This is a genomic window from Bradyrhizobium sp. SZCCHNS3016, from assembly GCF_032484535.1.
Taxonomy (GTDB): Bacteria; Pseudomonadota; Alphaproteobacteria; order Rhizobiales; family Xanthobacteraceae; genus Bradyrhizobium.
The window spans coordinates 1-55,454 of the sequence record NZ_JAUETE010000025.1 but is presented as its reverse complement, the minus strand read 5'-3'; the positions used below and the strand labels follow the sequence as shown (position 1 = coordinate 55,454).

Annotated in this window: 56 protein-coding genes and 1 pseudogene (1 of these 57 running past the window's edge); 33 read left to right on the top strand and 24 right to left on the bottom strand. The window is 65.7% G+C overall.

Annotation, left to right across the window (positions count from 1 at the left end):
* Together QW881_RS31070 and QW881_RS31065 are read left to right on the top strand one after the other, a co-directional pair.
* Positions 1–841, top strand: partial view of an Acg family FMN-binding oxidoreductase gene (locus QW881_RS31070; protein WP_315755798.1) — the 3' portion only. It extends 239 nt beyond the left edge of the window; the window shows 841 of its 1,080 coding nt (coding positions 240–1,080); its start codon lies beyond the left edge, outside the window; the stop codon is at positions 839–841.
* Positions 842–920: 79 nt separating this feature from the next.
* Positions 921–1,148 carry a hypothetical protein gene (locus QW881_RS31065; RefSeq protein WP_315739326.1) on the top strand — a complete coding sequence of 76 codons (228 nt, stop codon included), beginning with the start codon at positions 921–923 and terminating at the stop codon, positions 1,146–1,148.
* A 2-nt stretch (positions 1,149–1,150) separates the two neighbouring features.
* Here QW881_RS31065 and QW881_RS31060 read toward each other — a convergent pair whose 3' ends face one another.
* On the bottom strand, positions 1,151–1,525 hold the full coding sequence (locus QW881_RS31060) for a hypothetical protein (protein WP_315755797.1): 375 nt from the start codon (positions 1,523–1,525) through the stop codon (positions 1,151–1,153).
* A gap of 124 nt (positions 1,526–1,649) precedes the next feature.
* Here QW881_RS31060 and QW881_RS31055 point away from each other — a divergent pair, with 124 nt between their 5' ends.
* Together QW881_RS31055 and QW881_RS31050 are read left to right on the top strand one after the other, a co-directional pair.
* A complete protein-coding gene (locus QW881_RS31055; protein WP_315755796.1) occupies positions 1,650–2,354 on the top strand; it encodes a glutathione S-transferase N-terminal domain-containing protein in 705 nt (234 codons plus the stop codon).
* On the top strand, positions 2,351–3,331 hold the full coding sequence (locus tag QW881_RS31050) for an oxygenase MpaB family protein (RefSeq protein ID WP_315755795.1): 981 nt from the start codon (positions 2,351–2,353) through the stop codon (positions 3,329–3,331). Before QW881_RS31055 ends, QW881_RS31050 begins: the two co-directional genes overlap by 4 nt.
* Positions 3,332–3,361: 30 nt before the next feature.
* Here the strand turns inward: QW881_RS31050 and QW881_RS31045 are convergent, their stop codons facing one another.
* Positions 3,362–3,766 (bottom strand): hypothetical protein, encoded by a 405-nt coding sequence (locus QW881_RS31045; RefSeq protein WP_315755794.1) that lies wholly within the window; start codon positions 3,764–3,766, stop codon positions 3,362–3,364.
* Positions 3,763–5,391 (bottom strand): tyrosinase family protein, encoded by a 1,629-nt coding sequence (locus QW881_RS31040; protein WP_315755793.1) that lies wholly within the window; start codon positions 5,389–5,391, stop codon positions 3,763–3,765. The genes QW881_RS31045 and QW881_RS31040 overlap by 4 nt, the downstream gene beginning before the upstream one ends.
* 106 nt (positions 5,392–5,497) lie before the next feature.
* Between QW881_RS31040 and QW881_RS31035 the strand changes: the two genes are divergently transcribed.
* On the top strand, positions 5,498–6,088 hold the full coding sequence (locus tag QW881_RS31035) for a histidine phosphatase family protein (protein WP_315755792.1): 591 nt from the start codon (positions 5,498–5,500) through the stop codon (positions 6,086–6,088).
* A 38-nt stretch (positions 6,089–6,126) separates the two neighbouring features.
* Here QW881_RS31035 and QW881_RS31030 read toward each other — a convergent pair whose 3' ends face one another.
* Positions 6,127–6,327 carry a hypothetical protein gene (locus QW881_RS31030; protein WP_315755791.1) on the bottom strand — a complete coding sequence of 67 codons (201 nt, stop codon included), beginning with the start codon at positions 6,325–6,327 and terminating at the stop codon, positions 6,127–6,129.
* Between the two features lie 219 nt (positions 6,328–6,546).
* Here QW881_RS31030 and QW881_RS31025 point away from each other — a divergent pair, with 219 nt between their 5' ends.
* From QW881_RS31025 to QW881_RS30980, 10 genes are all read left to right on the top strand, one after another.
* The gene (locus QW881_RS31025; protein WP_315755790.1) at positions 6,547–6,903 is read left to right on the top strand and encodes an ArsC family reductase; all 357 of its coding nucleotides are present in this window, start codon (positions 6,547–6,549) and stop codon (positions 6,901–6,903) included.
* Positions 6,904–7,216: 313 nt separating this feature from the next.
* Complete coding sequence (locus QW881_RS31020) at positions 7,217–7,972, top strand: ABC transporter ATP-binding protein (RefSeq protein WP_315739336.1); 756 nt, start codon at positions 7,217–7,219, stop codon at positions 7,970–7,972.
* Positions 7,965–8,711 (top strand): ABC transporter ATP-binding protein, encoded by a 747-nt coding sequence (locus QW881_RS31015; RefSeq protein ID WP_315739337.1) that lies wholly within the window; start codon positions 7,965–7,967, stop codon positions 8,709–8,711. The genes QW881_RS31020 and QW881_RS31015 overlap by 8 nt, the downstream gene beginning before the upstream one ends.
* 104 nt (positions 8,712–8,815) lie before the next feature.
* Positions 8,816–10,039, top strand: a complete 1,224-nt coding sequence (locus QW881_RS31010) for an ABC transporter substrate-binding protein (RefSeq protein ID WP_316159230.1) — start codon at positions 8,816–8,818, stop codon at positions 10,037–10,039.
* A gap of 77 nt (positions 10,040–10,116) precedes the next feature.
* Entirely contained in the window at positions 10,117–10,980 is an 864-nt protein-coding gene (locus tag QW881_RS31005) for a branched-chain amino acid ABC transporter permease (protein WP_315739340.1), read from the top strand.
* Position 10,981: 1 nt separating this feature from the next.
* Positions 10,982–11,950, top strand: a complete 969-nt coding sequence (locus QW881_RS31000) for a branched-chain amino acid ABC transporter permease (RefSeq protein ID WP_315739341.1) — start codon at positions 10,982–10,984, stop codon at positions 11,948–11,950.
* A gap of 143 nt (positions 11,951–12,093) precedes the next feature.
* Complete coding sequence (locus tag QW881_RS30995) at positions 12,094–12,738, top strand: DUF47 domain-containing protein (protein ID WP_315739342.1); 645 nt, start codon at positions 12,094–12,096, stop codon at positions 12,736–12,738.
* Positions 12,739–12,752: 14 nt separating this feature from the next.
* Positions 12,753–13,760 (top strand): anion permease, encoded by a 1,008-nt coding sequence (locus QW881_RS30990; protein WP_315755787.1) that lies wholly within the window; start codon positions 12,753–12,755, stop codon positions 13,758–13,760.
* 141 nt (positions 13,761–13,901) lie between these two features.
* The gene (locus QW881_RS30985; RefSeq protein WP_316159229.1) at positions 13,902–15,521 is read left to right on the top strand and encodes a peptide chain release factor 3; all 1,620 of its coding nucleotides are present in this window, start codon (positions 13,902–13,904) and stop codon (positions 15,519–15,521) included.
* Between the two features lie 247 nt (positions 15,522–15,768).
* Positions 15,769–16,302 (top strand): GDSL-type esterase/lipase family protein, encoded by a 534-nt coding sequence (locus QW881_RS30980; RefSeq protein WP_315755786.1) that lies wholly within the window; start codon positions 15,769–15,771, stop codon positions 16,300–16,302.
* 42 nt (positions 16,303–16,344) lie between these two features.
* Here QW881_RS30980 and QW881_RS30975 read toward each other — a convergent pair.
* The 3 genes and pseudogenes from QW881_RS30975 to QW881_RS30965 all read right to left on the bottom strand — a co-directional run bounded on the left by QW881_RS30975 (position 16,345) and on the right by QW881_RS30965 (position 18,430).
* Positions 16,345–16,753, bottom strand: a pseudogene (locus QW881_RS30975) (response regulator transcription factor).
* Complete coding sequence (locus QW881_RS30970; protein ID WP_316159228.1) at positions 16,750–17,616, bottom strand: S1C family serine protease; 867 nt, start codon at positions 17,614–17,616, stop codon at positions 16,750–16,752. The pseudogene QW881_RS30975 and the gene QW881_RS30970 overlap by 4 nt, the downstream one beginning before the upstream one ends.
* An 82-nt stretch (positions 17,617–17,698) precedes the next feature.
* Positions 17,699–18,430 carry an aspartate/glutamate racemase family protein gene (locus tag QW881_RS30965; protein ID WP_315712486.1) on the bottom strand — a complete coding sequence of 244 codons (732 nt, stop codon included), beginning with the start codon at positions 18,428–18,430 and terminating at the stop codon, positions 17,699–17,701.
* A gap of 161 nt (positions 18,431–18,591) precedes the next feature.
* Here QW881_RS30965 and QW881_RS30960 point away from each other — a divergent pair, with 161 nt between their 5' ends.
* The 9 genes from QW881_RS30960 (at position 18,592) to QW881_RS30920 (ending at position 28,050) form a co-directional block, all read left to right on the top strand.
* Entirely contained in the window at positions 18,592–19,185 is a 594-nt protein-coding gene (locus QW881_RS30960; RefSeq protein WP_315755782.1) for a hypothetical protein, read from the top strand.
* A 189-nt stretch (positions 19,186–19,374) separates the two neighbouring features.
* A complete protein-coding gene (locus QW881_RS30955) occupies positions 19,375–19,962 on the top strand; it encodes an NnrU family protein (RefSeq protein WP_315755781.1) in 588 nt (195 codons plus the stop codon).
* A gap of 2 nt (positions 19,963–19,964) precedes the next feature.
* Positions 19,965–20,789, top strand: a complete 825-nt coding sequence (gene panB / locus QW881_RS30950) for a 3-methyl-2-oxobutanoate hydroxymethyltransferase (RefSeq protein WP_315755780.1) — start codon at positions 19,965–19,967, stop codon at positions 20,787–20,789.
* 167 nt (positions 20,790–20,956) lie between these two features.
* Entirely contained in the window at positions 20,957–22,549 is a 1,593-nt protein-coding gene (locus QW881_RS30945; RefSeq protein ID WP_315755779.1) for a class I adenylate-forming enzyme family protein, read from the top strand.
* A gap of 177 nt (positions 22,550–22,726) precedes the next feature.
* Positions 22,727–23,380, top strand: coding sequence for a tetratricopeptide repeat protein (locus QW881_RS30940; protein WP_315755778.1), 654 nt, complete (start codon positions 22,727–22,729; stop codon positions 23,378–23,380).
* Positions 23,381–23,426: 46 nt separating this feature from the next.
* Positions 23,427–23,957 (top strand): hypothetical protein, encoded by a 531-nt coding sequence (locus QW881_RS30935; RefSeq protein WP_315755777.1) that lies wholly within the window; start codon positions 23,427–23,429, stop codon positions 23,955–23,957.
* 82 nt (positions 23,958–24,039) lie between these two features.
* Complete coding sequence (gene der / locus QW881_RS30930; protein ID WP_315739359.1) at positions 24,040–25,410, top strand: ribosome biogenesis GTPase Der; 1,371 nt, start codon at positions 24,040–24,042, stop codon at positions 25,408–25,410.
* A 29-nt stretch (positions 25,411–25,439) separates the two neighbouring features.
* The gene (locus tag QW881_RS30925; protein WP_315755776.1) at positions 25,440–26,693 is read left to right on the top strand and encodes a TCR/Tet family MFS transporter; all 1,254 of its coding nucleotides are present in this window, start codon (positions 25,440–25,442) and stop codon (positions 26,691–26,693) included.
* A gap of 136 nt (positions 26,694–26,829) precedes the next feature.
* Positions 26,830–28,050: a PLP-dependent aminotransferase family protein gene (locus tag QW881_RS30920; RefSeq protein ID WP_315755775.1), complete on the top strand. Its 1,221-nt coding sequence runs from the start codon at positions 26,830–26,832 to the stop codon at positions 28,048–28,050.
* A gap of 99 nt (positions 28,051–28,149) precedes the next feature.
* Here QW881_RS30920 and QW881_RS30915 read toward each other — a convergent pair whose 3' ends face one another.
* From QW881_RS30915 to QW881_RS30905, 3 genes are all read right to left on the bottom strand, one after another.
* Positions 28,150–29,376 (bottom strand): ABC transporter substrate-binding protein, encoded by a 1,227-nt coding sequence (locus QW881_RS30915; protein ID WP_315755774.1) that lies wholly within the window; start codon positions 29,374–29,376, stop codon positions 28,150–28,152.
* A 144-nt stretch (positions 29,377–29,520) separates the two neighbouring features.
* Entirely contained in the window at positions 29,521–29,736 is a 216-nt protein-coding gene (locus tag QW881_RS30910) for a hypothetical protein (protein ID WP_315755827.1), read from the bottom strand.
* 40 nt (positions 29,737–29,776) lie between these two features.
* The gene (locus QW881_RS30905; protein WP_315755773.1) at positions 29,777–30,415 is read right to left on the bottom strand and encodes a TetR/AcrR family transcriptional regulator; all 639 of its coding nucleotides are present in this window, start codon (positions 30,413–30,415) and stop codon (positions 29,777–29,779) included.
* Positions 30,416–30,576: 161 nt separating this feature from the next.
* Here QW881_RS30905 and QW881_RS30900 point away from each other — a divergent pair, with 161 nt between their 5' ends.
* From QW881_RS30900 to QW881_RS30890, 3 genes are read left to right on the top strand one after another with little or no spacing between them, the layout of a single operon-like run.
* A complete protein-coding gene (locus QW881_RS30900; RefSeq protein WP_315755772.1) occupies positions 30,577–31,494 on the top strand; it encodes a DUF3313 family protein in 918 nt (305 codons plus the stop codon).
* Positions 31,491–32,732, top strand: a complete 1,242-nt coding sequence (locus QW881_RS30895) for a patatin-like phospholipase family protein (RefSeq protein ID WP_315755771.1) — start codon at positions 31,491–31,493, stop codon at positions 32,730–32,732. The genes QW881_RS30900 and QW881_RS30895 overlap by 4 nt, the downstream gene beginning before the upstream one ends.
* 17 nt (positions 32,733–32,749) lie before the next feature.
* Entirely contained in the window at positions 32,750–33,085 is a 336-nt protein-coding gene (locus QW881_RS30890) for a hypothetical protein (RefSeq protein WP_316159227.1), read from the top strand.
* 61 nt (positions 33,086–33,146) lie between these two features.
* On the opposite strand, the gene QW881_RS30885 is transcribed toward QW881_RS30890, so the two are convergent.
* The 5 genes from QW881_RS30885 to QW881_RS30865 all read right to left on the bottom strand — a co-directional run bounded on the left by QW881_RS30885 (position 33,147) and on the right by QW881_RS30865 (position 38,765).
* Positions 33,147–33,890 carry an SDR family NAD(P)-dependent oxidoreductase gene (locus tag QW881_RS30885; RefSeq protein WP_315755770.1) on the bottom strand — a complete coding sequence of 248 codons (744 nt, stop codon included), beginning with the start codon at positions 33,888–33,890 and terminating at the stop codon, positions 33,147–33,149.
* A gap of 283 nt (positions 33,891–34,173) precedes the next feature.
* A complete protein-coding gene (purF, locus tag QW881_RS30880; protein WP_315739370.1) occupies positions 34,174–35,670 on the bottom strand; it encodes an amidophosphoribosyltransferase in 1,497 nt (498 codons plus the stop codon).
* Positions 35,671–35,729: 59 nt separating this feature from the next.
* Complete coding sequence (locus QW881_RS30875) at positions 35,730–36,356, bottom strand: CvpA family protein (protein WP_315739453.1); 627 nt, start codon at positions 36,354–36,356, stop codon at positions 35,730–35,732.
* A 173-nt stretch (positions 36,357–36,529) separates the two neighbouring features.
* Entirely contained in the window at positions 36,530–38,020 is a 1,491-nt protein-coding gene (gene radA / locus QW881_RS30870) for a DNA repair protein RadA (protein WP_315777465.1), read from the bottom strand.
* Positions 38,021–38,039: 19 nt separating this feature from the next.
* Positions 38,040–38,765 (bottom strand): sulfite exporter TauE/SafE family protein, encoded by a 726-nt coding sequence (locus QW881_RS30865; protein ID WP_316159226.1) that lies wholly within the window; start codon positions 38,763–38,765, stop codon positions 38,040–38,042.
* A 285-nt stretch (positions 38,766–39,050) separates the two neighbouring features.
* Between QW881_RS30865 and QW881_RS30860 the strand changes: the two genes are divergently transcribed.
* Both QW881_RS30860 and QW881_RS30855 read left to right on the top strand, forming a co-directional pair.
* Positions 39,051–39,353 (top strand): hypothetical protein, encoded by a 303-nt coding sequence (locus tag QW881_RS30860; protein WP_316159225.1) that lies wholly within the window; start codon positions 39,051–39,053, stop codon positions 39,351–39,353.
* Positions 39,354–39,582: 229 nt separating this feature from the next.
* A complete protein-coding gene (locus QW881_RS30855) occupies positions 39,583–40,422 on the top strand; it encodes an LssY C-terminal domain-containing protein (protein ID WP_410052087.1) in 840 nt (279 codons plus the stop codon).
* Here QW881_RS30855 and QW881_RS30850 read toward each other — a convergent pair.
* The 5 genes from QW881_RS30850 to QW881_RS30830 all read right to left on the bottom strand — a co-directional run bounded on the left by QW881_RS30850 (position 40,419) and on the right by QW881_RS30830 (position 48,363).
* Complete coding sequence (locus QW881_RS30850; protein WP_316159223.1) at positions 40,419–41,924, bottom strand: MFS transporter; 1,506 nt, start codon at positions 41,922–41,924, stop codon at positions 40,419–40,421. The genes QW881_RS30855 and QW881_RS30850 overlap by 4 nt on opposite strands.
* A gap of 72 nt (positions 41,925–41,996) precedes the next feature.
* Entirely contained in the window at positions 41,997–43,805 is a 1,809-nt protein-coding gene (locus QW881_RS30845; RefSeq protein ID WP_316159222.1) for an amidohydrolase, read from the bottom strand.
* A gap of 308 nt (positions 43,806–44,113) precedes the next feature.
* Positions 44,114–44,935, bottom strand: a complete 822-nt coding sequence (locus tag QW881_RS30840; protein WP_316159221.1) for a hypothetical protein — start codon at positions 44,933–44,935, stop codon at positions 44,114–44,116.
* Positions 44,936–45,008: 73 nt separating this feature from the next.
* Positions 45,009–46,505, bottom strand: a complete 1,497-nt coding sequence (locus QW881_RS30835) for an amidase (RefSeq protein WP_316159220.1) — start codon at positions 46,503–46,505, stop codon at positions 45,009–45,011.
* Between the two features lie 79 nt (positions 46,506–46,584).
* On the bottom strand, positions 46,585–48,363 hold the full coding sequence (locus QW881_RS30830) for an amidohydrolase (RefSeq protein ID WP_316159219.1): 1,779 nt from the start codon (positions 48,361–48,363) through the stop codon (positions 46,585–46,587).
* Between the two features lie 501 nt (positions 48,364–48,864).
* Here QW881_RS30830 and QW881_RS30825 point away from each other — a divergent pair.
* Positions 48,865–49,158 (top strand): GlsB/YeaQ/YmgE family stress response membrane protein, encoded by a 294-nt coding sequence (locus tag QW881_RS30825; protein ID WP_315755758.1) that lies wholly within the window; start codon positions 48,865–48,867, stop codon positions 49,156–49,158.
* A gap of 12 nt (positions 49,159–49,170) precedes the next feature.
* On the opposite strand, the gene QW881_RS30820 is transcribed toward QW881_RS30825, so the two are convergent.
* Complete coding sequence (locus QW881_RS30820) at positions 49,171–50,157, bottom strand: helix-turn-helix domain-containing protein (protein WP_315755757.1); 987 nt, start codon at positions 50,155–50,157, stop codon at positions 49,171–49,173.
* 104 nt (positions 50,158–50,261) lie between these two features.
* Here QW881_RS30820 and QW881_RS30815 point away from each other — a divergent pair, with 104 nt between their 5' ends.
* Both QW881_RS30815 and QW881_RS30810 read left to right on the top strand, forming a co-directional pair.
* On the top strand, positions 50,262–50,987 hold the full coding sequence (locus QW881_RS30815) for an alpha/beta hydrolase (protein WP_315755756.1): 726 nt from the start codon (positions 50,262–50,264) through the stop codon (positions 50,985–50,987).
* A gap of 157 nt (positions 50,988–51,144) precedes the next feature.
* Positions 51,145–51,648 (top strand): hypothetical protein, encoded by a 504-nt coding sequence (locus QW881_RS30810; protein WP_315755755.1) that lies wholly within the window; start codon positions 51,145–51,147, stop codon positions 51,646–51,648.
* Between the two features lie 28 nt (positions 51,649–51,676).
* On the opposite strand, the gene xth is transcribed toward QW881_RS30810, so the two are convergent.
* Both xth and QW881_RS30800 read right to left on the bottom strand, forming a co-directional pair.
* A complete protein-coding gene (xth, locus tag QW881_RS30805; protein ID WP_315755754.1) occupies positions 51,677–52,447 on the bottom strand; it encodes an exodeoxyribonuclease III in 771 nt (256 codons plus the stop codon).
* Between the two features lie 158 nt (positions 52,448–52,605).
* Positions 52,606–53,433 carry a helix-turn-helix transcriptional regulator gene (locus QW881_RS30800; RefSeq protein ID WP_315739383.1) on the bottom strand — a complete coding sequence of 276 codons (828 nt, stop codon included), beginning with the start codon at positions 53,431–53,433 and terminating at the stop codon, positions 52,606–52,608.
* 91 nt (positions 53,434–53,524) lie between these two features.
* On the opposite strand from QW881_RS30800, the gene QW881_RS30795 reads away from it, so the two are divergent.
* Positions 53,525–54,415 carry an SDR family oxidoreductase gene (locus tag QW881_RS30795; RefSeq protein WP_315755753.1) on the top strand — a complete coding sequence of 297 codons (891 nt, stop codon included), beginning with the start codon at positions 53,525–53,527 and terminating at the stop codon, positions 54,413–54,415.
* Between the two features lie 135 nt (positions 54,416–54,550).
* Here the strand turns inward: QW881_RS30795 and QW881_RS30790 are convergent, their stop codons facing one another.
* Positions 54,551–55,330 carry a hypothetical protein gene (locus tag QW881_RS30790; RefSeq protein ID WP_316159218.1) on the bottom strand — a complete coding sequence of 260 codons (780 nt, stop codon included), beginning with the start codon at positions 55,328–55,330 and terminating at the stop codon, positions 54,551–54,553.
* Between the last annotated feature and the right edge of the window lie 124 nt (positions 55,331–55,454).

Sequence of the window (55,454 nt, the reverse complement as noted above, 5' to 3'; positions counted from 1 at the left end):
GCCCGATCCGTCACGCCGCACGCCGGTGGTCGATCCGGACGACCATCATCTGTTCGTCAGCCTGGGCTGCGCGGCCGCCAATCTCGCGATCGCCGCGGATGCGAGCGGCCGTCCGGGCGAGCTCAGCAGCGACGGCCGGACGGTGCGGTACAGCTTCACGAACGGCACGGCGCATGACGACGCGCGGCTTGCGGCAATCGTCCGCAGACAGTCGACGCGCGCGGAGTATGACGGACGACCGGTGCCGCCAGGCGATCTCGCCGCGCTGCAGGCCGTATCAGCCATGCCAGGCGTCGATCTCGCGATCATCACGGCTCCCGCCGCGATCGCCGCCATCCGCGATCTCGTCGTCGCCGGCAATGATGCGCAGATGCGCGATGCGGCGTTCATGCGCGAACTGAAGATCTGGCTGCGGTTCAATCCGCGCAGCGCGATCGAGACCGGCGACGGGCTGTTCGCGGCTGCCAGCGGCAACCCGTCATTGCCGACCGCGCTCGGTGGCCTCGCCTTCGATCGGCTCTTCAATGCCGCATCGGAGAACGACAAATACGCGCGGCAGATTCGCTCATCGGCCGGTGTCGCCGTATTCACCGCCGAGCAGGCCGATGCCTCGCATTGGATCAGGGCCGGGCAGGCGTGCCAGCGCTTCGCGCTCGAAGCGACGCGGCTGGGCCTGAAGTTCGCCTTCATCAACCAGCCGGTCGAAGTGGCCGCGTTGCGGCCAGAGCTGGCGCGCGTGGTCGGAACGACACGGCGGCCGGATCTCTTGCTGCGCTTCGGCTACGGGCCGGCGCTGCCCTTCTCGCCGCGGCGACGCGTTGCCGATGTGCTGAGTTCATGAGTCGTTCCTGTCAATCTTGACGGATTTGCGACTCGGTGCATTGCTTCGGCGCATGTTCGAGAACACCCGATTGGCACGCATGAGCGACGGGCATTATTGCCTGGTGCGCGACCTTGGCCTGGTCAAGGGCGGCAAGGGCATGCGCCATCATGAGGTCGTGGTCGATTTCAGCTATCGCGGCATGAAGGTGTTTGCCAAGCAGGGCGCGTCGTCGCTGATGCGCCGGGTCGCGGCGAAGCTCGCGCAGCATGACGCCACGTCGAAGCTGCCGGCGCTGCTGCGCGTGCGTCTGCGCGAGCCGCAGTAGCGTCAGCGCTTCCGAAGCTTACCGCTCTGCGGCGTCGCGATCGGTCGTTTCGGATCGTAGGGGCTGTTCGGATTGACGTCGAGCTCGACGTCGGCGACGCAGTATTGCGGCTGGCGATGGCTGCGCCCCGAATGCCAGCGCCCCTGGCGCAGCTCGACCTCGCTGATGTCAGCGACATCGAAGCACTTCCATTGGCCGCCCGGCGGCAGGCCGCTGCTCGCGCCGCCCGCGAACTGGAACGCGAGCACGCGCTCGCGGCCGGCGGTGTGGCCGAGGATGATCGGGCAGATCGCGCGGGCGAAGCCGCCATACATGCACAGCACCTGCTGGCGCGTGATCATCGCCTGCATGATCAACTGGTAGGTCGGGCTCGGCATGCTGGCTTTCTGCACGATGCAGCAACATAAGACCGTCGGCCGCGTGCGGTTCCGCATCGAACCTTGCAGCGGCGGTTCACGGGCTTAGATTGAGGCCTCAGCGACAAAGCGAGCAAGAGCCACGATGTCCGATCTCTCCAGCTTCCCGATCACCACGCGCTGGCCGGCGCAGCATGCCGACCGCATCCAGCTCTATTCACTGCCGACCCCGAACGGGGTGAAGGTCTCGATCATGCTGGAGGAGACCGGCCTGGCCTACGAGCCGCACACGATCGATTTCGGCAAGGACGACCAGAAGACCCCGGAATTCCTCTCGCTCAATCCGAACGGCAAGATTCCCGCGATCATCGATCCCGACGGTCCCGGCGGCAAGCCGCTCGGGCTGTTCGAATCCGGCGCAATCCTGCAGTACCTTGCCGAGAAGACCGGACAATTCCTGCCGAACGATCCGGCGCGGCGCTGGCAGACCATCCAATGGGTGCATTTCCAGATGGGCGGCATCGGTCCGATGTTCGGGCAGCTCGGCTTCTTCCACAAATTCGCCGGCCGCGAGTACGAGGACAAGCGGCCGTTGCAGCGCTATGTCGCGGAGAGCAGGCGGCTGCTCGGCGTGCTCGACGACAGGCTCGATGGCCGGCAGTGGATCATGGACGCCGACTACACCATTGCCGACATCGCGACGCTCGGCTGGGTGCGCAACCTGATCGGCTTCTACGGCGCGCGCGAGCTCACAGCCTTCGATGAGCTCGCGCATGTTCCGGCCTGGCTCGAGCGCGGGCTGGCGCGGCCGGCAGTACAGCGCGGGCTGGAGATCCCGCAGCGGCCGTGATCGTCAGCGAGGCCGATTTCGAACGTTGCATGGCCGAGCTGCTGTCCGCGCCGGCCACGCCGGGCGACGCCGTGCTGCCGTCCGATAGCGTGATGTGGCGCGTGCATCGCGAGGCCGCGCTGTTTCTCGGCGCAGGCCGCGCGCTGCTGTTGCAGCTCGCCCATCCCTGGGTGGCGGCGGGCGTTGCCGAGCAGTCGAAGGTGTTCGCCGATCCGCTCGGCCGTTTCCACCGCACCTTCGGCATCGTCTACACTATGGTGTTCGGCACGCGCGCGCAGGCGGTTGCCGTGGCGCGGCGGTTGTATCGGCGTCACGCCGCGGTCGACGGCGTCATGCCTGAGACGGTCGGACCCTTCGCCGCCGGCTCGCACTATCGCGCCAACGACGTCGACGCGCTGCGTTGGGTCCATGCCACCCTGGTCGAGACTGCGATGATGTCCTACGGCCTGTTGTGTCCGCCGCTCGGCGATGACGAGCGCGAGCAATATTGGCGTGAGGCGATGCGCTTCGCCGGTCTGTTCGGGATTCCGCATGAGGTGCTGCCGCCGGACTGGGGGGCTTTCAAGGCCTATGCGGCCGACATGATGGAATCGGAGACGCTGACGGTCAGCACGGCCGCGCGCGACATCGCGCAGCGCATCTTCTCGGGCGAGGCGACCTGGATCGCACCGCCGCGCTGGTTCACGGCGCTGACGGCCGAGATGTTGCCGGAGCGGCTGCGGCTTGCGTTCGCGCTGCCTTATGGCGAGCGCGAACGCCGCAGCGCCGCGCGAGCTCGAGTCTGGTTGCCGCGCGCCTATGCGGTGCTGCCGGAGAGATTGCGCACCGTCGGCCCTTATCAGGAGGCGATGGCGCGCATCGAGGGGACGACGTGTCCGCCGTTCACGCGGCTGCTCAACCGTGTCTGGATCGGACAGCCCAGCATGGGCAGCCCGTTCGAACAGCGTGCAGAACGTGCGCGGAGCGGGACGGTCTGAGCCCGGCGCGCTTGCGGCGCAGACGACGGATCATGGCCGTGGAGCGAGCTTGAGCGTGATGCCGCGAACCTCCTGCGGCGTCGGCGCGCGGCTGCCGCCGGGTTGGCTGATGCTGAGACGGATCGACAGCCGTCCACTCTTGATCGCCTCCTTCGGCACCGGAAGCGCGTAGGTCCCGGCCTCCGCGCCGGCGCGGATCCCGAATGGCGAGATGGTCCCGAGCGGCATCCCGGACGCCGTCGTCACCGTCACCTCCTGGCCTCGCCCCAGTGCGCCCAGGCTGATCTCGACGACTGGAGCGTCGCTCGCATCCAATGGCCGCGGCAGGACCAGATCGATGGCTCTGAACGGCTCCGCCGCCAAGGACGAGGCCGGCCGCAGCACGGCACATAGCAGCACGGCGCAGGCCCGCAGCGCGGCGCGCCTCCCGTTCATGGGCGCAGCGGTCCGACCGAGAGCGCTTTCAGCGTCGGCGCAGTGCCGACGCCGCCCGAGGGCACGACGCGGATGCTCAGGGGCTGGTTGGGCGCGGCCCGCAGGGCGGAGAAGGCCTCGCGCTTCGTCGGCAGCGGCACCGCGAAGGTCGCATCCATGGTCATGGCCATGCCCGGCATCATCGATCCGAAGAAGGCGATGGTGCCTGCATAATATGGGCTGTCAGCCGTGACCTTGGCGACGTTGGCGGGCGCGTTCACCAGGACGTCGAACTCGCGCACGGTCGAATAGCCGCTCGGGCGGGGCAGCGTGATCTGCGCCATCAGCGGCTGCGGCCGCGCTGCCGCCAGATGCGCTTCGAGCGCATCCCCGGGGATCCTCACCGTGCCCACATTGGCCTTGACCGAGCCTTGCTGCGGCTTGGCCTGCGGCGCCGAGGCGACCGCGGGCGGATTGACGATGTCCTCGCCGAAGCCCGGCGCATAGTCGTAGTCGAAGCGATCGGTCGAGATGTAGTCGCCGGCCTTGCTGGGGCCGACATAGCCGCCCTTGCCGTCGGCATAGAACAGGAACGGCTCGTCGGAGAACGTCTTCAGGTCGGCGCCCTGCGGGAGATAGGGCAGCTTGAGCCGCTGCTGCTTGCGCGTCCAGACATCCCAGAGCCGGTCCATGTTCGAATGATGCAGGAAGAAGATCGGGTCGACCGGGGATAGGAAGTTGGTCATGTTGCCGTAGGGGCCGGGATCGAGCGGGCCGACGCCGCCGATGTAGTTGTGGACCTTGTTGTGCGGCAGGCCTTCCAAGGTCGAGAACTTGGTCGCGCCGTTCGGCTGGGTGTTGTGCGAGGCGGTCTTCGAGCTGGTGAAGCTCAGATAATTGTCGACGTTGTAGAAGTCGGTCGGCAGCAGGCCCGCCATGATCACGAAGGGCGAGACGTCGTAGGCGGTCTTGGCGTCGAGCTTCGGATTGTCGCGCGACAGATAGCGTGAGGCGCAGGTGGTCGCGAACGCCTCATTGCCGGAGATGCCGGCATTGGCGGACGATGAGAAGCCGGTGACGTCGTTCCAGAGATCGTCGATCGACTTGTAGCCGCGGATCTCGAGCTGGCCGCGCTGATCCTTCGACAGGCCGTTCCAGTAATCCGTCAGGGCCGGCTTGATGAACGAGGTGAAGACCGCGAGGTTCGCGGTGAATGGCTGATACGCCCTGTCGGTTGGCGTCAGTACGGCGTCGAACATGCCGGCGGGAATCTCCGGCAGCTCGGTCCAGTCCCAATAGGGCAGGGCGAAACTCTCGTCGCCGCTCAGCGCGCGGATCGATTGCTCGAAATAGCCGAGATAGCCGCGATGCCAGACGTAGAACCACCAATTGCCGTGCGGGCAGTCCATCAGGTGGATGAACGCGTTGCGGAACCAGTTCTGCGGATGATTTGCGGGAAGCTGCAGCATGGCGGCGACGCCTTTGGCGTAGCTCGCCAGCATCTTCTGGCCTTCCGCGCTGGTGACGTTGTAGCGGCGATATTTCGCGGCGGCGCGGCTCGGCCTCGGCGAGATGACGGTGCTGGCTGCCGCCATCGCGGCCGTCGCCAGGAATGTCCGGCGGGTCTGTCGCAATCGCATGCTCATCTGAAATGAATCCTGGTTGGAAAAACGCCATGATGCGTTCCCACGATTGCAATCTCAAGTAGCAATTGCGTGTGATGGATGTATGATCCCACCTGAGAGGGTGCCGATGAACGCACTGACGCTGCTGATCATCCGTCATGCCGAGAAGCCTGATGGCGACGCGACAGGTCCGGGCCTGACCCACGAGGGCAAGCCGGATTCGAAGTCGCTGGTCATCTTCGGCTGGGAGCGGGCAGGGGCGTGGACCGCGCTGTTCGGCAGCGGGGTGGGTGGCGCGTCGTATCCGACGCCACAGGCGGTTTATGCCGCCGATCCGGATAGCACCACGGACGACTCCGAGCCGAGCCGGCGGCCGTATGAAACCGTGCTCGAACTGGCCGCGCGCGTCGGCCTCGCCAAGCCGGACACGTCCTTCGCCAAGGGAGAGGAGGCGGCGCTGGTCAATGCCCTCCTGCCGCTCGCGGGCACGGTGCTGGTGGCGTGGGAGCACAAGGCGATCATCTCCGGCATCCTGCCGCGTCTGCCGGTGAGCAATGCCGGCGATCTGCCGACCGATTGGTCCGGCAAGCGCTTCGACGTCGTGCTTCGGTTCGACCGCGTCGGCGGCGGAACCGAATTCAAGTTCACCGAACTCTATCCCTGCCTGATGCCGGGCGATTCCAACCAGCCGCTGAGCGACGATCCGAACGACGCGTGAAGCCACGCCGCGCGTGGCAAATGTTATGAGGCACTCCCTCAGGCCAGCGCGATAGGTTCGCGCTCGCGCGTCTCCTCGACCCAGGCATGGGCGGCGAACCATTCATGGTAGATGCGGCAGTGCGGGCAGTAGGCACGCGAGAAGAACACGGGCATGCGCTGAAAGCGCGCGGCGTCCATTTCCATCCCTGTCTCGATGCTGCGGCCGGTCTGCGGACAACGTACCATGATCTTGCCCATTCGCGGTCTCCTGTTCGTGGGCCAGATACGCCGGGGATGCGAAGAAAATGTAATGCTCAGCCGACAGTTTCGTGGCAAAGGTCGGAGTGAATTCCGACCGCGGAACGAGTGGCGTCCGCCGCATCAAAAGCGGGTGAATCGCACGGCACAATGCACGGCCGTTTGTCGCAACGTGGGACATCCGCCGCGGTCGGACACGATGGTTTGAGGACGCGTGGCATGAGCATCACGATCTACGGAATCAAGAACTGCGACACGATGAAGAAGGCGCGCGCCTGGCTCGACGATCACGGCGTCGCTTACCAATTCCACGACTACAAGACCGCCGGAATCGACAAGGCGACTCTCAAGGCATGGAGCGACGAGCTCGGCTGGGAGGTGCTGCTCAATCGCGCCGGCACGACGTTCAAGAAATTGCCCGACGCGGACAAGGACGGACTCACCGAGAGCAAGGCGATCGCGCTCATGCTGGCGCAGCCTTCGATGATCAAGCGCCCGGTGCTCGATCTCGGTGGCCGCCGCGTGGTGGGCTTCAAGCCGGATCTCTATGCAAAGGACGTGAAGGCCGCGAAGTAGTTGGAGACGATCATCGCTGCGCCGTCTCCCGGGCCGCGCCCGCCGCCTTGCCAGCGCGCGCGTGCAGGAAAATGCCGGTGGTATGAGTTTCTATGTCAGCGGGAAATCGCAGGTGATTTCAACGCAAGGTGCGTCGGCCGCCTTGCGACGCCGTTGCCCAGCTTTCCGCCTTGCCTAACTCCCTCGATTGACGGCATATTCCGGCGCGAAGCGGTCGCGGGTGGCGGCGAGGAATCGTCCAGTCGTCCGGCAGAGCCGCCGTACAGGAAGAAGCGAGGGCCAGGCGCTGAAGGCGCCGGCTTGGGGGGAATCTTTGGCTGACGAGTTCATTCTCGAGACCCACGGATTGACGAAGGAATTCGCGGGATTTTTTGCCGTTCGCGATGTTTCGCTCAAGATCCGCCGGGGCACCATTCATGCGCTGATTGGTCCGAACGGGGCCGGCAAGACGACGTGCTTCAACCTTCTGACCAAGTTCCTGCGGCCGTCGGCCGGCAAGATTCTCTATAAGGGTCAGGATATTACGGCGACGGCGCCGGCCGACGTGGCGCGTCTTGGCCTGGTCCGCTCGTTCCAGATCTCGGCGGTGTTTCCGCATATGACGGCGCTGGAGAACGTCCGCGTCGCCCTGCAGCGCCAGCATGGCTCGTCGTTCGATTTCTGGCGCTCCAAAAGCGTTCTGAACCGCTTCAACAACCGGGCGCTGGAGCTTCTCAACGACGTGGGCCTCAGCGAGTTCGCCAACATTCCGGCGGTCGAGATGCCGTATGGGCGCAAGCGTGCGTTGGAGATCGCGACCACGCTGGCGCTCGATCCGGAGATGATGCTGCTGGACGAGCCGATGGCCGGCATGGGCCACGAGGACATCGACAAGATCGCCGCGCTGATCAAGCGCATCTCCGCCAAATACACGATCCTGATGGTCGAGCATAATCTCAGTGTCGTCGCCAACCTCTCCGACACCATCACCGTGCTCACGCGCGGCCAGGTGCTGACGGAAGGGCCGTATTCGGAGCTCGCCAAGGACGAGCGCGTCAAGGAAGCCTATCTGGGGGCCGGACATGCCTGAGGTGATGACGGCCAAGACGCCCACCGCCGGCGCTGTGACCAGCACCATTCTCGATGTCAAGAACCTCGAGAGCTGGTACGGCGAATCCCACATTCTCCACGGCATGAACTTCAACGTGAATGCCGGCGAGGTCGTCACCCTGCTCGGGCGCAACGGTGCCGGCAAGACCACGACCTTGAAGTCGATCATGGGAATCATCGGCAAGCGCACCGGCTCGGTCCAGTTCAACGGGCGCGAGCTGATCCGCATGACCTCCGACAAGATCGCGCGGCTCGGCATCGCGCTGTGTCCGGAGGAGCGCGGCATCTTCGCCAGCCTCGACGTGCGCGAGAACCTGCTGCTGCCGCCGGTGGTGCGGCCGGGCGGGCTCATGCTCGACCAGATCTTCGAGCTGTTCCCGAACCTGAAGGAGCGGCTGAAGAGCCAGGGCACCAAGCTGTCGGGCGGCGAGCAGCAGATGCTGGCGATCGCGCGCATTCTGCGCACCGGCGCCAGCTTCCTGATGCTGGACGAGCCGACCGAGGGTCTCGCGCCGGTCATCATCCAGCAGATCGGCCACACCATCGCGCGGCTGAAGAAGGAAGGCTTCACGATCCTCCTGGTCGAGCAGAACTTCCGTTTCGCCTCGACGGTCGCCGACCGCTACTATGTGGTCGAGCACGGCAAGGTCATCGACGGTTTCGCCAATGCCGATCTGTCGGCCAACATGGATAAGCTGCATACTTATCTCGGCGTCTGATCGGCGCTGGCGACGTTGACGTGGCGGTTTCCTCCCGCGGTTTTCTCTATGGTCTTCTCTACGGTCTTCTTGGCAGTTTTGTTGGAAAGTTCTGGAAGTTGGAAATGAAGAGCAAATTCATCGCGTCATTGCTGCTGGGAACGGCGCTCACTCTCGCCGCTGGCAGCGTCGCTTCGGCCGGCGACAAGACCGTCAAGATCGGCGCGCTGTCCGATCAGTCGGGCCTATATGCCGATCTCGGCGGTCCCGGCTCGACGCTCGCGGCGCAGATGGCGATCGAGGATTCCGGCCTCGCCGCGAAGGGTTGGAAGATCGACGTGATCTCCGGCGATCACCAGAACAAGCCCGACATCGGCACCTCGATTGCGCGGCAGTGGTTCGACGTCGAGAAGGTCGACGTCATCGTCGACGTGCCGAATTCCGGCGTCGCGCTGGCCGTCAACAACGTCGTCAAGGAGAAGAACGGCGTCTACATCAATTCGGGCGCCGCGACCTCGGATCTCACCAACGCGCAGTGCTCGCCCAACACGGTGCACTGGACCTACGACACCTACATGCTGGCGCACACCACCGGCCAGGCGCTGGTCAAGGCGGGCGGATCGACCTGGTTCTTCCTGACGGCAGACTACGCCTTCGGCGCCGCGCTGGAGCGCGATACCACGGCGGTCGTCACCGCCAATGGCGGCAAGGTGATCGGCGGCGTCAAGCATCCGCTCAACACCTCCGACTTCTCGTCCTTCCTGCTGCAGGCCCAGTCGTCGAACGCCAAGGTCATCGGCCTCGCCAATGCCGGCGGCGATACCACCAATACGATCAAGCAGGCGGCCGAGTTCGGCATCAATAAGGGCGGCCAGAAGCTTGCCGCGCTGTTGCTGTTCCTGACCGACGTCAAGTCGATCGGGCTCGACATCGCGCAGGGCCTCAACTTCACCGAGACTTTCTACTGGGACATGAACGACCAGACCCGCGCCTTCTCCGAGCGGTTCGCCAAGCGGATGAAGAACGGCGCGCCGCCGACCATGGTCCAGGCCGGCGTCTATGCCGGTCTCGCGCATTACTTCAAGGCGCTGGACGCGCTGGGCGAGAACCCGCACGACGGCACCAAGATCGTCGACAAGATGAAGTCGATCCCGACCGACGATGCGCTGTTCGGCAAGGGCGAGATCCAGCCGAACGGCCGCACCATCCACACCGCCTATCTGTTCGAGGTCAAGAAGCCCTCGGAGTCCAAGGGCCCGTGGGATCTCTACAAGCTGGTCGGCTCGGTGCCGGGCGACCAGGCCTTCACACCGCTCGACAAGAGCGCGTGCGCCTTGTTGAAGAAATGAACCGCTGTGGCTCCGGCGGCTGACGTCGCCGGGGCCGCTATCTTCTGGGAAACGCCGAGAGAAAACAGAACAAGACGATGCAGGCCCTCTACGCACAGCTCCTGGTCGGACTGATCAACGGCTCGTTCTACGCGCTGCTCAGTCTCGGGCTTGCCGTCATCTTCGGCATGCTCAACATCATCAATTTCGCCCATGGCGCGCTCTACATGATGGGCGCGTTCTGCGCCTATTTCCTGCTCAACCTCGGCGGCATCAATTACTGGTGGGCGCTGCTGCTGGCGCCGATCATCGTCGGCGTCTTCGGCATGATCCTCGAGCGCACCATGCTGCAATGGATCGCCGGGCTCGACCATCTCTACGGACTGCTTCTGACGTTCGGACTGGCGCTGATCATCCAGGGCGTGTTCCAGAACTTCTTCGGCTCGTCCGGCCTGCCTTATGCGATCCCGGATCAGCTCCGTGGCGGCATGAATCTCGGCTTCATGTATCTGCCCGTCTATCGCGGCTGGGTCGTCATCTTCTCCCTGGTCGTCTGTCTGGCGACCTGGTTCCTGATCGAGCGGACCCGGCTCGGCGCCTACCTGCGCGCCGCCACCGAGAATCCGACATTGGTGCGGGCGTTCGGCATCAACGTGCCGCGCATGATCACGCTGACCTACGGCCTCGGCGTCGGGCTCGCGGCCCTCGCCGGCGTGCTGTCGGCGCCGATCAACCAGGTGCGGCCCCTGATGGGCGAGCACATCATCATCGTGGTGTTCGCAGTGGTCGTGATCGGCGGCATGGGCTCGATCATGGGCTCGATCATCACCGGCTTCCTGCTCGGCGTGATCGAGGGACTGACCAAATATTTCTATCCCGAGGCTTCCAACACCGTGGTCTTCGTTCTGATGGTCCTGGTGCTGCTGGTGAAGCCGACGGGTCTGACCGGACGGGCGGCCTGACATGACATCCATCACCGACACGACCCTGCCGATCACCCCGCGCGCGATGCGCGACGAGATGATCGTGTTCGTCATCATGGCGGCGCTGCTGGCGATCGTACCGTGGACCGGGCTGTACCCGTTCTTCGTCATGCAGGCGCTGTGCTTCGCGCTGCTCGCCTGCGCCTTCAACCTCCTGATCGGCTATGGCGGCCTGCTGTCGTTCGGCCACGCGATGTTCCTGGGAACGGCCGGCTACTGCAGTGCCCACGCGCTGAAGGTGTGGGGGCTGCCGCCCGAGCTCGGCATCCTCACAGGCGTCGCCGGATCGTTCGTCCTGTCGGTGATCACCGGCTACATCTCGATCCGCCGCCAGGGCATCTATTTCGCGATGATCACGCTGGCGCTGTCGCAGCTGCTGTATTTCATCTATCTGCAGGCGCCGTTCACCCATGGCGAGGACGGCATCCAGGGCATTCCCCAGGGGCGGATGTTCGGCATCCTCGACCTGTCCAGGCCGACGGTGCTCTATTACGTCGTGCTGGTCGGCTTCCTCGCCGGCTTCCTGCTGATCTTCCGCACCATCAACTCGCCGTTCGGCGAAGTGCTGAAATCGATCCGTGAGAACGAGCAGCGGGCGATCTCGCTGGGTTACAAGACCGACCATTACAAGCTGCTCGCCTTCATTCTGTCCGGGACGCTGGCCGGCTTGGCTGGTGCGTTGAAGGTGTTCGTCGCCCAGAACGCCTCGCTGACCGACGTCGAGGTGGCGATGTCGGGGCAGATCGTGCTCATGACCCTGGTCGGAGGGCTCGGCACCGTGTTCGGCCCCGTCGTCGGCGCGTTCGTAATCGTCGGCATGCAGCAATATCTGTCCGGCTTCGGCCAGTGGGTGACGGTGATCCAGGGCGTGATCTTCGTCGCCTGCGTGCTCACCTTCCGCCGCGGCGTGGTCGGCGAAATCGCCCATCTGTTCAAACGATCCCTTTAAGCCGTTGATCTGAAAAGAGATCGTCGAAAGGGCAGAAAGCGGTGGATGAACCGGCCACCGCTTCTGCTGGTGCGCGATCCGGAGTATGACAGTTCTGTGACGGGCCGGCCCTGGCCCGTTTCGGAATGGATGGATCTCGTCCCATGCTGCACTGGTTTCGCGCCGTCCTCCCGCGGGAGGAGCGGTTTTTCGATTTGTTCGCCCGCCACAACAAGGTGGTGATTCAGGGCGCCCATGCGCTGCAGGACATGCTGCAGGGCGGTGACGACATCCTCGCCCACTGCCAGCGCGTCAGCCAGTTCGAGAACGAGGCCGACAACATCACCCGCGAAGTGCTGACCGCGGTCCGCCGCACTTTCATCACCCCGTTCGACCGCGGCGACATCAAGAACCTGATCACCTCGATGGACGATGCCATCGACCAGATGCAGCAGACCGCCAAGGCCGTGGTGCTGTTCGAGGTCAAAGAGTTCGAGCCGACCATGCGTGAGATGGGCACCTTGCTGGTCGATTGCGCCAATCTGATCGGCCGCGCGCTGCCGTTGCTGCAGGCGATCGGCCAGAACGTGCCGATGATCACCGCGATCACCGAGGAGATGACCAAGCTCGAGGGCCGGGTCGACGACCTCCACGACATCGGGCTGAAGGAGCTGTTCCTCAAGCACCGCAAGGCCAATACCATGGACTTCATTGTCGGCGCCGAGATCTACGACCATCTGGAGAAGGTCGCCGACCGCTTCGACGACGTCGCCAACGAGATCAATTCGATCATGATCGAACAGGTCTAGGGTAGGGCCGCGCCGTGGACGCTCAACTCGGCCTTCCGATCCTGGTCGGCCTCATCGCCGTCGCGCTCGCCTTCGATTTCCTGAACGGCCTGCATGACGCCGCCAACTCGATCGCGACCATCGTTTCGACGCGCGTGCTCCGGCCGCAATATGCGGTGTTCTGGGCCGCATTCTTTAATTTCGTCGCGTTCGCGGTGTTCGGCCTCCACGTCGCGCAGACCATCGGTACAGGGATCATCGATCCCGCCATCGTCGACGCCCAGGTGATCTTCGCCGCCCTGGTCGGTGCCATCGTCTGGAACCTCGTCACCTGGGCGGCCGGCATTCCCTCGTCGAGCTCGCACGCTTTGATTGGCGGGCTGGTTGGGGCGGGCTTCGCAAAGGCCGGCCTGTCGGCCACGGTGTGGAGCGGCCTGTCGAAGACCGTGCTCGCGATCGTGCTGTCGCCGCTGGTCGGCCTGATCCTGGCGATGATCCTGGTCGCGGTCGTGTCCTGGGCCTCGGTGCGCTCGACGCCGTTCGCGGTCGACCGCGCCTTCCGCATCCTGCAATTCGTCTCGGCCTCGCTGTATTCGCTCGGCCATGGCGGCAACGATGCGCAGAAGACGATGGGCATCATCGCCGTGCTGCTGTATTCGCAGGGCCATCTCGGCAACGAGTTCACGGTGCCATTCTGGGTCGTGCTGTCGTGCCAGGCGGCGATGGCGCTGGGCACCCTGATGGGCGGCTGGCGCATCGTCCGCACCATGGGCCTGCGCATCACCAAGCTGAACCCGATGCAGGGTTTCTGCGCCGAGACCGGCGGCGCGATCACGCTGTTCCTGGCGACGTTCCTCGGCGTGCCCGTCTCGACCACCCACACCATCACCGGCGCCATCGTCGGCGTCGGCGCCGCCCGACGCGCCTCCGCGGTGCGCTGGAACGTGGCCGGATCGATCGTCTATGCCTGGGTCTTCACGATTCCGGCCTCGGCGATCGTCGCGGCGCTGACGTTCTGGCTGGTGTCGGTGCTCCGGCACTGATCCGGATCGGTCCGGCTGGGCTCAACTCGCCGGTTGGAGTTGCGGTGCAAAACGCCTATATGGAGGGCGCGCGGCGGCCGAGATCCCGCGCCTTTCCCGTAAATCGCCCGCTCTCTGGCCTGAAACGACGCCTGCCGCCTCATGTCCGATACTGCCGTCACGACCGAACAGCCCGCCCGCACCGCCTTGTCCGACGAGGTGGCGCGCCGGCGCACCTTTGCCATCATCTCGCATCCGGACGCCGGCAAGACCACGCTGACGGAAAAGTTGCTGCTGTTCGGCGGCGCCATCAACCTCGCCGGCCAGGTCAAGGCCAAGGGCGAGCGCCGCAACACCCGCTCGGACTGGATGAAGATCGAGCGCGAGCGCGGCATCTCCGTCGTGACCTCGGTCATGACCTTCGAGTTCGAGGGCCTCGTTTTCAACCTCTTGGACACGCCGGGCCACGAGGACTTCAGCGAGGACACCTATCGCACGCTGACCGCGGTCGACTCGGCGGTGATGGTGATCGACGCCGCCAAGGGCATCGAGGCGCGCACGCGCAAGCTGTTCGAGGTCTGCCGCCTGCGCGACATCCCGATCATCACCTTCATCAACAAGATGGACCGCGAGAGCCGCGACACCTTCGATCTTCTGGACGAGATCGAGAAGACGCTGGCGCTCGACACCACGCCGATGACCTGGCCCGTGGGCCGCGGCCGCGATTTCATCGGCACCTATGACATCCGCGACGGCGGCGTGCGCCTGCTCGAAGGCGGCGGCGCCAAGACCGGCGCCGCGCAGCAGATCGCGATTTCGGAGCTCGGCAAGTTCAACGCCAATCTCGACATGAGCCAGATCACCGACGAGCTCGAGCTGGTCAAGGAAGCCTGCAAGCCGTTCGACCTGGAGGCATTCCGCGAGGGCCATCTCACCCCGGTCTATTTCGGCAGTGCCTTGCGCAATTTCGGCGTCGGCGACCTCCTGGAGGGCCTCGGCCGCTACGCGCCGTCGCCGCGCGCGCAGGAGTCGAACCTGCGCAAGGTCGATGCCGCCGAGCCGCGCATGAGCGCGTTCGTGTTCAAGATCCAGGCGAACATGGACCCGAACCACCGCGACCGCATCGCGTTCGCGCGGCTGTGCTCGGGCAAGCTCAACCGTGGCATGAAGGCGAAGCTGGTGCGCACCGGCAAGACCATGCCGCTGTCGAGCCCGCAATTCTTCTTCGCCCAGGACCGCTCGGTCGCGGACGAGGCCTTTGCGGGCGACGTCGTCGGCATTCCCAACCACGGCTCGCTTCGCATCGGCGACACCCTGACCGAGGGCGAGGACCTCACCTTCGTTGGCGTGCCGAGCTTCGCTCCGGAAATCGTTCGTCGCGTCCGCCTCACCGATGCGATGAAGGCGAAGAAGTTGAAGGAAGCCTTGCAGCAGATGTCGGAGGAAGGCGTCGTGCAGGTGTTCCGGCCGCGCGATGGCGCCCCGGCGCTGGTCGGCGTCGTCGGCCCGCTGCAGCTCGACGTGCTCAAGGCGCGGCTCGATGCCGAGTATACGCTGCCCGTCGAATTCGAAATCTCCGAGTTCTCGCTGGCGCGCTGGATCTCTTCCGACGACAAGAAGAAGCTGGAGGCGTTCATCGCCGCCAACAATTCCGGCGTCGCCGACGACGTCGACGGCGATCCGGTGTTCCTGGCCAAGAACGAGTTCTATCTCGGCTACACCAAGGAGCGCGCCGAAGGCATCGTGTTCTCCAACGTCAAGGATGTGAAGAAGAAGGCGTAGCCGCCCGGCACTCTCTCGTCATTCCGGGGCATCCCGCAGCGATGAGCCCGGAATCCATTTCGCCTCTTGTTCCGCGGCCCGATGGATTCCGGGCTCGCCCTGCGGGCGCCAGGAATGACGAAAAGACATGCGCTCCCTCACCGCGAGCCTCGCCGTTGCTGTGGGATGATACCCGCAACGCCGCGCACTTTTCGTCAGGTCATCGGCGCGCTAGTCTTCCTCTCATAAACAGGCGACGGAGAAGGAAATGCCGGCGGGATCGATTGGCCGTCTTGTGCGGCGGCAGATGATTGCACTGTTCGCTCTGTGTGGACTTGCGTCGGCGACGATCGCAACGGCTGATGCGGCCGAGGTCGTCGCGCTCGGCGCCAGCAACACCTACGGCAAGGGCGTCAATCGCGGCGAGGACTTTCCGGCCCAGCTCGAGGCCATGCTCCACGGCAAGGGCGTTCGGGTTAGCGTCGCCAACGCCGGCATCAACGGTGATACGACCGCCGGGATGCTGTCCCGCTTCGACAGCGCGGTTGATGGATCAACCCGCGTGCTGGTGCTGCAGCCCGGCGGCAACGACGCCCGCAAAGGTGCCGGCGACCAGCGCGCCAGCAGCATCAGCGCCATCATGGCCAAGGCCGCGCAGCGCCGCATCAAGGTCGTGATGGTCGAGAACGCCATGTTCCGTGGCCTGCCGCATCAGGTCGACGGTGTGCATCTGACCCCCGAGGGCTATCGCATGCTGGCCGCATCGCTGCTGCCGCGCGTGATGAGCGGCTTGCGGAAGTAGCTCGCCGCGAGGTCGTGAAGCGCGCCGCGCCGGCCTGCGGTCTCACAGCTCGATGATCCCCCGCCTTGCCGCATGCGCGACCGCATCGGTGCGGCCGAGTGGCGTCGAGCTTGTCGAGCAGCGAGCCGACGTGGAATTTGGCGGTGTGCACGGAGATGCCGAGGCTGCGCGCGATCTCCTTGTTGGAGCAGCCCTCGGCCATCAGCGCCAGCACGTCGCGCTCGCGCGCGGTGAGCTGAAAATCATCGGTCGCGGCGCCGTCGATCCTGTCGTCGCCGCTGCGAGCCTCATCACTGCCATGCAACGGCGCGACGGCGACGTCGGCGCTCTCGCCGGGCGCGACCAGCGTCAGGCCCGTGACATCGCCGAGCAGCGCCGCCAGCCGGTCGGCCAGTTCGGCATCGTCGACCGCGATCGCGATCCTGATCGGCGCGCGCGCCTCCTCGCTCACGCCGGCCTCTCGCCGATGGTCAGGGAGAACTGCACCGGCTCGCCGGCACGCAGCGCTGCGATCTCGACGACGGCGCCGACGCTGTCCGGACCGAGTTCGCGCATCATCGCGCGCATGCCCCTGAACGGCTCCTTGTTGAGAGCGGTGATGACGTCACCCTGGCGCAGGCCGGCGGCCGCGGCCGGGCCGCTCTTGTCGAGGCTCATGATCATCGCCCCGAGTCCATCGTCGAGCCGGACCGGCTGCAGGCCGGCGCCGAGATAGCCGCGAGCGATGCGACCATGCGTCTCGAGCTTGCTGGCGACCCGTTCGATCGTGGCCGCGGGTATCACGAGCGTCCGGCGCGGGCCGCGTACGGCCATGCCGATCGCGTGGCCGTCGGCGTTGAGCACCAGGCCGCCTTCGGAGCTGTGGCGCAGCCTGGTGTCGAGCTCGATGCGCGCATCGATGGCGCCGCCGCGCAGGCTGCGCCAGGGACCGGCGGATTTCGACACCATCGCGAGCGCGGCCGTTGGCGTGCCGTGCTCGGCAGCGGCGATGACCGCGAGCGAGCCGAGCGCGGGCATCTCGCCGGTGAGTTGGGCCGGTACCGCAGCGCCGCCATCGAAGCGGAGCAGGGCGATGTCGGTGGTGTGGTCGCGGCCCGCCACCGTGGCCGGCCTTTGCGTGCCATCGGCAAAGACGAGCGCGATTTCGCCTTCGTCCGCCAGCGCCTCGTCGGCGGTGACGACAAGGCCCGGCTTCCAGACGAAGCCCGTGGCGCGGCTGCAGTGCGAGGAGACGGTGAGGACCACAGGCGCGGCTTGCGCGACGGCGGTCGTCAATGCCGACGATAGCGAGGCGAGGGCGGACGGATCGGACATGGGACGCTCCAGAATGGGTCTGGTCCCAATTTGGCGTCTCCGAAGCGGTTTCGAAACTACCCGATCAGGTAGTCGACCGGCTTCAGAGCGTCGTCCGCGCTTTCGGCAGTGGGAAGGCGAGATCGCCGTGCTTCGACGTCTTCAGCCCCAGTCCGATCAGCGCCTCGGCGAAGCGCACCGCTGCGGCGACGCCGTCGATCACGGGAATTCCGAGCTCGGTGGAGAGGTCGTGCGCGAGATCGGCCATGCCGGCGCAGCCGAGCACGATGGCGCCGATACCGTCCTCGCGCAGCGCCGCCCGGCATTCGCCGAGCAGCGTGCCGCGGACATTGGCCTCGGGCTTGTCGAGGTCGAGCACGGCAACGTCGACGGCGCGCACCCTGCGGCAATGCTGCTCCATGCCGTAATTGCGCACGAGGTGCTCGGCGATCACCTTGGTGCGCGACAGCGTGGTCACGATGCTGAAATGGGTGGCGACGAAGCTCGCCGCATGCATCGCAGCTTCGGCGATGCCGAGCACCGGCACAGCCGACAATTCGCGCGCGGCGAGCAGGCCGGGATCACCGAAGCAGGCGATTACATGGGCGTGGCAACCTTCCGCGTCTCCGGCCTCGACCTCCTTGAGCATGCCGACCGCGGCAATCGCCTCGTCGTAATGGCCCTCGATCGAGGCGGCGCCGAACCGCGCGGTGCGGCCGACGATCCGCGTCGACGGGCTTGCGCTGGCCTGGGCCGCCTTGGCGATCAATTCGGTCATCGTCGCCGTCATGTTCGGGTTGATGACGTTGATCACGGTCTCGCTGTGGCGGCTCATCGTCGCGTCCGTCTGCTGTCGCATCCTGCCGTGTTCTAGCCGAGTTCCGCTGTTACGGTCGAGAGCCGTTCGCGGCGCGGAACGCGCAGACGTGAACGGGATTGAGCTTGCGAATTCTGCGATCGGATCCAGCTTGGAGTCCATCCCAGCCCGAGAGTCCCATGCTCCGTGTCGTCGTGCTCCTCCTGCTGATGGTGGCCGCTCCGGTCGCCGCCGACGCGCGCCGCCAGCAGATCAATCCGGTGCCGTTCGCGCACACGCCGTGCAGCGTGCTCGACGAGCAGCCGTGCACGCCGTCGTTCTGCAGCGTCTTCGGGCCGTGGCCGTGTATTCCCGAGATGAACTATCCCTATGGCCAGAACCTGCAACTCACGATCGAGAGCCGGCCCGCCAGGGATCAGGAAGCCAAATATCAGAAGCCGGATCACGATCTCGACACGATCGGCGATCTGTTCGCAGCGCTGCGCGCGTGCTGGACGCCGCCGCCGGAGGACAGCGCCCGCGCCGGGATGCAGATGACGGTGCGCTTCAGCTTCAAGCGGACCGGCGAGATGATCGCGCCGCCACGCGTGACCTTCGCGACATCAGGCGCCCCGGCCGACACGCGCGCGACCTATCTGAAGACGATCAATTCCTCGCTCGACGGCTGCCTGCCGCTGAAGTTCACAAAGGGGCTCGGCGGTGCGCTCGCCGGCCGGCCGATCGCGATCCGCTATGTCGAGAATCGCGATCTGAAGAACACGTCGGAACGGTGATGGCGTCGTCCGCTGTGCTCCACCTCCCGACCGCATAGCCCGTCATGCCACTTCGGCTTTTCGAGCCGCCCCGGAACGACGGCGAGCGGGCGGGAGTGCCTGACGTTGAAATGCGCCACGTTGCGAGGCGGCCCCCGGAAATGATACCGATGCCCACGCACAGGTCGCGTGCAAGCGAAGGGGGACGCCGTGGGACTTCTGGTGATGGTGGTGGGGCTGGTGCTGTTTCTCGGCGCCCATGTGTTCACGACCCGGCGCGGGGCGCGCGCGCAGGTCATCGCGCGGCTGGGTGAGAGCACCTACAAGCTCGTCTACACCGTCGTGGCGCTCGCCGGCCTCGCCCTGATTGTCTGGGGCTTTGCGGAGTACCGCCATGGCGGCGGCTGGATCCAGGTGTGGACGCCGCCGAAGGCGCTCAAGCACATCAACCTGGCCTTGATGCTGCCGGCCGTCATCATGGTGGTTGCCGCCTATATTCGCGGCCGCATCTACACCACTCTCAAACATCCGATGCTGGCCGGCGTGAAGCTGTGGGCGTTCGGCCACCTGCTCAGCAACGGCGATCTCGGCGGCATCATCCTGTTCGGCTCGATCCTGGCATGGGCGGTGTTCGACCGCATCTCGCTGAAGCGCCGCGCCGACGCCGGCGGCCCGCCGATCCCGGTCGGCGGCGTCGGCAACGACGTCATCGCGGTGGTGGTCGGCATCGTCGTCTATGCCGCGCTGGCCTTCGCGTTCCATCCTGTCGTGCTCGGCATTCCTGTCATCGGGGGTTAGCGATGTCGGTGCAGTCGACCGTCCGCCGCAAGACGGCTCCCGAGATCCGCGCCCGCAAGGGCGGCGAGCCGATCGTGATGCTGACGTCCTACCACGCCCATACCGCGGCGCTGGTGGATCGCCATTGCGATGTGATCCTGGTCGGCGATTCCCTCGGGAACGTGATGCACGGCTTCGAGACCACCGTGCCGGTGACGCTGGAAATGATGATCCTGCAGGGCTGCGCCGTGATGCGCGGCTCGCGCCAGGCGCTGGTGGTGGTCGACATGCCGTTCGGCTCCTACGAGGCGTCGAAGGAGCAGGCGTTTCATGCGGCGGTGCGGATCCTGAAGGAGACGCAATGCGGCGCAGTCAAGCTCGAGGGCGGGGCGCGGATGGCCGAGACGGTGGCCTTCCTCAGCGAGCGCGGCATTCCGGTGATGGGCCATGTCGGCCTGACGCCGCAATCGATCAACACGCTCGGCTCGTTCCGGGCGCAGGGCCGCGACGAGGCGGATTGGGCCGCGATCGAGAACGACGCTGCGGCGATCGCACAGGCCGGCGCGTTCTCGGTGGTAATCGAGGCCGTGGCCGAGCCGCTGGCGCGCAAGATCACGCAGCAGATCGCGATCCCCACCATCGGCATCGGCGCCAGCGCCGCCTGCGACGGTCAGGTGCTGGTTTTGGAGGACATGCTCGGCCTGTCGCCGCGGGCGCCGAAATTCGTCCGCCGCTACGGCAATCTCGGTCTGGCGATCGACGAGGCGATCGAACGCTACGCGGCGGACGTGCGTACCCGTGCGTTTCCGGCGGCGGAACATGTCTACGGAATGAAGTCAAAGACCTGACGGGCGCCTCTCGCTTGGTCGTCCCGTTGGCGCCGTGGTGCGCGCGGCGTCACGGGATGAATCTCCGGCGTTGGCGGAGATAGCCAAGCGCGTCGTCCCTTGGTTATGTTTCAGGCTGGTCCGCATCGCGGCGAACAACGACAAGAAGCCAAGCTCGGGGAAACTCCATGGACTGGTCGACCTATGTAACGCCGCCGATGCGGCGCGAAGCCCGTTTCGGCGATCGCGTGGTTCCGTTGTTCACGGAGCGGCCCGCGAACGTCTGGGCCATGGTCGAAGAAGCGGTGGAGCGCAACGGCGACGGCGAGGCGCTGGTCTGCGGCGCTCAGCGGCTGTCATGGCGCGAGGTGATGGCGACTGCCGCGCGGATCGCCGGCGGGCTGCAGGCGAGGGGATTGCAGAAGGGCGACCGGCTCGCGGTGCTGCTCGGCAATCGCATGGAATTCGTGCTCACGCTGTTTGCCGCGGCCAAGCTCGGGCTGATCACGGTGCTGCTGTCGACCCGGCAGCAGACCCCGGAAATCGCCTATGTGCTGAACGATTGCGGCGCCCGGCTGCTGCTGCACGAGGCGGCGTTGGCGGACCGGTTGCCGGCCGCTGCGGAAACGCCGGAGCTGGCGGGGCGCATTGCCGTCGACGATCGTCCGGCGCGGTCGGATTTTGCAGCGCTGGCCGATCATGCCGCGCACGAAAATCACGTCGAGGTGACTGAAGAGGACACTGCGATGATCCTCTACACCTCCGGCACCACTGGCCGGCCGAAAGGCGCGATGCTCGCCCATTGCAACATCGTGCACTCCTCGATGATCTACGAGGCGTGCCTGGGGCTGACGCCCGCCGACCGCTCGATCGCCGCCGTGCCGCTCGGCCATGTCACCGGTGTCGTCGCCAACATCACCAGCATGGCGCGCTGCGCCGGCACCTTGATCATCATGCCGGAGTTCAAGGCTGGCGAATATCTGAAGCTCGCGGCGCGCGAGCGCGTGACCTACACGGTCATGGTCCCCGCGATGTACAATCTCTGCCTGTTGCAGCGCGACTTCGACAGTCATGATCTCTCGTGTTGGCGGATCGGCGGCTTCGGCGGCGCGCCGATGCCGGTCGCCACCATCGAGCGGCTGGCCGCCAAGATCCCCGGTCTGCGGCTGGTCAACGCCTATGGCTCGACCGAGACCACCTCGCCGGCGACGTTGATGCCCTCGGATCTGACCGCGCGCCATATCGACAGCGTCGGGCTGCCGTGTCCGGGCGCCAGCATCCTGGTGATGGACGGGCAGGGGCGGGAGCTGCCGCGCGGTGAGATCGGCGAGATCTGGATCGGCGGCGGCCAGGTCATCAAGGGCTACTGGAACAATCCCAAGGCTACCGGCGAGAGCTTCACCGCCGGTTATTGGCATTCCGGCGACCTCGGCTCCATCGATGCCGACAATTTCGTCCGGGTGTTCGACCGGCAGAAGGACATGATCAACCGCGGCGGGCTGAAGATCTACTCGGCCGAGGTCGAATCGGTGCTGGCGAGCCACCCGGCGGTGGTCGAGAGCGCGATCATCGCCCGGCCGTGTCCGGTGCTCGGCGAGCGGGTGCACGCGGTGGTCGTGACCCGCGAGCCGATGAGCGCCGAAGCCCTGCGCAGCTGGTGCGCCGAGCGGGTCTCGGATTACAAGGTCCCGGAAACCCTGACCGTAACCGCAGACCCTTTGCCGCGCAACGCCAACGGCAAGGTGATGAAACGGCAGTTGCGCGAGGCCTTGACGGCGTGATAGCCGCGTTCGGACCTTGTGGCAGAACCGGGGAGTAACGCCTTGATTCGGCTGGACTCGCCTTGCCACCGCCATGCCGATGCGGTATCGGCGCCGGCGCGCGGGCAACGGACCGCTCGCGCGGCACTTCAAACCCATGCGCGCGCGCTCGCAGCGAACCTGACGGGATGTCCTTAGGTGTCTGAATTCATTGATGAAGTAGACGAGGAGGTCCGTCGGGAACAGCTCAAGAAGCTGTGGGACCGCTACTCGATCTTGATCATCGCCATTGCCGTGCTGATCATCGCCGGCGTCGGCGGCTGGCGCGGCTACCAGTATCTCGAGGGCCAGAAGGCGGCCGAAGCAGGCTCGGCCTTCAACAAGGCCCTCGAACTCTCCGAGCAGAACAAGCATGCCGAGGCGGAGAAGGCCTTTGCGGATGTCGCGGCCACGGCCCCATCGGGATACCGCATGCTGGCCCGCTTCCACCAGGCCGCCGAGGCCGCGATGCGCGACAAGGCGGCTGCCGTGAAGCTCTATGACGAACTCGCCGCCGACCGCAGCATCGGGGCCGAGCAGCAGTCGATGGCGCGGCTGCGCGCGGCCGGCCTGCTGGCCGATACGGCGCCTTACGCCGACCTCAAGCAGCGCCTCGAAGGCGAAACTGCGCCCGGCGCGCCGTTCCGCCACGCCGCCCGCGAATTGCTGGCGCTGTCGGCGTGGAGGGCCAATGATGCCGGGGCGGCCCGTCAATGGCTCGACATGATTGCGCTGGATGGTGAGACCCCGCCGGGCCTGCGCTCGCGCGCCGAAGCGCTGCAGGCGCTGTTGCCTGCAGTCGCCAAAAGCTGATCGCGGACCTCGCGACGGCGAAACCGAGTTGATTGGAACGACGATCATGCGCCGCGCCCAACGTGCCATTGCCCTGACGGTCCTCATTGCGCTTTCCGGCGTGCTGGGCGGCTGCGCGAGTGGGGGAAGTTTCGACCCCTCGGACATGCTCGACTTCCTGGACACCAAGAAGAAGCTGCCGGGCGACCGCAAGCCGGTGTTCCCGGAGGGCGTGCCGGGTCTCGAGCAGGGCGTGCCGAAGGAACTCTACAAGGGTGCGCAGCAGCAGCCGATGACCGACCCAGCCGCTCAGGCGGCGACGCCGCCGGCGCCTCCGGTGGAGGAGCCCAAGGGCAGAAAGGGCCGGCGGCAGGCGGCCGTGAACAACCCGACGACGGCCGATCCGCAGGATGGCGAGGCTGCCGCGGTCGAGGAGGGCGCTGCCGCCGTTCCGCCGGCACCGAAGCCCAAGAAGATCGTGCGCCGCCGCACCACGGCACCACCGCCGGATGATGCTGCCCCGGTGCAGCAGCCGGCGGCCCAGCGATCCAGCGGCGGCTTCCCGGCGCCGATGCCGAGCGGCTCCTTCAGCCGTTAATCTCACCTGCGAATCGGCGGATCGCCCGTTCGGTTTTGCGGCCGAATGCGCTAAAGCTGCGCGCTCACGCGCACGGATCATCATGCCCTTCACCATCGCCATCATCGGCCGGCCCAATGTCGGCAAGTCGACCCTGTTCAACCGTCTGGTCGGGCAGAAGCTGGCGCTCGTCGACGACATGCCGGGCGTCACGCGCGACCGCCGCGAGGGCGAAGCTAAGCTGTTCGATCTCAACTTCACGATCATCGACACCGCCGGCCTCGACGAGGGGCCGAAGGGCTCGCTGACCGCGCGCATGCAGGAGCAGACGGAGACCGCGATCGCGCTCGCCGACGCGCTGTTCTTCGTGATCGATGCCCGCATCGGCCTGACGCCCGCCGACCGCGCCTTCGCCGATTTCGCCCGCCGCGCCGACAAGCCGGTGCTGTTGCTCGCCAACAAGAGCGAGGGCAAGCATGGCGAGCTCGGCGCCATGGAATCTTACGCGCTCGGCCTCGGTGATCCCATCCAGATCTCGGCCGAGCACGGCGAGGGCATGGGCGAGCTCTATGACGCCGTCAGCAAGCTCGTGCCGCCCACGGACGATGAGGAGGACGAGCACGAGGAGACCGACGAGGAGCGCGCCAACAGGCCGATCCGGGTCGCGATCGTCGGCCGTCCCAACGCCGGCAAGTCGACCCTGATCAACCATCTGCTCGGCGAGGAGCGGCTGCTCACGAGTCCCGAGGCCGGTACGACGCGCGATTCGATCGCGGTCGAAATCGAGTGGAAGGGCCGCGGCTTCCGCATCTTCGACACCGCAGGTCTGCGCCGGCGCTCGCGCATCGAGGAGAAGCTGGAGAAGCTGTCGGTGGCCGATGCGCTGCGCGCGGTGCGCTTCGCCGAGGTGGTCGTGCTGATGATGGATGCGCAGAACCGCTTCGAGGAGCAGGATCTGCGCATCGCCGATCTGATCGAGCGCGAGGGGCGTGCGCTGGTCATCGCCGTCAACAAATGGGACCTGATGGACGGCAACCCCGGCCAGATCTCGATGCTGCGCCGCGATGCCGACCACTGGCTGCCGCAGGTCGCGGGCGCGCCGATCGTGGCGGTGTCGGGCCTGATGGGCGAGGGCATCGACCGGCTGATGCAGGCGATCGTCGAAGCCTACGCGATCTGGAACCGGCGCGTGCCGACCGCGGCGCTGAACCGCTGGTTCGAGCAGGCGATCGCCGACAACCCGCCGCCGGCGGTGTCGGGCCGCCGGCTCAAGCTGAACTACATCACCCAGACCAAGGCGCGGCCGCCGAGTTTCGTGCTGTTCTGCTCGCGGGCCGACGCGATCCCGCAATCGTACCTGCGCTATCTCACCAACTCGATGCGCGAGACCTTCGAGCTGCCGGGCACGCCGGTGCGCATCACCCTGCGCGAGAAGGCCAACCCGTTCGCGCACAAGCGCAAGCGGCCGAACTGATCAGTTGCGTCAGCGGAAGCGGTCCGGCCATGGAAGCAAGCCCGCCGAGCGTCGCGACAGAAGAGGCGACGGCCCCACGCCGCGGCGCCGTCGCCTTCATCTTCGTCACCATCCTGCTCGACATGCTCGCGCTCGGGCTGATCATGCCGATCCTGCCGAAGCTGATCGAGAGCTTCGTGGGCAACGACACTGCGCAGGCGGCCCGCATCTTCGGCCTGTTCGGCACCGCCTGGGCGCTGATGCAGTTCGTGTTCTCGCCGGTGCTCGGCAGCCTGTCCGACCGCTTCGGCCGGCGGCCGGTGATCCTGCTGTCGAACTTCGGCTTGGCCGCGGACTACGTGCTGATGGCGCTGGCGCCGTCGCTCGCGTGGCTGTTCGTGGGGCGCCTGATCTCCGGAGTCACCTCGGCCAGCATCTCGACGGCTTTCGCCTACATCTCCGACCTGACGCCGCCCGACCGGCGTGCGGCGATCTTCGGGCGCATCGGCGCGGCGTTCGGCGCGGGCTTCGTGCTGGGCCCCGCCACCGGCGGCCTGCTCGGCGACATCGACCCGCGGCTGCCGTTCTGGGCTGCAGCCGCGCTCAGCTTCGCCAACGCGCTGTACGGACTGCTGGTGCTGCCGGAATCGCTGCCGTCAAAGCGGCGCAGTCCGTTCCGATGGCGAGCCGCGAGCCCGCTCGGCGCGCTGCAATTGCTGCGCTCGGATCGCATCCTCGGCGGACTGTCGGTCGTCAACTTCATCACCCAGCTCGCTCATGTCGTGCTGCCGTCGACCTTCGTGCTCTACGCGACCTATCGCTATGGCTGGGATACGCGCACGGTCGGGCTGACGCTGGCGATGGTCGGCATCTGCGCCATGGTGGTGCAGGGCGGGGCGGTGGGGCTGATCGTCCGCCTGCTCGGCGAGCGCGGCGCGCTGATGCTCGGCCTGTCCGCGGGGACGGTGGGCTTCCTGATCTTCGGCCTTGCGCCGACCGGGCCGTTGAGCTGGCTCGGCATTCCCGTGATGGCGCTGTGGGGCGTCTCGGGCGCGGCCATCCAGGCTTTGATGACCCGCCTCGTCCCACCGGACAGACAGGGCCAGCTACAGGGCGCGACGTCGAGCGTGCAGAGCGTGGCCCAGCTCGCAGGTCCCTTCCTGTTCACGCTGACCTTTGCCTATTTCATCGGAGCGGCCGCGCCGGCGCATCTACCCGGCGCGCCGTTCCTGCTGGCGTCGGCGTTGCTGATCGTCGCTCTCCTGATTGCGGTGCGGACGCTGTCCTCGGCAAAGAGCAGCTAGAGTAGCGCGCCGGCCTGAAGGTTCTCATCCCCTGACCCCACCGATGCAGCTCTCGCGCTCTCGCGGGACGGGGATTGCACACGCTTCAAAATAGGTCAATAATGCTGACATAAATAGCCGGATCAGGGGAGGAATATTGGTGAGCTGGAAGCCCGTCTACGCGCGCCGCGCGGATCGCATGAAGGCATCGGAGATCCGCGAGCTGCTCAAGGTGCTGGAGCGGCCCGGCATGATTTCGTTCGCCGGCGGCATCCCCGATCCCGCGCTGTTTCCTGTAGCAGCGGCGGCGCAGGTCTATGCCGATGCGCTGGCATCGCCCAACGCGGCTTCCGCTGCTCTGCAATATGCCGTCAGCGAGGGCTACGGTCCGCTTCGCCAGTGGATCGCCGAGTACATGACCGCGCAGGGCATAGCGGCCTCGCCAGACAACATCCTCGTCACCGCGGGATCGCAACAGGCGCTCGATTTTCTCGGCAAGCTGCTGCTCACGCCCGGCGATACGGCGCTCGTCACCGTTCCCACCTATCTTGGCGCGCTGCAGGCCTTTTCGGCCTACGAGCCGCGTTACGATTCGATCGGTCCACGCGCTGCGAACCGCACCCCGGCCTCCTACGCGGACGAAGCCGCGAAAGAAGCTGCGGGGGCGCGCGTGAAGTTCGTCTATGTCGTGCCGGACTTTGCCAATCCGACCGGTGAGACGCTGTCGCGTTCGGCGCGCGCCGATGTCCTGGATCTCGCCGGCGAGCTGGACGTGCCGGTGTTGGAGGACAGCGCCTATTCTGCCTTGCGTTTCGACGGCGACGAGATGCCGTCGCTGCAGTCGTTGGACGTCCGTCGCCGCGGCTCGCTCGATGCTTCCCGCGTCATCCATCTCGGAACGTTCTCGAAGACGGTCGCGCCGGGCCTGCGCATCGGCTGGGTTTGTGCATCGCGCGCCATCATCAGCCGTCTCGTCCTCATCAAGCAGGCGAGCGACCTCAACGTGTCAGCGATCAATCAGATCGTGATGCACAGGCTCGTGAAAGACGGAGGGCATGCCGGGCTGATTGCACGGGCGCGCGCGCATTATCGGCTCAAGCGCGATGCGATGCTGAGGGCACTCGAGGCACAGATGCCGTCAGAAGCGAGGTGGACGCGGCCCGACGGCGGGTTCTTCGTCTGGCTCACCTTGCCGGACGGCGTGTCCGGTGCCGCCTTGCTCGACCGGGCCATGAATCAGGCCCAGGTGGCGTTCGTTCCCGGGGCAGCCTTCTTCCACGACGGCAGCGGCACCAACACGATCCGCCTGTCCTATTCGCTGCCCGAGGAGGCCGTGATCGAGGAAGGCATCGGCCGCCTCGCGAGTCTGCTGCGCTGACGATGACGTGATTCTGCGCAGCGAATGTCGTATCGTCTGCGCAGCGGCACTGGCGGGACGCGATGCTAATCCACCGCATCCCGCATCGGAGCTATCGGCTTACTTCTTCACCAGCGGGCACTCGCTGGCCTCGAGCGGCTTGGCGGCATCCTCAGGCGCGATCTTGGCGATCAGCTTGTAGTAGTCCCACGGATATTTGGACTCTTCGGGCTTCTTGACCTCGAACAGATAGGCCGGGATCAGGCGGCGGCCGTCGGCGCGCAGCGGGCCCTTGCCGAACAGCGGATCGTCGGTCGGAATCTCCTTCATCTTGGCCACGACCTTGGCGCCGTCATGCGGATTGCCGCCGAGTGCCTCGAGCGTCTTCAGGTAGTGCAGCGCGCCGGCGTAGACGCCGGCCACCGTCATCGACGGCATCGTGCCCTTCGGTGACAGCTTCTGGAAGCGGTTGGACCAGGCGCGGGTCTGCTCGTTCAGGTCCCAGTAGAACGACTCGGTGAAGGTCAGGCCCTGCGCGACCTTGAGCCCGAGCGCATGCACGTCGTTGACGAACAACAACAGCGCGGCGAGCTTCTGGCCGCCCTGGACGATGCCGAATTCGGAAGCCTGCTTGATCGAGTTGGTGGTGTCGCCGCCGGCGTTGGCAAGGCCGATGACCTTGGCCTTCGACGATTGCGCCTGCAGCAGGAAGGACGAGAAGTCCGCGGTGTTGAGCGGATGCTTGACCGAGCCGAGCACCTTGCCGCCACTGCTGGTCACGACTGCGGAGGTGTCGCGCTCCAGCGCATGGCCGAAGGCGTAGTCCGCGGTGAGGAAGAACCAGGTATCGCCGCCGGCCTTGGTCAGCGCCTTGCCGGTGCCATTGGCGAGCATGTAGGTGTCGTAGGTGAACGAGATCGTGTTGGCGTTGCAGGCCTTGCCGGTGAGGTCGGCAGTGGCCGCGCCGGAGTTCAGGAGGATCGAGTTCTTCTCCTTGACCAGATTGGAGACGGCCAGCGCCACGCCGGAGTTCGGCGTGTCCATGATCACGTCGACCTTCTGGGTGTCGATCCACTGCCGGCCGATGTTGACGCCGACGTCGGGCTTGTTCTGGTGGTCGCCGCTGATGACCTCGATGGTCCAGCCCTTGGCCTTCAGGCCGGAATCCTCGACCGCCATGTTGACGGCTGCGACCGAGTTGGGCCCGCCGATGTCGGCATAGAGGCTGGACATGTCGTTGAGCACGCCGATCTTGACGACCTTGTCGTCGGCGAAGGCGGAGCCGGCAAAGCTGAGCGTGGTGGCAGCAAGCAACGCGGCCATCCGCCACGTATGAGACGTCGTCATCGAAGTCCTCCCTGGTGTCGTGTCACGGCGGGGCTTCTTGGGCGCCCTTTGCCGTCAGTCTCCCTGGATAGCCGGTCTTGTGAGTTGCGGCAATGCGCCAAAAGGCGCGAGACGCGCCCAAGGTTTGTGCGTTTCGCTTGAGCGTTAACGCAGGGCGTCCGAGGTCAGCCGGAATTTCTGGATGCGCTTACCGGCGTCGACCTCGGCGGTATAAGCGTTGCCCTGCCGGTCGACAGCCATCGCGTGCACCCAATGGAATTGGCAGGCCTTGTCGCGCGTCCGCGTCGTGCTCGCGTCATGGCGGTCTTTCCCGATGTGTGCTGCGGTCATCCGCTTATGAGCGCAGTCCATCGCGGGCATGGCGGGGTGTCAATCGTGCGGGGGACGCCGATCGGCAGGCTCAGACGGGCGCCTGCTCCACAGCTTCCTTTTTCGGCGGCGTCCGTAACGTCGGCGGCCGCAGAAAGCGCGTCAGCATGAGCCGCAGATGCTCACTGCTCTGCTTGATATCGACCGCCGGATTGCGGATCGGCAGCGCACGTGCGCCGTCGACGATCACGAACAGGATGTTCGCGGTCGCCTCCGGATCGAGGCCGGGATCGACCTCGCCGCGGCCCTGTGCCTTGGTGAGGAAGTCGACCAGCAACGCCCGCATCGCGCGCGCATGCGCGTGGACGATGGCGGCAAAGTCGGCATTGCGGCAGGCCTCGGCCAAGGCCTCGGCGCTGAGGACCTGGGCCTGTGGCTGGTGAATGCTGGTGCTCTCGAGCTCTTGCACCAGGGCGTCGATCACGTCGGGCGAGGCCAGGATTGCCTGGAGGCGCGATGCAGCGTGGCTCAGATTCTGCTCGACCAGCGCCTGGATCATCGCCTCCTTGCTGGGAAAGTAATGATAGAGGTGGCCCGGGCTGATCTTCGCCGCAGCGCAGATGTCGGTGGTGCTGGCGCCGTGGAATCCGTTCCTGACGAAGCACGACAGGGCGGCCTGGAGAATCCCCTGGCGCTTCTGCTCGTGCTTGACCGGATCGACCTTTCTCATCGCGCGTCCCGTCGGGCCAACTCTCGCCACATTCGTCGTTTCCGCCAACTGCTCGTAATATAAAATAATATTTCTCACCGCTCTAATCTAGAGAATTTGATCTAGTTTAGTTGGACAAGCGCTGCTGCTTGTGAGACTTAATTAGAGTGAGCTATCTATCAATGGGCCTCCCCGCTACGATGCGTCTCGCTCCGCTGAAGTCGACGGCCCTGATTTCCCTGGCGCTGGCAACGGCCGGCTGCGCCACTGCTCCGCTCGAGCGGGCCGGCTCGCTCAAGAATTACGATCGCCTCGTCGATGCCAACGGCTTGGTGACGCGCGCGCAGATCAAGGCCAACAAGAAGGAGCTGCTCGAGGCCAAGACGATCCGGATCGAGCCGACCGCGTTTCCGCCGCGTCCCGACATCGCCCTCGACGAGAACGAGCGCAAGCTGGTGGCCAACGTCATCAGCCGCGAAATGTGCCTGCGTCTCAGCGAGCGATTCCAGATCGTCGGACCCCGCGAGGAGGCGGATCTGACGGTCAAGGCGACCGTCACCCATGCTACGGCGACTAACGCGACCGCATCGGCAGCCTCGCAGGCGGCGTCCATCGCCAAGAGCGTCGCGCTGCCGGGCGTTCCCGTGCCGGTGCCCCGGCTGCCGGTCGGGCTCGGCACGCTGTCCGTCGAGGCCGAGGCGCGCGACTTTGCCGGCTTCCAGAAGGCCGCGATGGTGTGGGCGCGCGGCGCCAACTCGGTCTCCAATGCGCGGATGGCCAATGACGGCGACGCCTACGACCTCGCTTCCGAGTTCGGCGCCGACTTCGCCAAGCTGGTGTCGACCGGCGAGTCGCCGTTCGGAGGAGTCCCGTCGCTGGCCTCGCTGCCTTCGGTGTCGAGTGTGCCGGCCAAGCTGGGTGGCGCTCCCAAATATGCCGCATGTGAGCAGTACGGACGCTTCCCCGGCCTGAAGGGCTTCGTCGGTGCCGGTCTGGGCCTGCCGCCGGGCTGGACTGACAAGGGCGCCGACGAGGCCAGGCCGGACGCGCCACAGCCGTCGCCGGAGATCGCAAGCGTGGAGCAGCAAGCGTCGCGATGAAGTCTGCCGCCTCGTTCCGCGCGCTTGTCCCGCGTATCCTGCTCGCGTTCGCCGCGTCGCTGTTGCTGGCGGCCTGCGCAGCCATCATGCCGCGCAACGCGCTGCCGGAAGCGGCTGCCGTCAGCGCCGACCCGGTCGGCTTCCGCAACGTCCGCTACTGGGGTGATGAGCCGGCGCCGCGCTTTGCCGAGGCCGCGATGTCGCGCGCATCGGCCGAAATCCCGATCTCGCGTCCGCTGAATTTCCTCGCGATCTCCGGTGGCGCCGAGAACGGTGCGTTCGGCGCCGGGCTTCTGGCCGGCTGGGGCGAGGCCGGGAATCGGCCATCGTTCGACATGGTGACGGGCGTCAGCTCCGGCGCGCTGATCGCGCCGTTCGTCTTCCTGGGGCGCGAACACGACGACAAGCTGCGCGAGATCTTCACCGCCTATGAGCGCAAGGACATTTTCACGGTCAACATTCCCGGCCTGCTGCAGGGCTCGGCACTGGCCGACAACACGCCGCTGTCGCGGCTGATCGAGAAATATGTCGATCGCGAGTTTCTCCGCGACGTTGCGCGCGAGAGCAGCAAGGGCCGGGTGCTGCTGGTCGGCACCACCAATCTCGATGCGCAGCGTCCGGTGCTGTGGGACATGGGCCGCATCGCAGCAGCCGATACGCCAGAGGCGATCGCCCTGTTCCGTCAGGTGCTGCTGGCCTCCGCGACCGTGCCGGGCGCCTTCGCCCCCGTTCGCATCAAGGTGCGGATCGGTGACAAGGATTACGACGAGCTGCATGTCGACGGCGGTGTCACCCGGCAGGTGTTCATCGGTCCCTCGGTGCTGCGCCTCGTCTCCGGCCGCGGCCCGCGCAGGAGCGTGAGCGGCGCACATCTCTACGTCATCCGTAACGCCCGCATCGATCCGCAATGGGACAGCGTCGGCGCCGACGTGCTCTCGGTGACGCAGCGCTCGCTGTCGACCCTGATCAAGAACCAGGGCATCGGCGACATCTACCGCATCTACTCGGTGGCGAAGTTCAACGGCATCGACTTCAACCTCGCCAGCGTGCCGGCCGATTTCCAGGTCAAGGCCGACGGCCCGTTCGATCGCACCTACATGACTGCGCTGTTCGATCGCGGCCACGACATGGGCCAGCGCGGCTATCCCTGGGTGAAGAGCCTGCCGGGCCTGCAGTCCAACGAGCACGGCATCACGGCGCAGGGGACCACGCGCACCATGGCCGCGGCCGCGCGATGAACTTCCGGCAGACCTGCTTGCCATTTGCGCGACACGCGACCCTGCGTTCGGCGCTCGGGAGCGCGGCGCTGTTGACGTCCGTGCTGCTCGGCGGCTGCGCGACCTCGGGCACGACGCCATCGTCCGACACGGCGCAGTACGGCAATACGTACAACTATCTCCCGGTGAACGACGTGCCGCATGACGATCAGCGCCCGGTGCTGACGCCGGAGCAGCAGGAGAAGCTGCGCAAGGAGCTGACGGCAGTGCGCGATCGTCAGGCGCCGGCTGCGGCGAAGGCGTCTGCGGACAAGGCTGCGGCGGCCAAGCCTTCCGCGGCGAACTCTGCTGCCGCCAATCCGACCGCAAGATAGTAACGAGATTCCGGATTCAAGGCCTGCGGCCTTGCCCCGGAATGGCGGTGGTTGCGCAGGGCTACGCCGGCGGCTGGAAGCTCTTCAGGGTGCGCGTCTTGTACTCGTAGAGCTTGCCGGTCTCGGTCCACGACGGCAGGCACATCGGCACGATGAACTCGGCGACCTGCTCGGGCGTTTCGAGCGTCATCGGATCCTCGCCGGGGAACACCGTGGCGCGCATGCGGGTCCGGATCGGGCCCGGGCTGAACAGGTTCACGCGCAGCGGCGTCCGCTCGGTCTCGTGCGCCCACACCCGTGCCAGCGTCTCCAGCGCGGCCTTGGTGACGGCGTAGGGGCCGAGATAGGCCTGGGCCTTGTGGGCGGCGCCTGACGTGAGAAACACCGCGCGGCCGGCGTCGGAGGCCTTCAGCAGCGGCTCCATGCAGCGGATCAGCTGGAAGTTGGCGGAGAGGTTGACGGCGACGACATCGTTCCAGGGCTTCAGGTCGATATGGCCGAGCGGTGAGGAGGGGCCGGGCACGGCGGCATTGCCGACGAGAATGTCGAGCTTGCCGTGGCGCTCGTGCAGCGCGGCGCCGAGCCGAGCGATGCCGTCGCTGTCGGTCATGCTGAGCGGCACCAAGGTGGCGCCGTTGCCGGTCTCTTTCCGGATCTCGTCGTCGAGCTCCTCCAGCCCGCCCTGGGTGCGGGCAACGGCGACGACATGCGCACCGGCGCGGGCGAGCGCGCGGGCGGTCGCATGGCCGATGCCGCGCGAGGCGCCGGTGACGAGGGCAATACGGTTGGCGAGGGGAAGGGTCATGGTCGCAAATCTCTGACGTCGTCGTCCCGGCGAAAGCCGGGACCCATACTCCGCGGCGGTTATGAGGGAGTTGGCTGTCTGTGGCTAGTCCTGCCCGCCAAGGACGGCTGGCGATGATGGGTCCCGGTTTCGGCCGGGACGACAGCTCACTATGCATCGTCATTCCGGGGCGAGGCCGCAGGCCTCGAACCCGGAATCTGGAGATGATACGGGGATCAGCAAGCTCGGGATTCCGGGTCCGATGCTGCGCATCGCCCCGGAATGACTGTGTGTGGAAAGAACCTCAGCTCGCCTCGGCCAACAGCGACAGCTGATGCTGGGTCGACTCGACCATCGCCTGGTCCGTGAGGTGGGTCGGATAGCTGCCGGTGAAGCAGTGGTCGGAGTATTTCGGTGCGGCCGGATCACGTGCCGGCTCGCCCATGGCGCGGTACATGCCGTCGATCGACAGGAACGCCAGCGAGTCGGCGCCGATCAGCTCGCGCATCTCCTCGAGCGAATGCGTCGCCGCCAAGAGGCCGCCACGGTCCGGCAGGTCGATGCCGTAATAGTCGGGGTAGAGGATCGGCGGCGAGGCGAGGCGGAAATGCACCTCCGTGGCGCCGGCGTCGCGCATCATGCGCACGATCTTGCGCGAAGTGGTGCCGCGCACCAGCGAGTCGTCGATCAGGATGATGCGCTTGCCCTCGATCGCGGCGCGGTTGGCCGAGTGCTTCATGCGCACGCCGGATTCGCGAATCGCCTGGGTCGGCTGGATGAAGGTGCGGCCGACATAGTGATTGCGGATGATGCCGAGCTCGAACGGCACGCCGGAATGCTGGCTGTAGCCGATCGCCGCCGGCACGCCGGAGTCCGGCACCGGCACGACGACGTCGACGTCGGGATGGCTCTCGCGCGCGAGCTGCGCGCCGAACGCCTTGCGCACCTCGTAGACCGAGCGGCCGCCGACCACGGAATCGGGCCGCGCGAAATAGATGTATTCGAACACGCACGGACGCGCCGGCTTCGGCGGGAACGGCTTGTGGCTGTGCGCTCCGGTCTCGTCGAAGATCACGACCTCGCCCGGCTCGATGTCGCGGATGTAGCGCGCGCCGATCATGTCGAGCGCGCAGGTCTCCGACGCCAGGATCGGGCAGCCTTCGAGCTCGCCATAGACCAGCGGGCGGATGCCGAGGGGATCGCGGGCGCCGATCAGCTTCTTGTTGGTCATGCAGACCAGCGAGTAGGCGCCTTCGAGTGCGCGTAGCGCCTCGATGAAGCGATCGATGAAGTTGGTGCGGCGGGAATGCGCGACGAGATGCAGGATCACCTCGGTGTCGGTGGTCGACTGCATGATGGCGCCGGCGCGCACCAGCTCGCGGCGCAGGGTGAGGCCGTTGGTGAGGTTGCCGTTGTGGCCGACCGCGAAGCCGCCGGCATTGAGCTCGGCGAACAGCGGCTGCACGTTGCGCAGGATGGTCGCGCCGGTCGTGGCGTAGCGGACGTGGCCGATCGCGGCATTGCCGGGCAGGCGCTCGATCACCTCGCGGCGGGAGAAGGTGTCGCCGACGAGACCCAGGCGGCGCTCGCTGTGGAAGCGCGCGCCATCGTAGGAGACGATGCCGGCGGCTTCCTGGCCGCGATGCTGGAGCGCATGCAGGCCGAGCGCGGTGATCGCGGCGGCGTCATTGTGCCCATAAATGCCGAACACGCCGCACTCTTCGCGCAGCGTGTCTCCGTCAAGGTCTGGGTCTCTGAGGTAGGCTTGAGGTCCGAAGTCCAGATCCGCGTGGGAGTCCATTTGGGCTTCGCCGGAAGAATCGTGGTGCTGGTCCATCGCGCCTCTCTTCTGGGCTTGGCTCACTTGGCCGCGGGTTTCTCGATCAGCTTCTTCAAGCTGTCGCGGGCAGGCTTGCTGTACCCATCGCCGCCCACTCCGGGCGACTCGGTGTCAGTCTGGTCGTCGTCCGGCTTGTTCTTCTTGAATTTCTTTAAAATGGTGTTCTCGGGATCATCAGGCAAGAGCGACATCAGCCAATCCCCGGTTCCCTGCAGGACCACGCGGGACTTGGCGCCGGTGACCCAGTCCGGACGCTGCTTGTCCGGCACCAGCCAGCTGAAGAACAGGAAGGCGACGACGACGATCAGGAGGCCACGGCCCAGTCCGAACAGGAATCCCAGGGTGCGGTCGAGCGCGCCGATGCGCGAATCGAGGATCATGTCGGAGATCTTGACCGTGATCACCGAGACGATGAGCAGGGTGCCCACGAAAGTACCGGCAACGACGACGACGCTGGCGACGGTATCGTTGTTGAAATAGGTCTTGGCGGTCGGCAGCAGCTTCGAGAATGAATAAAGCGTGACCAGGGCCGCCGCGCCCCACGCGGCGATCGACAGTATCTCGCGCATGAAGCCGCGGACCATCGCTAGCAGCCCCGACACCAGCATCACGCCGAGCAGGATGAGATCGAGGATCGTTATCGGCATCGGCTGCTCAGGTCCGCTTGTCAGGTCCAAGGTTCGCTTCGAATTGACGGAGGACCGCCCCTCCAGGCGGAGGAGAGCAGGGTTCCCCGGCAAGTCCGGACGCTGCACCATCCCGCGTGGGCGCCCGGTTGCGGCGTTGTATAGCGGCGAGTCACGCGAACGTCACGGTCCGGCTAGCCGTCCTGGCGGCGGAATCTCGCTGGTGTGGCATTTTTTTCGGCATGGCTGGGGCCACGGCGGCCCTGCTCACCCTCGTCCCGGCTGCCGTCGTGGCGGGCGCGGGGCGTGCCGCGCGCGGCGATGTCGGCGACCAGGCTGGTCAATCCGCCGACGGTATTGAGGCTGAGCCCGGCATCGCCGCCGGCCTCGCCGCGGGCGCGCTCCGGCAGCACGACGCGGCCGAAGCCGAGCTTGGCGGCCTCCTTCAGCCGCGCCGAGGTCTGCGCCACCGGGCGGACCGCGCCCGACAGCGAAATCTCGCCGAAATAGACCGCATCGGGCGGCAGCGGCGCGTTGACCAGCGAGGAGACCAGAGCTGCGGCAGCGGCGAGATCCGCCGCCGGCTCGTTGATGCGCAGGCCGCCGGCGACGTTGAGATAGACGTCGTGGCCCGACAGCTTGACGCCGCAATGCGCCTCCAGCACGGCCAGCACCATGGACAGCCGGCTCGGATCCCAGCCGACGACGGCGCGACGCGGCGTGCCGAGCGAGGTCGGTGCCACCAGGGCCTGGATTTCGACCAGCACGGGGCGGGTGCCCTCGATCCCGGCAAAGACCGCCGTGCCGGGGCTGCCGAGATCGCGCTCGGACAGAAACAGCTCGGAGGGGTTGGTGACCTCGCGCAGGCCCAGCCCCGTCATTTCGAACACGCCGATCTCGTCGGTCGGGCCGAACCGGTTCTTGACGGCGCGCAGGATGCGGAACTGCTGCGAGCCCTCGCCCTCGAACGACAGCACCGCGTCGACCATGTGCTCGACGACGCGGGGGCCGGCGATCTGGCCGTCCTTGGTGACGTGGCCGACAAGGATGATGGCGGCGCCGGATTTCTTGGCGAAGCGAATGAGCTTCTGCGCCGAGGCGCGCACCTGGGTGACCGTGCCCGGCGCCGATTCGACGGTGTCGGTCCACATCGTCTGGATCGAATCGATCACGATCAGTCGCGGCACGCCGCCTTCGGACAGGGTCGCGATGATGTCCTCGACCGAGGTCTCAGCCGCCAGTTGTACCGGCGCATCCGCAAGCCCGAGGCGCTCGGCGCGCAGCCGCACCTGGGCGACAGCTTCCTCGCCGGAAATGTAGACGGCGCGATGGCCGGCGCGCGCCAGCATCGAGGTCGCCTGGGTCAGAAGCGTCGATTTGCCGATGCCGGGATCGCCGCCGACCAGCAGCACCGAGCCGCGCACGAAGCCGCCGCCGGTGACGCGGTCGAGCTCGGTCATGCCCGACGACAGCCGCGGCGCGTCGATGCTCTTGCCGGTCAGCGATTCCAGCTGGAACGTGCGGCCCTTGCGCTTGGAGCGCAGCGACACCGGCGCGGAGGTCGCGCCCGTCGTGTCTTCCTCCGCCAGCGTGTTCCACTCGCCGCAGGCCTCGCATTTGCCCTGCCAGCGCGAATAGGCCGCGCCGCAGTTCTGGCAGACGAAGGAGAGCGTGGTCTTGGCCATGGAGGGAGAATCGATGTGCTCAGGAGTGGGTGGCGTTCCATAGCATAGTTAGGCCTGCGGCCAGCATGATGCCATCCATCACCACGCGGAACACATCGGGCTTCATGTGCAGCACGAAGCGCTTGGCGACGAAGGCGCCGGCCATCAGCGAGCCGCCGGCGATCAGCCCCTTCAGCAGAATGTCCGGCGTCAACGCGCCGAAGCGCTGGAAGGTGATGGATTTCGAGACATAGAGCCCGAGCGAGCTCGCAGCCTCGGTGGCGAGGAAGGCGCCCTTCGACAGCCCATAGAACAGGAACAGCGGCACGCTGAGCGGCCCGGTCGAGACCACGATGCCGGTCAGAAATCCGATCACCGCACCGCCGAGCGCGAGGTGCCAGAGATTGGCCTTGAGGTCGTGCCGCGTCAGCCAATGCCGTACCGGCACCATCGCCATCAGGAACAGCCCGATCGTGATATCGACCGCCTGCGATGGCAGGATCAGCAAGGTGCGCGCGCCGAGTGCGGCGGCCGGAATGCCGGTGACCGAATAGGCCGCGCAGGCGCGCCAGTCGACCTCGCGCCACCACGCCAGGATGCGCGACAGGTTCGCCATGACGGCGGCGACCGCCATGATCGGCACGGCCTCCTTCGGGCCGTACTCGTAGGCCAGCACCGGCATCAGCATGATCGACGAGCCGGTGCCGACGATGCCGGAAAAGGTGCCGGCAACGAGGCCGACTGCGAGGACGAACAGGAAGCCCAAGAAGATCGTCTCCGCGCTCGGACAACATCTCTCCCCGTGTCGTTGCGAGCGAAGCGAAGCATTCCAGGGCCGCGTGCGTGACCCTGGATTGCGTCGTCGCGGAGCCTGCCCTCGGGCTCGCCGCAGGGGAAGCCCCGGGGCTCCTCGCAATGACGGAGTGGGAGCTGCGTCCCGTGGTTAACGGCTCGTTCGAGCCGACTCGAAATCGGCGATGATTGTGCGTCCGCATCATTAAAAGTTGAAGCGTATTCCTCGCACGTCCGCTGATGTTCTCGGACGATGACGATGAGCAAAACCCCGATGTCCTTGCAGATGCGGCCATCCCTGACGGCAACCGCCGATGCGGAGTTCCCCTGGTTCACGGCCGCGATGCTGGCCATGGAAGCCGGCGAGGTCATCCGGCTCCGGCTGGAAAAGTTCGCGCGCGGCGAAGCCGATGCGGGCGAGGAGGCGGAGCTGATGGTCAGCGAAAAGATCGCCGCAGCCTTGGAGGCGACGGCGAAGCTGATGGCCGGCGCGAGCCCGGCCGCGGTCGTCGATCTCTATCGGGATTATGTCGCGTCCAACGCCGAGCGGCTGTCGGCGTAAGCACGCGCAGTCCGGCTGTCTTTGGGCTGGCTCGGGGCTGCGTGCCGCCGCAGACGAATGTCGAGCAACCCAGGGCGGACAACCTCGTCATAGCGCCGGCGACCGAGCCGCCTCGTGCCTTCACGTGCGGTGTTGCCAACGAAGAGAAGATCGGACACCCTACCGAAAATGCGATTGCTGATCACCTCGTTTTCACCGGACCGATCCAGTGCGACTGCTCTTACGCCTCATGCAACGCGTGCTGGTCGCCGGGCTCGGGATCTTCACGGTCTGGCTGATCGTGTTCGTGGTGTTCGAGACGGCGGACCGCAGGCTGCCCTGGATTGCCTCCGTCGGCGTCAGCTACGCAATCGCGGCCTATGTCGTTCTGCCACGCGTGATCCGATTGAGTCTCAGGATCCTTCAGAGTCGGAGGGTGCCCAGCTACACGATCACCGGCGATGGATTGCCCGGCGACCCCGTCAATCTCGCCCTGATCGGCACGCTTCGACAGCTCCGCGCGAGCTTTGCTGCGATCGGTTGGTGCGAGGCGGACCGATTGGGGCTGGCAAGCTCGTGGGCCATGGTCCGCGCCTTCGTCCTCGCCAGGCCGTACCCCACTGCTCCTTTCAGCACCCTCTATCTGTTCGGTCGCGGCCAGGATATCGGCTTTCAGAAAGCCATCGGCAATAGTCCGCGAAAGCGTCATCACGTCCGGTTCTGGGCCGTTGACCTCGCCCATGCCGAGAAGAGCTGGAATGCTGGCGATTTCTGGTTAACGACCGACACGCCTGCGGCCGATGAATCCGTCCTCTGGGTCGGTGCCGGCACGAAGGATACGGGCCTGTCGCTCACCCGACTGACCTTTCAGATCACGCACGCCACCGATCCGGATGCCAATGCGGAGCGGGACTACATCATGGCCGAATTGATCAGAACACGATCGATCGAGACCGTCGAGCTCTATAAGGCTGGCCGGAACCTGCCCGAGCGGGTCAATCACTACGTATCGGACGGCGACATCGCGTTGGCGAGCGTGGTGATCGCCGCCAACGCCGACGCGCATGAGGGGTCTTCGTCGCCGGCCTAGTGGACTTGCTGACGAGCCGCGTTCGAGGTCGTTCGCTCTGCTCGGGGCCGGACCAGGAAGGCGGTGCAGAGCAGGACGACCATCGCAACGCTGACGACAGTCAGGAACGCCTGATCGAAGGCGCGATGAGCGTGCGAGGCGACGATTGCAGCGAGCCCGGTCGGCAGCCGCTCGGCGGCGATCAGGGCCTCGTCGATGCTGTCGCGCGCAACGGCGGGAATGCCGAGGCCGTCGGGCAGAACCATGAACGCCGTATAGACTCCGGACAGAATGCTTCCGAAAACGCTGATGCCGATTGTGCCGCCGAGCTCGAACGACACCTCCTCGATCGACGCGGCCATGCCTTCGCGGCCTTCAGGCGCGTGATTCATCACAGCGTTGGAGGCGGCAGCGATGGATGCTCCCAGCCCTAGACCATTGACCGCGATGCAGATCAGTTGCAGCGCCAGGCTGGCGTTGTAGCAGAGCAGGTAGCCGGCCGCGCCGATGCCTGCGATCAACAGCGCGCCGGACATCGTGGTGGCGGCTCGGACGCGACGGAGCATCAGGCTCGCAAGCGGCCCGCCGATGAAGGCACCGAGCGGGGCCGGAAGGATGTACAATGCCGCCTGCAGCGGCGAATAGCCGAGGACGAGTTGCAGGCGTTGGCTGATCGCGAGTTCCGTCCCCGCAATGGCGAGTGAAGCCACGATCGCGGTGATCACGCTGAGCGTGAACTCGACGTTTCGGAACAGGGTGAAGTCGAGCAAAGGATCCTCGAGACGCAATTGACGGCGTGCGAACACCGTCAACATGATGACCGTCGCGACAGCCGTGCCGGCAAGGACGACATAGGAAGACTGGCGACTGCCGAGCTCCTCGACGACGTAGGCGAAGCCGATCAGCCCGGCCATCACCTGCACTGAACCGAGGAGGTCCCAGTCGCGCTCGGCACGATCGGCCGGTGCAGGAATCAGCAGCAGGCCGGCGACCAGCGCCAGCACGACGAGCGGCACGTTGATCAGAAAGACCGAGCCCCACCAGAAATATTCCAGCAGAATGCCGCCGACCAAGGGCCCGACGGCCGCTCCACTGGATGCGACGGCTCCCCAGATGGCGATGGCGAGCGCCCGTTCGTGGTCATCGGAGAAGGTGATGCGAATGATCGACAGCGTCGCCGGCATCATCAGCGCGGCGCCGATTGCGAGCAGGACGCGCCCGCCGATCAGGGCCATGGCGGTCGGCGAATAGGCGGCCACGACCGAGGCCAGTCCGAAGACGATGAGGCCGACAACGAATGTCCTCTTGTGCCCGACGCGATCGCCGAGCGAGCCGAAGCCGGGAAGCAGGCCGGCGACGACGAGCCCGTAGGCCATGACGATCCACAGTTTCTCCGAGGCCGTTGCAGCCAGCTCATGGGTCAGGCTCGGCAGCGCCGTATAGAGCACCGTCATGTCGATCACGACGAGCGCCAGCGCGCTGGAGACGGTCAGGAGGATGAGCCAGCGATTACGTTTCGACATCGGCGCGCTCGCTTGCGCAAGCCGTTGTTCATTCGGCGCGTTCGTCGTCTCGAGCACGTTCACCGCTCCCGCTCAGATTCCACTACGATGCGTGATCCGGCCGTTCATCATCGTCAGCTGAATATTGACCTTGCCGATGTCGTGCGGCCCGACATCGAACAGATTGTTCTCGAGCACGATCAGATCGGCCAGCTTGCCGACCTTGATGGAGCCGATCTTGTCCTCCATGCGAAGCTGGTAGGCTCCGTTGATGGTGTAGCCTCGGATGAGGTCCGGCAGGCCCAGGCGTTCGGTCGCGGGCGGATGGACCAGGCCGTCGGGCTTGCCCGGCTCCTGACGTGTATGGCCGGCCTGCAACGCCTCGAGTGGCTTGACGACGACCTTCGAGCCGGTCGCCAGCGCATCCATGCCGAACGACACCGTGACGCCTTGGTCGATGAACGTCTTGAAGGTGTACATGCGGCTCCAGCGCTCGTCGCCGTAGATCTCGCGGACGCGACGCTGGCTGGCATCCGGCACGCCCCATTGGATCTGCGTATTCGCGATCACGCCGAGCTTTCTGAAGCGCGCAATGTCCGATGGCGCGGTGAGGAATGCGTGGCAGATGGTATGACGGCGGTTGCCGGGGCCGTTCTTGCCAAAGGCGGCTTCGTATCCATCCAGGCTCATGCGGACGGCGGCATCGCCGACGGCGTGAAGGTGCGTATCGATTCCCTCGGCATGCGCCTGGCGCAGGATGCGGTTCAACACCGCCGGCGGAAACAACGTTTCGCCGCGCCAATCCGGACTTCCGGCATAGGGATCCAGCAGATAGGCCGTGCGGCTCAACTCGGTGCCATCGACGATGAGCTTCAGCACGTCCGCCTTGACGAGCGGTGTGCGATAACGTTTTCGATAGGCCCGGATAGTCGGCAGCGGATCGACGCTGGGATCATTGTGATACAGGCTGCCGATCACGCGCTGCAACAGCTTGCCGCGCTTCTCGAGCTCGACCAGCATGTCGAAACCGTGATGCTGCTCGGTCGGCCAGGCGCTGAAGCCGGCATCGAAGAAGGTGGTGATGCCGGCGGCTGCCAGCCTGGGCTGCCATTCCTCGATCGCGGCGGCGGTCGACTTCAGGCCGAATGGTTCGATGCCGTGCTTTTCCAGCGCCTTGAGCACCGCGAACAGCGCAGGCACTTCCGAAATGAACCCGGTCGGCACGCCATTGGGATCCTTTTCGTACCAGGAGGACCCGGGCACGACGTCGCGCGGAGTATCCTTCCTAATGCCGGCCATCTCCAGCAGCTTGGAATTGACCCAGTAGGCGTGCAGATCGCAACTGACGAGCAGGACCGGCCGATCAGGGAAGATCTCGTCCAGCGGCTCCTTGCGCGGACCCGAGGCGGGAAACGCGCCAGCGATCCAGCCGAAGCCCAGAATGAACTTTTCGTCGGAGTGCGTCTTCGCGTAATCGCGCAGGATCGCGTAGATGCGCTCGGGATCTTCCTCGTTGACCCAGGCGCCGCGGGCGAAGGCCAGCGTGCAAAGATGCCAATGCGCTTCGACGAAGCCCGGCATGAGCATACGCCCATTGAGGTCGATGACGTCAGCCCCGTGTCCGGCAAACTTCATCGCGCCTGCGTCGTCGCCGACGTAGACGATCGTGTCTCCCTTGACGACGACGGCCTGGGCCCAGGGCAGGGAGTCGTCCACCGTGTAGACGCGCCCGCCGCGAAAGATGGTCGTGCTGCTGGAGGCGGCCCAGGCCGGAGCCGAGGCAGCGACGAATGCCGCGGCCGCAGCCGAGGTCGCGACCATCTGGCGACGGGTCAGTCCGCCGCGCTCCGACTTCGATGCCGCAAACAGCGAACCGATGGCTGAGCCGCATGCAATGCACATTGTCCTGCTCCGAAGTCCTGCTCCGAAAATTCCGCGCTCCGGGTGAGCTGCACGATTGCCGAGTCAGGCGCTGAAACTACTTCACTCAGCACCCGCCAAGATTGACAACGATCAAGTCAATCTCGGCGGCATCGAGCGCCAGCACGCATACTGGTTTCCTGTTGATGGATAAATTTCAAATCGAAGCTTTCAGACAGAGAAAAAGAGGACCGCCGCATCGGCTCATCGTCATGCGTCGCCCGAGCGCGAGGGTGTCGTTCATGCCGATGGAGGTCATCGATCCCACCGATGCCTGGTCCCGAGCACCGTCACTTCGGGAACAGGAAAGCCAGGCTGGCGCGAAACTGCCACCGCGGTGCCAGGTCCGGCTTCAGCACATTGTAGTAGACACCGATCTCGGCGTTGACCGGCTGCTTGTCGACCATGAACAGCTTGCCTATTCCCGCGCCGACCGGAACGACCCAGCGGTCATTGCCCTTCGCGAGCCAGTTCGCATTGATGATGGGACTCGAACTGATGTGGGACCCGTCCGAGAAATTGTAGGTGATGAAATACTGCAGCATCATCTGGTTTACCGGCGCGCGGTCGCCAGGACCCGCAAACGACCAGATGTTGTTGGCGAGCACCCCGAGCACCCACGGCCCCGGCATGGTCAGCGCGACGATGGTCGGACCCGCGCTCCATTTTCCCGAACCAAGGGCGGGGTCGGTTGCCGACGGATAGGAAAAGGTCGGGCCGACACCCCAGATGAGGGCGCCCGAATGCGACGGGGTGAGCGCGAAGATCTGGTTGATGTCGCCGACGCCGCCGATCCGGCCTTGCTCAGGGGAGAAGCGCACCTGGGCGATGCCGGGAATGGTCGTGCGTGTCACCAGATTCCAGTCGGCATTGAGCTGGAACGGGATGACCGGCTCGATCTTGAAGACGTCAGCCGTCTGCCGGTACGCACCCGTGTTCGGCATGGCGATATTCTCCAGCCCGACGCTGATCGTATCCGCGATCGGGTTTTGCGCCGCCTTGGCGAGATCTTCGAGCGATGGCGTCTTCTGCTGTGCCGAGGCGCCGGCGCCTGGGTACAGTGCTGAGATCAGGAACAGGAGAACCGCCCGTCGAAAAATTCTCGGAGCCATGGCCGACCTCGCTGTCGAAGCGCTGCTCTCGCATCCGTTGTCTCGCATCTGCACCGTTCCGGCCGCTATGGAGTCAGGCGAAGGTCGGAAATTGCCCGCCGGCGAACAGTGACGGCCGCAGGCGAGACCAGTTCGACGCGAACTGGAACGTGTCGAGATCGGTGTAGGTCTGGCCGATCACCTGCATGCCCGAGGGCATGCGGTCCTCGACCACGCCGAGCGGGACATCGACGACCGGATAGCGGTTGAGCAGATTCCAGTGCCACGTCAGCGCCAAGCCCAGACCGGTGCCCACCCACGGGTCCACCTTGTTTTCCTTGCTCTTGAACATGTCGGCCCCGACCAGAGGCGTTGCCATGGTCGGCATGAGCAGGATGCGGTAGCCCTTGCCGAACACGCGCTGCTGCACCTGGCGGTGCAGCCGCTGCAGCAGCTCTTCGGCTTCTTCGGCCTGGCGCGGTCCGACCGCGCCGACCTGGTCGAGCATTTCGGTCATGTAGGGCGAGAGCTGATCGCGATGCGCATTCGAGATATCGATCGCAGTGCCGATGGACGTCGACATCAGCCCACGGATGAAGACCATCTTGTGGGCCTTCGTGAAGCCGCAGTCGACCTCGTCCACAGTGCACCCCGCGGCGCGCAGCGCCTCGATTCCTCTCAGCATCGCACCCTTCACGGACGGTATGACGTCCGCAATGCCGGCGCCCCAATCCACGGCGATGCGCCACCCGGAAAGGCGCGGATAGCGGGTGGGGTAGTCGAGGCGAGGGCGCATCGCGGCCATCACCCGCTCGGACGGACCGACGATCGCGTTCTGGAGGCGGACGAGGTCGTCGAAGCGCCGCGCCATCGGGCCCGAGGTCGAGAACGGGATTTCCCCACCAGCCACGCGTCCGAACGGCGGCCTGAAGCCATAGAGACCACATTGTGAGGCGGGAATTCGGATCGAGCCGCCCATGTCCGAGCCCATGGCGAGCGTCGTGAAGCCTGCGGCCAGCGCCGCGCCCGATCCCGCCGACGACCCGCCCGGAGAGTATTCGAGATTCCACGGATTGCGTGTCGTGCCCCAGGCGCGGGTGGACGCGCCGAGGAAGAGGTAGAATTCCGGCACGGTCGTCTGGAACGGCATGACGGCGCCGGCGGCCTCGAGCGAGTCGGTGATGGCCGAGTTTTCCGTTGCGGGCGGCGAGTCCTTGAAGAGGAGCGAGCCCTGCGTCGTCCGCCAGCCCGGCCTGGAGAATTCGTCCTTGATGGCTACCGTGATCCCTTCGAGCGGCCTTGCGGTGCCACGCCGATAGCGGTCCTCGGACAGCTTGGCCTCCTTGAGCGCCTGATCGAAATGCTCGTAGGTGATGCAGTTGACCTTCGTGTTGTAGGCTTCGATCCGCTTGATCTGCGCCTTCAAGAGATCGACCGGCGACGCCTTGCGGGCCCGGAACATGGCGATGAGATCGGCGACCGACGCATAGCAGAGCGGATCGGCGGACTCAGCGCGCGCGGCCGGCAAATCGAGTCCGGACGCGACCAACGCCGCTCCCGCGCCTTTGATGAGCGTTCTTCTGTCAATCATATACGCCTCCGTATTTCCGGGAATCGGTCTGAGTTTGTCGATGTGGCCCTGAAGGTGACGGCCCGAGAAGTCGCTGGATTCAGCTTCGCTGTTCGTGCCTGACCTGACCGTTCATGACGGTCATCAGCACCTTTGTGTTGTGGATGTCGTGCGGGGCGACTTCGAACAGGTTTCTTTCAAGCACGATCAGATCGGCGAGCTTGCCGACCTCGATCGAACCGACCTTCTGGTCGAGTCCGAGCTGATAGGCCGGGCCCATGGTGGCGGCGCGGATCGCCTCTTCGAGGCTGATCCGCTCGTCGAGCGGCACCAAAGCCGGCTGATCCGGCTTGTTCAACTCCCGCCGCGTGGTCGCGATCTCGATCGCATCCAGCGGCTTGTAGGTGCTGTAATAGCCGGCGGCCGGCCAATCGGTGCCGAGCGAGATGTTGGCGCCATGACGCAGGATCGAGCCGGTGCGAAACGCCTGTTCGGCGCGCGCGCCGACGCGGGGCCGCATCACGCCCTGCCAATAGGCATCCGCCACCGACCATTGGGCGGAGAACTGCGCGGTGACGCCGAGCTTGGCGAAGCGCGGCAGATCGTCAGGTGAAACAAATATGAGATGCGCCAGCGTGTGCCGGCGATCGCGCGGCGGATTGACCTTGATCGCGGCTTCGAACGCGTCCAGCGACAGGCGGTTGGCGCGATCACCGTAGGAATGGATGTGAATATTGAGGCCCGCCCTGTCGGCGCGGCGGATGATGTCCTTGAACTGGTCCGGCGGGACCAGCGTCTCGCCGCTCGTGCTCGGATCGTCGCTATAGGGGGCCAGCAATGCGGCGGTCCGTTGGGCTTCGCCGCCGTCGATGTTGAGCTTGAGAACGGGCGCCTGCACCAGTTCGGAATTGAAGCGTCGCCGCAGGGCCTTCGCGATCGGCACGGGGTCGATCGCCGGATTGTTGTGGTAGGTCGATCCGACCACACGGAACGGCAGTTTTCCTTTGCGCTCCAGATCCTGATAGAGTTCGTAGCCTGTCTCCTCGGGCAGAACGAGCAATCCGGCATCGAACACGCTGGTGATGCCGGCTGCCGACGCCTTCGGCAGCCACTGTGCGAGCGAGTCCGCAATATAGCCGGTCGTGAACGGCGAGACCGCGTTGAGGACCGGAAACATCGCCGGTGGCTCGACCAGATAGCCGGTCGGCTCTCCCGAGGCCGGGTCCCGCTCGAAGTAGCTGTAGCCGGGCAACGGATCCTTGGTCACCTTGGCAATCGCCAGCGTCTTGGAATTGACCCAGGCGGAATGGCCATCGATCCCGACGAGAAAGACGGGCGTGTCCGGCCAGATCTGATCGAGATCCTCCTTGCGCGGGCCGGTCGGCGGAAAGGCGTTATAGCGCCAGCCGAAGCCGCGGACGATGCCGGCCTGGCCCAGCTTGGCGCGATAGGCCTTCAGGGCGTCGAGCATCTCCTCCCTTGTGTCGTATTGAAGATCGACGCCCCGAGTCACGACAGCGCCCGCTATCGGATGGATGTGTCCTTCCACGAAACCGGGCAGCAGCATCCTGCCGGCGAGATCGACGACGCGGGTCTTTGGGCCGATGAAGGACCGGACGCCGGCGTCATCGCCGACATAGACGATGTGTTTTTGCATGACGGCGACCGCGCGGGCCCATTCCCGGCCACCGTTCACGGCGTAGACCGGGCCGTTGCGAAACACGATGTCGGCCTTGCCGCCGCCGGTTCGCGCCTCGGCGTTCGTCGGAGCGGCGGACACCGAGGCGACGCCGGCTGCGGCGAACGCCGCGCCTGTCTGCAGGAGCCTGCGTCGTGACGGCTCGGCCTCGTTGACGGAGCCAAAATCAAGCTTGAGCAAACCACGGAATCTTGCCCAGTTGCATGCGATGCACATGCATTCACCTCTGCACGCTCTGCGGGAAACGCATTCTTCCCGATTCCGAGGAGTGTATGAACTCGGGGGAACTACGTAGCCCTTTGCGTGCGAAGCATTCGCATGAGCTGCGCATGTTCGAGACGATTAGATTCGAATGACTGTCATTTCGGGAGGAAGTACGCGACGTCCGAAGCGGAATGGCCAAAACAAGCAGGGGCCGCATCACCTTGTCACGGACGCCGGCCTGCGCCAGTTTGCGAGTGGGTTGCGAACTCATCCGATGTGCAGAGTTCAGCTCATGGCAACGAAATCGATGTAACCTGCAAGCGTGCGATTCGTGTGGCTCTGCGAGCAAGACCCTTGATCTGGCTGCATCCGTGTAGCAACTGGCGGTCCCGCTTCGCTCGGCAATGTGCTCTCATGATCTTGCTGCTGGCCGTAATGCTCCAGCTGAGGGGTGACGGCAGACCGACGGAGTGAAGAATGTTCACACTGGTACATGCAGGGACTTGGCTCGTCGTCGGCTTGATTGGTGGCGGCCTTGCCGGAATCCTGGTGAAGCGCCGCCGAGCAGGTTTCGGGCTCCTCACGAACATCGGATTGGGATGCGTCGGCGCCCTCATCGGTGGTGTCTTGTTCAACCTGTTCGGGTTGTTTCCAGGCATGGGCAGCATCGTCATTTCGCTGCGCGACGTCGTCGCGGCGTTCGTCGGCTCGCTCGTCCTGCTGGCGGCAATCTGGTTGTGGGGCGCAGCCCGCGAACCGAGGCCGCGCTGACCCAGGCGGCTGTCAGCCCGGGTGACGCGCGGTCTCCGCGCGCCAGTCGCGCGGGCGCATGCCGAAACGCTGCTTGAAGCGCCGCGTGAAGTGCGACAGATCCGAAAAGCCCCAGTCGAAGGCGATGCGGCCGATGTCGCGGCCGCATCGGGCGGGATCGCGCAGATCGCGCGCTGCGCCATCGAGCCGGCGCTCCATCACCAGGTCGGAGAAGCTGGTCCCGGCGCGGGACAGCAGCTTGTGCACATAGCGCTCGCTGATCCCGACGACAGATGCGATGGTCGCCACCGTCAGGCCGGGCTCGCGCACCCGCTCGTGAATGGCGCGGCGCAGCGCCAAGGTCGTCGCATCGGCAAATGAGGTGGTCGCATGCGTCTCGCGGCGGCCGCGGCGCGCCAGGCTCAGCGCCACCAGATCGAGCAGCACGCCGAACAGCGCCGACGCATGGTCGGGTGCGAGCCGCAGCGCATTGGCGTTGAGGGAGCGCGCCGTCTCCACGATCAGTGCGCCGACGCATGGATCGTCGGACAGCCGCGTCGGCGCGATGTCCGGCTCCGCCGGCAGGCGGCTGCACAGCGCATCGGCGGGGACGCGGAACGAAATCACGCCGAGCGACGGCCCGCGATCGTGCTGCAGCACGAAGGTGCGATCGCTGTCGAAGATGCCGACCTGACCGGCGGACAGGCTGACATCGCATTCGTCCTGCAGGATGGTGCAGCGGCCAGCCAGCTTGAGGTTGAGATAGAAGCAGCGCTGGGTGGAAGCGGCGATGTCCGTGCGCGAGCGGCGTACGATGTGCTCGGGAAAGCTGACGCGGTTGATGGCGCCGCTCCCAAGGCTGATGCTTTGCACCTCCGCAGCGAATCCGATGCCGCGCGCCGGCTCCGGCGTCAAATTCATGAAGGCCTGGCAGATCGCCTCGCGGTAATACGAGAACTGCTCCTCCGGCCGCACCGCTGCCGTATTCCAGCTCCGCTGCCGTTCCGGCTCGGCGCCCATCGGTTCACTCCGAGACCAATCGGGTTCAGTTGCAGCCAAGCGCCGCGGGCGCGGTCCGGCCCATAGTCCTTGCACCGCCTTCCATCGTGCAAAGGAACGTGATCATGTCAACCTACGTCCTGGTCCATGGCGCCTGGCATACCGGCGCCGAGCTCGAGCCGGTCGCCGCGCATGTTCGCTCCGCCGGCCACACCGTCCATCTGCCGACCATCCGCGGCAACCGCCCCGGCGACGCAAAGACCACTGGACTCGACGAGGCGATCGCCTCGATCTGCGACTACTTCACCGAGCACGACATCACCGACGCCGTGCTGATGGGGCACTCCTATGGCGGCATGGTCATCACCGGCGTCGCCGACCGCATAGCTCAGCGCATCCGCCGCCTGGTCTACTGGAATGCGTTCGTGCCCAACGACGGCGAGTGCCTCAACGACATGGTGCCACCGCACTATGTTGCGCTGTTCGACGCCGTCGCTGCGGAGCGCGGCGACGGTTCGGTGGTGCTGCCGTTCCTGGTCTGGCGCGAGGCCTTCATCAACGACGCCGATCTCGCCACCGCGACCCGCACCTATGAGATGCTCAATCCGCATCCCAACAAGACCTTCACCGATAAGATCAAGCTGCGCGCCAATCCCGCCGAGATGGCAATCGCGAAATCCTACATCAACTGCACCGAGGACACGGCGCTGCCGCACAGCCTGCCATGGCATCCGCGGCTGTCCGGCAAGCTCGGCCTGTTCCGGCTGGTCCAGGTGCCCGGCAGCCATGAGCTGTGCTTCTCCGATCCCGGCCGGCTCGCGCAGGCGATCATGGATGCGGGACGCGATTGACAGCGCGTGTCGTCACGCTCTCGGTGTGGCGCCGGGCGGTCATCATTTCAGGTTGTGATCGGCGTCACATTCGCCGGGAGCGCGATCGGCCAGACTGATCTCCGATGAATGCAGCCCGGCGGGGCATCCATCCTCGCCGCACATCGGAGAACGCGTCATGGCCCAGCTCCATCTGACGTCCCCTCGCGGACTTGCATCCAAGGTGTCCGCCGCGAATGCGCCTGCGCGGCCGGCCGCGACCAAGGCCGGCTGGCTCGCGATGGCCGCCGGCGCGATCACGACCGTGTTCGCCGCGATCGGCGCGGTGAACAGCGTCCTTCCCGCGGCGTCGAACGTCGGCGCGGCCGTGCTCGAGGCGCTGAACGTGCCGGCCTGCCTGTCCTATGCCGATCGCTATGACGGCACGCAGAGCAGCTTCCGCAAGGAAGGCCAGCTCTGGCGCGAATATCCGCGCGGCTCCGAGACGTATAGTTACGAGTTCAAGGAGATCCGCCGCACGCGCCAGGAGATCATGCTGTGGAACGTGACGCCGCGTCCGAACGTGCCGGATGCCGCGAGCCTCGTCGTGCATCTGCCGGTGTGCGGCGGCATGGCGGTGCTGACCGAGGGCCTGCCCGAGCGCGCGACCAATCTGCAGCAGACCTGGCCTGACCGCGGCTGAGGCTCCGACGCGGACAGGCGAGTTCGGATTATTTCAGCACGATCCAGGCCGGCGCGTGATCGCTGGCGCCGTCCTCGCCGCGGATGGCGCGGTCGACGCCGGCCTTGCTAAGGTGCGGCGCGAGCTGCGGGCTCAGCAGCACGTGATCGAGCCGCAGGCCGGCGTCGCGCGGCCAGCGGTTGCGCTTGTAGTCCCAGAAGGTGAACATCGGCGCGTCCGGATGCAGCGTGCGGATCGCATCGCACCAGCCTTGATCGACCAGCGCCTTGTAGGCGGCGCGGCTCTTCGGCTGGACCAGCGCATCCTTGTCCCAGGACTTCGTCGGATAGATGTCGAGCGCATCAGGCGCGACATTGTAGTCGCCGGCGAGCACGACCGGCAGGTCGTCCTTGATGAAATCAGCCGCGTGCTTGTGCAGCCGCTTGAACCAGGCGAGCTTGTGGTCGAATTTCGGCCCCGGCTGCGGATTGCCGTTCGGCAGATACAGGCAGCCGATGACGATGCCGCGCACCGCGGCCTCGATGTAGCGCGCCTCCTTGTCCTTCGGATCGCCGGGCAGGGCGGTGCGCGTCAGCACCGGCTCGGCCTTGCGCGCGAGAATCGCGACCCCGTTCCAGGTCTTCTGCCCCTGCCACACCGCGCTGTAGCCGGCCTTGGCGATCTCATCGACGGGGAATTCGGCCTGGGTGCATTTCAGCTCCTGCAGGCAGACGATGTCGGGCCTGGCCGCGCGCAGCCAGCGCAGCAGATTGGGGAGCCGCCGCCGGACATTGTTGATGTTGAACGTCGCGATCTTCATGATGCCACGTTGCCGTGGGGATGGTCCGGATGACCAAGCTCGCAATCGGCTTTTTGTTCACGCTGCAGCGTCGATGCAGCCAAGGCTGCCTACGAAAGCCCGGCCTATCAGGCAACCCACGCGCTTCTCGGCGGCGCGAGTCGAGAGGGCGCACGCACCTACTTCGGTCGTGACGTCACGAGCGCGCGGATCTTGTCCGCATCCGCCGGCGTCGCGGGATTGTAGATCACCATGGTGAGGTCGGGCCGGCCATCGACGGCGAAGCCCGAAAATTCCAGCGAGAGCGATCCGGCGATGGGATGCTGCAGGACCTTCACGCCATCGCCATGCCGTCCCTGCACGTCGTTGTCGCGCCACATCGCCGCAAATTCCGGGCTCGTCGCGCAGAGCTCATCGACCAGCGACTGGACATTGCGGGCCGCACCGGCGCGGGCCACGTCGGCGCGGAAGGACGCGACCACATAGCGCGCCACGGCCTGCCAGTTGGGCTGTGCTGCGCGGACACGGCTGTCGTGGAACATCATGCGCAGAACATTGCGCTGGCCCTCCGGCAGGGTGCTGTAGTCGGTGAGGACAGCCGCAGCCGCCCTGTTCCAGGCGAGGATGTCCCATGTCGCCGTGCGAACGAAGGCGGGACTGTATTCCAGCGTGTCGAGCACGCGTTGGAGACGGGGTGAGATGCCGTCGATCGCGTGATAGCGGGCTTCGGGTGGCCGGCCGAGACCGAGCAGGAACAGATGCTCGCGCTCGGCGTCGGTCAGCATCATGGCGCGAGCGATGCGGTCCAGCACGTCGGCGGAGGGCGCGCCGCCGCGCCCTTGCTCGAGCCAGGTGTACCAGGTGGCGCTCACATTGGCGCGTTGCGCCACCTCTTCGCGCCGAAGCCCCGGCGTTCGCCGCCGCTGCAGCGGCAGGCCGAAGGCGGTCGGATCGAGCTTGGCGCGGCGATCCCTGAGATAGGTCCCGAGAGGGTTAGCGTCCGTCATCCTGTTAGCGATTATACCCGTATAAAGTCACGACTTTACCCGCATGAGCAGCCTAGCAATATCCCGGCGGTCTGAACAGGGAGTGTGTCTCATGCGCGTATTCGTCACCGGCGCCGCCGGATTCATCGGCTCCGCAACCACCAGGGAGCTGATCGCCGCCGGGCATCAGGTCATCGGCCTCGCGCGCTCCGCCGAGAACGTCCGCACGCTCGAGCAACTGGGCGCGCAGGTTCATCGCGGCTCGCTGCAGGACCTCGACAGCCTGAAGCGCGGCGCGAGGGATGCCGACGGCGTGATCCATCTCGCCTTCATCCACGACTTCGCGAAATTCGCGGAGAACGGCGCCATCGACAAGGCCGCCATCGAAGCCATGGGCGATGTGCTGGTGGGCACGAACAAGCCGTTCATCGTCACCTCCGGAACGGGGCTCGTTGCGGCCAACGTGGTGGTTACCGAAGACATGCGGCGCGAGTCGTCAGCGCATGTCCCGCGCGTGTCCGAGCAGGCCGGCCTGGCCTATGCATCGCGCGGCGTGCGCGCGATGGCGATCCGCCTGCCGCAGGTGCACGGCGCGCCCGGAAAGGCCGGGCTGATCTCCTATCTGGTGGAGCTCGCGCGGCAGAAGGGCCGCGCCGCCTATGTCGGCGAAGGCACCGAGCGCTGGGCGGCGGCGCATCGATCGGACGTCGCCCGCCTCTACCGGCTTGCCCTTGAGAAGGGCGTGGCAGACGCGATCTACCACGCCGTCGGCGAGGAAGGCGTCCCGATGCGCGAGGTCATCGAGGTGATCGGTCGCGCGCTGAACGTGCCGGTCGTTTCGATCAGGCAGGAGGAGGCGGGCGACTACTATGGACCGCTGGCGGTATTCGCGGGCCTGGACATGCCGGCCTCCAGCGCTCTGACCCAGCAGCGCCTGGGCTGGACGCCCGAGGGCATCGGCCTGATCGTCGACATCGGCCAACGGAATTACTTCAAGGCATGAGCGCCGGCTGCGGCCGCGGGTGCGCGGTCGCGCACCGTCATGGTCCGTGCGGCCGACTGGTGCCAAGTGCAACAAATTTAGTGTACCGTTGCGGTAACGTGTCCGACTACGCCTGCTATCACTGCGAGACTATATTCATTTTTGTAGTTGACTTTCTGCTGCTTGAATGAGGAATGCCATCGGGGAACTTGGTAGGTGCCTCTCCGAGCTCGACATTAGAAGGAGGCGGTTGACGGAGTTGTCCTGAACGCCTCCGAGCGGAAAAGCGCAAGATATTTTGGCGCTTTGAGTGGTTACGCCAGCTTTTCTTATAAATGACTGAACTGCTGAATGAGTCCGCACAAAGCGGGCAGTTAGATGCCCTTCATAGTTGGGCTTAGCTTCGCCGCCACTTCTTGTCAGATACTTGAAAGCATTACGTATCAATGCTGGATAGGAAGTGAAGGCCTTGTCAGAAGCCAATGTGCCAATATCCGGGACATTCTGCGGAAACGCAAATGTCGAACTTTCGATACTGTTTGCAAGGCCTGACAGATTGCCATTCAATGGCACCCCCCGCCGACGAACGGCTCTCCTTATCTCGTTCCAACGAAAGATGTTGTCGGTGACGATGAAGGAGCCGGTCGCCTGAGCCAAATACAGCGTCATCTCGAAATTCGGGGCCAACTTCATCAAGTTGAACTGGCCGCCCGTTTTGCCGCCACCGAGCGAGCCGGGTTGCAGGACAGCGAGGGGGTCTTGCTCCTTCAATAGCTCGGCTGCCTGCAAAGCCCTTTCGATATCGGCTTTCTCGAGTTTCGGCGAGAACCTCAGTAGTTGAGATCGAAGATCTTCTTGCGACAACATTAAAAGGCTCCGCTGAAATTCTTGTCTTGCCAATTCTTTGAATTGTTTATCTTCCCGAAGGTCGTTCACCGTTGTTCCAGCGGACCGCAATTGAGCCATACGAAACATCTGATCCCGTGACCTTGCCCCTCGGGCTTAATCCAGCTTGAAGTTCGTTCTGGCCCCAACGAGGACCAGAACATGAAGCGCAGCC

What these genes read in the sequence shown, in the direction of transcription:
- xth (WP_315755754.1), bottom strand. Translation starts at nt 52,447, where the DNA reads ATGAAGATCGCGACGTTCAACATCAACAATGTCCGGCGGCGGCTCCCC.
- QW881_RS31015 (WP_315739337.1), top strand. Translation starts at nt 7,965, where the DNA reads ATGCCTGAGGTGATGACGGCCAAGACGCCCACCGCCGGCGCTGTGACC.
- purF (WP_315739370.1), bottom strand. Translation starts at nt 35,670, where the DNA reads ATGGACTCCCACGCGGATCTGGACTTCGGACCTCAAGCCTACCTCAGA.
- QW881_RS30840 (WP_316159221.1), bottom strand. Translation starts at nt 44,935, where the DNA reads ATGGCTCCGAGAATTTTTCGACGGGCGGTTCTCCTGTTCCTGATCTCA.
- radA (WP_315777465.1), bottom strand. Translation starts at nt 38,020, where the DNA reads ATGGCCAAGACCACGCTCTCCTTCGTCTGCCAGAACTGCGGCGCGGCC.
- QW881_RS30845 (WP_316159222.1), bottom strand. Translation starts at nt 43,805, where the DNA reads ATGTGCATTGCATGCGGCTCAGCCATCGGTTCGCTGTTTGCGGCATCG.
- QW881_RS31060 (WP_315755797.1), bottom strand. Translation starts at nt 1,525, where the DNA reads ATGCCGAGCCCGACCTACCAGTTGATCATGCAGGCGATGATCACGCGC.
- QW881_RS31005 (WP_315739340.1), top strand. Translation starts at nt 10,117, where the DNA reads ATGCAGGCCCTCTACGCACAGCTCCTGGTCGGACTGATCAACGGCTCG.
- QW881_RS31055 (WP_315755796.1), top strand. Translation starts at nt 1,650, where the DNA reads ATGTCCGATCTCTCCAGCTTCCCGATCACCACGCGCTGGCCGGCGCAG.
- QW881_RS30900 (WP_315755772.1), top strand. Translation starts at nt 30,577, where the DNA reads ATGGGCCTCCCCGCTACGATGCGTCTCGCTCCGCTGAAGTCGACGGCC.
- panB (WP_315755780.1), top strand. Translation starts at nt 19,965, where the DNA reads ATGTCGGTGCAGTCGACCGTCCGCCGCAAGACGGCTCCCGAGATCCGC.
- QW881_RS30885 (WP_315755770.1), bottom strand. Translation starts at nt 33,890, where the DNA reads ATGACCCTTCCCCTCGCCAACCGTATTGCCCTCGTCACCGGCGCCTCG.
- QW881_RS31065 (WP_315739326.1), top strand. Translation starts at nt 921, where the DNA reads ATGAGCGACGGGCATTATTGCCTGGTGCGCGACCTTGGCCTGGTCAAG.
- QW881_RS31045 (WP_315755794.1), bottom strand. Translation starts at nt 3,766, where the DNA reads ATGAACGGGAGGCGCGCCGCGCTGCGGGCCTGCGCCGTGCTGCTATGT.
- QW881_RS31025 (WP_315755790.1), top strand. Translation starts at nt 6,547, where the DNA reads ATGAGCATCACGATCTACGGAATCAAGAACTGCGACACGATGAAGAAG.
- QW881_RS30835 (WP_316159220.1), bottom strand. Translation starts at nt 46,505, where the DNA reads ATGATTGACAGAAGAACGCTCATCAAAGGCGCGGGAGCGGCGTTGGTC.
- QW881_RS30820 (WP_315755757.1), bottom strand. Translation starts at nt 50,157, where the DNA reads ATGGGCGCCGAGCCGGAACGGCAGCGGAGCTGGAATACGGCAGCGGTG.
- QW881_RS30925 (WP_315755776.1), top strand. Translation starts at nt 25,440, where the DNA reads ATGGAAGCAAGCCCGCCGAGCGTCGCGACAGAAGAGGCGACGGCCCCA.
- QW881_RS30960 (WP_315755782.1), top strand. Translation starts at nt 18,592, where the DNA reads ATGCTCCGTGTCGTCGTGCTCCTCCTGCTGATGGTGGCCGCTCCGGTC.
- QW881_RS30810 (WP_315755755.1), top strand. Translation starts at nt 51,145, where the DNA reads ATGGCCCAGCTCCATCTGACGTCCCCTCGCGGACTTGCATCCAAGGTG.
- QW881_RS30910 (WP_315755827.1), bottom strand. Translation starts at nt 29,736, where the DNA reads ATGCCCGCGATGGACTGCGCTCATAAGCGGATGACCGCAGCACACATC.
- QW881_RS30985 (WP_316159229.1), top strand. Translation starts at nt 13,902, where the DNA reads ATGTCCGATACTGCCGTCACGACCGAACAGCCCGCCCGCACCGCCTTG.
- QW881_RS30895 (WP_315755771.1), top strand. Translation starts at nt 31,491, where the DNA reads ATGAAGTCTGCCGCCTCGTTCCGCGCGCTTGTCCCGCGTATCCTGCTC.
- der (WP_315739359.1), top strand. Translation starts at nt 24,040, where the DNA reads ATGCCCTTCACCATCGCCATCATCGGCCGGCCCAATGTCGGCAAGTCG.
- QW881_RS31040 (WP_315755793.1), bottom strand. Translation starts at nt 5,391, where the DNA reads ATGAGCATGCGATTGCGACAGACCCGCCGGACATTCCTGGCGACGGCC.
- QW881_RS30815 (WP_315755756.1), top strand. Translation starts at nt 50,262, where the DNA reads ATGTCAACCTACGTCCTGGTCCATGGCGCCTGGCATACCGGCGCCGAG.
- QW881_RS31000 (WP_315739341.1), top strand. Translation starts at nt 10,982, where the DNA reads ATGACATCCATCACCGACACGACCCTGCCGATCACCCCGCGCGCGATG.
- QW881_RS30795 (WP_315755753.1), top strand. Translation starts at nt 53,525, where the DNA reads ATGCGCGTATTCGTCACCGGCGCCGCCGGATTCATCGGCTCCGCAACC.
- QW881_RS30980 (WP_315755786.1), top strand. Translation starts at nt 15,769, where the DNA reads ATGCCGGCGGGATCGATTGGCCGTCTTGTGCGGCGGCAGATGATTGCA.
- QW881_RS30825 (WP_315755758.1), top strand. Translation starts at nt 48,865, where the DNA reads ATGTTCACACTGGTACATGCAGGGACTTGGCTCGTCGTCGGCTTGATT.
- QW881_RS30905 (WP_315755773.1), bottom strand. Translation starts at nt 30,415, where the DNA reads ATGAGAAAGGTCGATCCGGTCAAGCACGAGCAGAAGCGCCAGGGGATT.
- QW881_RS30855 (WP_410052087.1), top strand. Translation starts at nt 39,583, where the DNA reads ATGCAACGCGTGCTGGTCGCCGGGCTCGGGATCTTCACGGTCTGGCTG.
- QW881_RS31030 (WP_315755791.1), bottom strand. Translation starts at nt 6,327, where the DNA reads ATGGGCAAGATCATGGTACGTTGTCCGCAGACCGGCCGCAGCATCGAG.
- QW881_RS30935 (WP_315755777.1), top strand. Translation starts at nt 23,427, where the DNA reads ATGCGCCGCGCCCAACGTGCCATTGCCCTGACGGTCCTCATTGCGCTT.
- QW881_RS30800 (WP_315739383.1), bottom strand. Translation starts at nt 53,433, where the DNA reads ATGACGGACGCTAACCCTCTCGGGACCTATCTCAGGGATCGCCGCGCC.
- QW881_RS30860 (WP_316159225.1), top strand. Translation starts at nt 39,051, where the DNA reads ATGAGCAAAACCCCGATGTCCTTGCAGATGCGGCCATCCCTGACGGCA.
- QW881_RS30965 (WP_315712486.1), bottom strand. Translation starts at nt 18,430, where the DNA reads ATGAGCCGCCACAGCGAGACCGTGATCAACGTCATCAACCCGAACATG.
- QW881_RS30850 (WP_316159223.1), bottom strand. Translation starts at nt 41,924, where the DNA reads ATGTCGAAACGTAATCGCTGGCTCATCCTCCTGACCGTCTCCAGCGCG.
- QW881_RS30995 (WP_315739342.1), top strand. Translation starts at nt 12,094, where the DNA reads ATGCTGCACTGGTTTCGCGCCGTCCTCCCGCGGGAGGAGCGGTTTTTC.
- QW881_RS30915 (WP_315755774.1), bottom strand. Translation starts at nt 29,376, where the DNA reads ATGACGACGTCTCATACGTGGCGGATGGCCGCGTTGCTTGCTGCCACC.
- QW881_RS30945 (WP_315755779.1), top strand. Translation starts at nt 20,957, where the DNA reads ATGGACTGGTCGACCTATGTAACGCCGCCGATGCGGCGCGAAGCCCGT.
- QW881_RS31010 (WP_316159230.1), top strand. Translation starts at nt 8,816, where the DNA reads ATGAAGAGCAAATTCATCGCGTCATTGCTGCTGGGAACGGCGCTCACT.
- QW881_RS30875 (WP_315739453.1), bottom strand. Translation starts at nt 36,356, where the DNA reads ATGCCGATAACGATCCTCGATCTCATCCTGCTCGGCGTGATGCTGGTG.
- QW881_RS30970 (WP_316159228.1), bottom strand. Translation starts at nt 17,616, where the DNA reads ATGTCCGATCCGTCCGCCCTCGCCTCGCTATCGTCGGCATTGACGACC.
- QW881_RS31035 (WP_315755792.1), top strand. Translation starts at nt 5,498, where the DNA reads ATGAACGCACTGACGCTGCTGATCATCCGTCATGCCGAGAAGCCTGAT.